The organism is Acinetobacter sp. UC24323 (assembly GCF_024151445.1).
GTDB lineage: Bacteria > Pseudomonadota > Gammaproteobacteria > Pseudomonadales > Moraxellaceae > Acinetobacter > Acinetobacter baumannii.
The window spans coordinates 57,672-115,342 of sequence record NZ_JAHIBY010000005.1 but is presented as its reverse complement, the minus strand read 5'-3'; the positions used below and the strand labels follow the sequence as shown (position 1 = coordinate 115,342).

Annotated in this window: 56 protein-coding genes (2 of these 56 cut by a window edge); 26 read left to right on the top strand and 30 right to left on the bottom strand. The window is 37.0% G+C overall.

The window, feature by feature from the left end:
• From KNQ97_RS08675 to KNQ97_RS08660, 4 genes are all read left to right on the top strand, one after another.
• Positions 1-22, top strand: the final stretch of a protein-coding gene (locus KNQ97_RS08675) for an amino acid permease (RefSeq protein WP_031977533.1). It extends 1,385 nt beyond the left edge of the window; only the last 22 of its 1,407 coding nucleotides appear in the window; its start codon lies off the left edge, out of view; the stop codon is at positions 20-22.
• Between the two features lie 7 nt (positions 23-29).
• Positions 30-776, top strand: coding sequence for an alpha/beta hydrolase (locus KNQ97_RS08670; protein ID WP_253612096.1), 747 nt, complete (start codon positions 30-32; stop codon positions 774-776).
• An 885-nt stretch (positions 777-1,661) separates the two neighbouring features.
• A complete protein-coding gene (locus tag KNQ97_RS08665) occupies positions 1,662-1,775 on the top strand; it encodes a hypothetical protein (RefSeq protein WP_085916944.1) in 114 nt (37 codons plus the stop codon).
• Between the two features lie 231 nt (positions 1,776-2,006).
• Positions 2,007-3,185: a S8 family peptidase gene (locus KNQ97_RS08660; RefSeq protein ID WP_072689894.1), complete on the top strand. Its 1,179-nt coding sequence runs from the start codon at positions 2,007-2,009 to the stop codon at positions 3,183-3,185.
• Positions 3,186-3,231: 46 nt separating this feature from the next.
• Here the strand turns inward: KNQ97_RS08660 and KNQ97_RS08655 are convergent, their stop codons facing one another.
• A complete protein-coding gene (locus tag KNQ97_RS08655) occupies positions 3,232-4,686 on the bottom strand; it encodes a SulP family inorganic anion transporter (RefSeq protein WP_253612094.1) in 1,455 nt (484 codons plus the stop codon).
• A 237-nt stretch (positions 4,687-4,923) separates the two neighbouring features.
• Positions 4,924-5,562: an SOS response-associated peptidase family protein gene (locus KNQ97_RS08650; protein ID WP_000332547.1), complete on the bottom strand. Its 639-nt coding sequence runs from the start codon at positions 5,560-5,562 to the stop codon at positions 4,924-4,926.
• 354 nt (positions 5,563-5,916) lie between these two features.
• Between KNQ97_RS08650 and KNQ97_RS08645 the strand changes: the two genes are divergently transcribed.
• Positions 5,917-7,359, top strand: coding sequence for a glucose/sorbosone family PQQ-dependent dehydrogenase (locus KNQ97_RS08645; RefSeq protein ID WP_001032857.1), 1,443 nt, complete (start codon positions 5,917-5,919; stop codon positions 7,357-7,359).
• A 54-nt stretch (positions 7,360-7,413) separates the two neighbouring features.
• On the opposite strand, the gene KNQ97_RS08640 is transcribed toward KNQ97_RS08645, so the two are convergent.
• The 8 genes from KNQ97_RS08640 to KNQ97_RS08605 form a co-directional block, all read right to left on the bottom strand.
• Complete coding sequence (locus KNQ97_RS08640) at positions 7,414-7,857, bottom strand: universal stress protein (RefSeq protein ID WP_000120225.1); 444 nt, start codon at positions 7,855-7,857, stop codon at positions 7,414-7,416.
• Positions 7,858-7,982: 125 nt separating this feature from the next.
• Complete coding sequence (locus KNQ97_RS08635; protein WP_000203149.1) at positions 7,983-10,076, bottom strand: GGDEF domain-containing protein; 2,094 nt, start codon at positions 10,074-10,076, stop codon at positions 7,983-7,985.
• 607 nt (positions 10,077-10,683) lie between these two features.
• Positions 10,684-10,899, bottom strand: coding sequence for a hypothetical protein (locus KNQ97_RS08630; protein ID WP_001129188.1), 216 nt, complete (start codon positions 10,897-10,899; stop codon positions 10,684-10,686).
• Positions 10,900-11,089: 190 nt separating this feature from the next.
• A complete protein-coding gene (locus KNQ97_RS08625) occupies positions 11,090-11,554 on the bottom strand; it encodes a MarR family winged helix-turn-helix transcriptional regulator (protein ID WP_000163427.1) in 465 nt (154 codons plus the stop codon).
• 665 nt (positions 11,555-12,219) lie between these two features.
• Positions 12,220-13,938: a fructose-specific PTS transporter subunit EIIC gene (locus KNQ97_RS08620; RefSeq protein WP_253612092.1), complete on the bottom strand. Its 1,719-nt coding sequence runs from the start codon at positions 13,936-13,938 to the stop codon at positions 12,220-12,222.
• Positions 13,925-14,872, bottom strand: a complete 948-nt coding sequence (pfkB, locus tag KNQ97_RS08615; RefSeq protein ID WP_253612090.1) for a 1-phosphofructokinase — start codon at positions 14,870-14,872, stop codon at positions 13,925-13,927. Before pfkB ends, KNQ97_RS08620 begins: the two co-directional genes overlap by 14 nt.
• Before the next feature lie 14 nt (positions 14,873-14,886).
• Positions 14,887-17,745, bottom strand: a complete 2,859-nt coding sequence (gene ptsP / locus KNQ97_RS08610) for a phosphoenolpyruvate--protein phosphotransferase (protein ID WP_253612088.1) — start codon at positions 17,743-17,745, stop codon at positions 14,887-14,889.
• A gap of 224 nt (positions 17,746-17,969) precedes the next feature.
• Positions 17,970-18,830, bottom strand: a complete 861-nt coding sequence (locus KNQ97_RS08605) for an alpha/beta fold hydrolase (protein ID WP_238971437.1) — start codon at positions 18,828-18,830, stop codon at positions 17,970-17,972.
• Between the two features lie 137 nt (positions 18,831-18,967).
• On the opposite strand from KNQ97_RS08605, the gene KNQ97_RS08600 reads away from it, so the two are divergent.
• Positions 18,968-19,423 carry a hypothetical protein gene (locus tag KNQ97_RS08600; RefSeq protein WP_000365974.1) on the top strand — a complete coding sequence of 152 codons (456 nt, stop codon included), beginning with the start codon at positions 18,968-18,970 and terminating at the stop codon, positions 19,421-19,423.
• A 33-nt stretch (positions 19,424-19,456) separates the two neighbouring features.
• Here KNQ97_RS08600 and KNQ97_RS08595 read toward each other — a convergent pair whose 3' ends face one another.
• From KNQ97_RS08595 to brnQ, 3 genes are all read right to left on the bottom strand, one after another.
• Positions 19,457-19,702 carry a hypothetical protein gene (locus tag KNQ97_RS08595; protein WP_000949688.1) on the bottom strand — a complete coding sequence of 82 codons (246 nt, stop codon included), beginning with the start codon at positions 19,700-19,702 and terminating at the stop codon, positions 19,457-19,459.
• A gap of 259 nt (positions 19,703-19,961) precedes the next feature.
• Positions 19,962-20,381 (bottom strand): heme-binding protein, encoded by a 420-nt coding sequence (locus tag KNQ97_RS08590; protein ID WP_000838065.1) that lies wholly within the window; start codon positions 20,379-20,381, stop codon positions 19,962-19,964.
• A 191-nt stretch (positions 20,382-20,572) separates the two neighbouring features.
• Entirely contained in the window at positions 20,573-21,874 is a 1,302-nt protein-coding gene (gene brnQ / locus KNQ97_RS08585; protein ID WP_001186685.1) for a branched-chain amino acid transport system II carrier protein, read from the bottom strand.
• A 352-nt stretch (positions 21,875-22,226) separates the two neighbouring features.
• Between brnQ and map the strand changes: the two genes are divergently transcribed.
• Positions 22,227-23,021 (top strand): type I methionyl aminopeptidase, encoded by a 795-nt coding sequence (gene map, locus KNQ97_RS08580; RefSeq protein WP_001202778.1) that lies wholly within the window; start codon positions 22,227-22,229, stop codon positions 23,019-23,021.
• 50 nt (positions 23,022-23,071) lie between these two features.
• Here map and KNQ97_RS08575 read toward each other — a convergent pair whose 3' ends face one another.
• Positions 23,072-23,974 (bottom strand): LysR family transcriptional regulator, encoded by a 903-nt coding sequence (locus KNQ97_RS08575; RefSeq protein ID WP_000954523.1) that lies wholly within the window; start codon positions 23,972-23,974, stop codon positions 23,072-23,074.
• A 243-nt stretch (positions 23,975-24,217) separates the two neighbouring features.
• On the opposite strand from KNQ97_RS08575, the gene KNQ97_RS08570 reads away from it, so the two are divergent.
• Entirely contained in the window at positions 24,218-24,541 is a 324-nt protein-coding gene (locus tag KNQ97_RS08570; RefSeq protein ID WP_253612086.1) for a hypothetical protein, read from the top strand.
• A 46-nt stretch (positions 24,542-24,587) separates the two neighbouring features.
• On the opposite strand, the gene grxD is transcribed toward KNQ97_RS08570, so the two are convergent.
• On the bottom strand, positions 24,588-24,929 hold the full coding sequence (gene grxD / locus KNQ97_RS08565) for a Grx4 family monothiol glutaredoxin (RefSeq protein ID WP_000138830.1): 342 nt from the start codon (positions 24,927-24,929) through the stop codon (positions 24,588-24,590).
• 227 nt (positions 24,930-25,156) lie between these two features.
• Between grxD and KNQ97_RS08560 the strand changes: the two genes are divergently transcribed.
• Positions 25,157-26,365, top strand: a complete 1,209-nt coding sequence (locus KNQ97_RS08560) for an aspartate aminotransferase family protein (RefSeq protein WP_253612084.1) — start codon at positions 25,157-25,159, stop codon at positions 26,363-26,365.
• Between the two features lie 51 nt (positions 26,366-26,416).
• Here KNQ97_RS08560 and KNQ97_RS08555 read toward each other — a convergent pair whose 3' ends face one another.
• The 3 genes from KNQ97_RS08555 to KNQ97_RS08545 all read right to left on the bottom strand — a co-directional run bounded on the left by KNQ97_RS08555 (position 26,417) and on the right by KNQ97_RS08545 (position 28,032).
• Complete coding sequence (locus KNQ97_RS08555) at positions 26,417-26,848, bottom strand: CBS domain-containing protein (RefSeq protein ID WP_000156920.1); 432 nt, start codon at positions 26,846-26,848, stop codon at positions 26,417-26,419.
• A 140-nt stretch (positions 26,849-26,988) separates the two neighbouring features.
• Positions 26,989-27,363: a DUF2750 domain-containing protein gene (locus tag KNQ97_RS08550; protein ID WP_001087274.1), complete on the bottom strand. Its 375-nt coding sequence runs from the start codon at positions 27,361-27,363 to the stop codon at positions 26,989-26,991.
• Between the two features lie 435 nt (positions 27,364-27,798).
• Entirely contained in the window at positions 27,799-28,032 is a 234-nt protein-coding gene (locus KNQ97_RS08545; RefSeq protein ID WP_000616034.1) for a hypothetical protein, read from the bottom strand.
• 215 nt (positions 28,033-28,247) lie between these two features.
• Between KNQ97_RS08545 and KNQ97_RS08540 the strand changes: the two genes are divergently transcribed.
• The 6 genes from KNQ97_RS08540 (at position 28,248) to KNQ97_RS08515 (ending at position 32,527) form a co-directional block, all read left to right on the top strand.
• Positions 28,248-28,607, top strand: coding sequence for a hypothetical protein (locus tag KNQ97_RS08540; RefSeq protein WP_000185571.1), 360 nt, complete (start codon positions 28,248-28,250; stop codon positions 28,605-28,607).
• 100 nt (positions 28,608-28,707) lie between these two features.
• The gene (locus tag KNQ97_RS08535) at positions 28,708-29,034 is read left to right on the top strand and encodes a hypothetical protein (protein WP_000955083.1); all 327 of its coding nucleotides are present in this window, start codon (positions 28,708-28,710) and stop codon (positions 29,032-29,034) included.
• Between the two features lie 107 nt (positions 29,035-29,141).
• Positions 29,142-30,248, top strand: coding sequence for a signal recognition particle-docking protein FtsY (ftsY, locus tag KNQ97_RS08530; protein WP_001187342.1), 1,107 nt, complete (start codon positions 29,142-29,144; stop codon positions 30,246-30,248).
• A gap of 189 nt (positions 30,249-30,437) precedes the next feature.
• Positions 30,438-31,034, top strand: coding sequence for a nitroreductase family protein (locus tag KNQ97_RS08525; RefSeq protein WP_000102943.1), 597 nt, complete (start codon positions 30,438-30,440; stop codon positions 31,032-31,034).
• Between the two features lie 224 nt (positions 31,035-31,258).
• A complete protein-coding gene (locus tag KNQ97_RS08520) occupies positions 31,259-31,930 on the top strand; it encodes a DUF2057 domain-containing protein (RefSeq protein WP_000175347.1) in 672 nt (223 codons plus the stop codon).
• A gap of 72 nt (positions 31,931-32,002) precedes the next feature.
• Positions 32,003-32,527 carry a GNAT family N-acetyltransferase gene (locus KNQ97_RS08515; RefSeq protein ID WP_039208771.1) on the top strand — a complete coding sequence of 175 codons (525 nt, stop codon included), beginning with the start codon at positions 32,003-32,005 and terminating at the stop codon, positions 32,525-32,527.
• A 12-nt stretch (positions 32,528-32,539) separates the two neighbouring features.
• Here KNQ97_RS08515 and KNQ97_RS08510 read toward each other — a convergent pair whose 3' ends face one another.
• From KNQ97_RS08510 to KNQ97_RS08475, 8 genes are all read right to left on the bottom strand, one after another.
• A complete protein-coding gene (locus KNQ97_RS08510; RefSeq protein ID WP_086352033.1) occupies positions 32,540-32,839 on the bottom strand; it encodes a cyd operon YbgE family protein in 300 nt (99 codons plus the stop codon).
• Positions 32,840-32,941: a cytochrome bd-I oxidase subunit CydX gene (gene cydX, locus KNQ97_RS08505; protein WP_000270276.1), complete on the bottom strand. Its 102-nt coding sequence runs from the start codon at positions 32,939-32,941 to the stop codon at positions 32,840-32,842.
• A 13-nt stretch (positions 32,942-32,954) separates the two neighbouring features.
• Positions 32,955-34,100 carry a cytochrome d ubiquinol oxidase subunit II gene (gene cydB / locus KNQ97_RS08500; protein WP_218666972.1) on the bottom strand — a complete coding sequence of 382 codons (1,146 nt, stop codon included), beginning with the start codon at positions 34,098-34,100 and terminating at the stop codon, positions 32,955-32,957.
• A complete protein-coding gene (locus KNQ97_RS08495) occupies positions 34,097-35,683 on the bottom strand; it encodes a cytochrome ubiquinol oxidase subunit I (RefSeq protein WP_000622647.1) in 1,587 nt (528 codons plus the stop codon). The genes cydB and KNQ97_RS08495 overlap by 4 nt, the downstream gene beginning before the upstream one ends.
• Positions 35,683-35,877, bottom strand: a complete 195-nt coding sequence (gene cydP / locus KNQ97_RS08490) for a cytochrome oxidase putative small subunit CydP (protein ID WP_000053889.1) — start codon at positions 35,875-35,877, stop codon at positions 35,683-35,685. The genes KNQ97_RS08495 and cydP overlap by 1 nt, the downstream gene beginning before the upstream one ends.
• Before the next feature lie 383 nt (positions 35,878-36,260).
• A complete protein-coding gene (locus KNQ97_RS08485; protein WP_000753036.1) occupies positions 36,261-36,869 on the bottom strand; it encodes an OB-fold-containig protein in 609 nt (202 codons plus the stop codon).
• A gap of 25 nt (positions 36,870-36,894) precedes the next feature.
• Positions 36,895-37,203: a Rieske (2Fe-2S) protein gene (locus KNQ97_RS08480; RefSeq protein ID WP_000134203.1), complete on the bottom strand. Its 309-nt coding sequence runs from the start codon at positions 37,201-37,203 to the stop codon at positions 36,895-36,897.
• Between the two features lie 16 nt (positions 37,204-37,219).
• Positions 37,220-38,224 (bottom strand): adenosine kinase, encoded by a 1,005-nt coding sequence (locus KNQ97_RS08475; RefSeq protein ID WP_000246666.1) that lies wholly within the window; start codon positions 38,222-38,224, stop codon positions 37,220-37,222.
• A gap of 239 nt (positions 38,225-38,463) precedes the next feature.
• On the opposite strand from KNQ97_RS08475, the gene KNQ97_RS08470 reads away from it, so the two are divergent.
• The 3 genes from KNQ97_RS08470 to KNQ97_RS08460 all read left to right on the top strand — a co-directional run bounded on the left by KNQ97_RS08470 (position 38,464) and on the right by KNQ97_RS08460 (position 44,923).
• Positions 38,464-40,560 carry a TonB-dependent siderophore receptor gene (locus tag KNQ97_RS08470; RefSeq protein WP_253612082.1) on the top strand — a complete coding sequence of 699 codons (2,097 nt, stop codon included), beginning with the start codon at positions 38,464-38,466 and terminating at the stop codon, positions 40,558-40,560.
• Positions 40,561-40,811: 251 nt separating this feature from the next.
• Positions 40,812-43,751 (top strand): insulinase family protein, encoded by a 2,940-nt coding sequence (locus KNQ97_RS08465; protein ID WP_253612080.1) that lies wholly within the window; start codon positions 40,812-40,814, stop codon positions 43,749-43,751.
• A 20-nt stretch (positions 43,752-43,771) separates the two neighbouring features.
• Positions 43,772-44,923, top strand: coding sequence for a phospholipase A (locus KNQ97_RS08460; RefSeq protein WP_253612079.1), 1,152 nt, complete (start codon positions 43,772-43,774; stop codon positions 44,921-44,923).
• Positions 44,924-44,964: 41 nt separating this feature from the next.
• Here KNQ97_RS08460 and KNQ97_RS08455 read toward each other — a convergent pair whose 3' ends face one another.
• The 3 genes from KNQ97_RS08455 to ilvA form a co-directional block, all read right to left on the bottom strand.
• On the bottom strand, positions 44,965-46,302 hold the full coding sequence (locus KNQ97_RS08455; RefSeq protein WP_000053915.1) for a TrkH family potassium uptake protein: 1,338 nt from the start codon (positions 46,300-46,302) through the stop codon (positions 44,965-44,967).
• 18 nt (positions 46,303-46,320) lie between these two features.
• Complete coding sequence (locus KNQ97_RS08450; protein WP_001983728.1) at positions 46,321-46,971, bottom strand: TrkA family potassium uptake protein; 651 nt, start codon at positions 46,969-46,971, stop codon at positions 46,321-46,323.
• Positions 46,972-47,115: 144 nt separating this feature from the next.
• Positions 47,116-48,663 carry a threonine ammonia-lyase, biosynthetic gene (gene ilvA, locus KNQ97_RS08445; RefSeq protein WP_001983729.1) on the bottom strand — a complete coding sequence of 516 codons (1,548 nt, stop codon included), beginning with the start codon at positions 48,661-48,663 and terminating at the stop codon, positions 47,116-47,118.
• A 101-nt stretch (positions 48,664-48,764) separates the two neighbouring features.
• On the opposite strand from ilvA, the gene rpiA reads away from it, so the two are divergent.
• Positions 48,765-49,436 (top strand): ribose-5-phosphate isomerase RpiA, encoded by a 672-nt coding sequence (gene rpiA / locus KNQ97_RS08440; protein ID WP_000061059.1) that lies wholly within the window; start codon positions 48,765-48,767, stop codon positions 49,434-49,436.
• Positions 49,436-50,116 (top strand): SprT family zinc-dependent metalloprotease, encoded by a 681-nt coding sequence (locus KNQ97_RS08435; RefSeq protein WP_000110126.1) that lies wholly within the window; start codon positions 49,436-49,438, stop codon positions 50,114-50,116. The genes rpiA and KNQ97_RS08435 overlap by 1 nt, the downstream gene beginning before the upstream one ends.
• Here the strand turns inward: KNQ97_RS08435 and KNQ97_RS08430 are convergent.
• The gene (locus KNQ97_RS08430; protein ID WP_031987410.1) at positions 50,113-51,633 is read right to left on the bottom strand and encodes a hypothetical protein; all 1,521 of its coding nucleotides are present in this window, start codon (positions 51,631-51,633) and stop codon (positions 50,113-50,115) included. The genes KNQ97_RS08435 and KNQ97_RS08430 overlap by 4 nt on opposite strands.
• Positions 51,634-51,815: 182 nt before the next feature.
• On the opposite strand from KNQ97_RS08430, the gene argC reads away from it, so the two are divergent.
• The 6 genes from argC to KNQ97_RS08400 all read left to right on the top strand — a co-directional run.
• The gene (gene argC / locus KNQ97_RS08425; RefSeq protein ID WP_000558172.1) at positions 51,816-52,871 is read left to right on the top strand and encodes an N-acetyl-gamma-glutamyl-phosphate reductase; all 1,056 of its coding nucleotides are present in this window, start codon (positions 51,816-51,818) and stop codon (positions 52,869-52,871) included.
• A gap of 75 nt (positions 52,872-52,946) precedes the next feature.
• The gene (locus tag KNQ97_RS08420) at positions 52,947-53,705 is read left to right on the top strand and encodes a DUF6776 family protein (RefSeq protein ID WP_085940527.1); all 759 of its coding nucleotides are present in this window, start codon (positions 52,947-52,949) and stop codon (positions 53,703-53,705) included.
• Positions 53,706-53,714: 9 nt separating this feature from the next.
• A complete protein-coding gene (gene clpS, locus KNQ97_RS08415; protein ID WP_001260033.1) occupies positions 53,715-54,128 on the top strand; it encodes an ATP-dependent Clp protease adapter ClpS in 414 nt (137 codons plus the stop codon).
• Positions 54,129-54,137: 9 nt separating this feature from the next.
• Positions 54,138-56,414 (top strand): ATP-dependent Clp protease ATP-binding subunit ClpA, encoded by a 2,277-nt coding sequence (gene clpA, locus KNQ97_RS08410; RefSeq protein ID WP_000952702.1) that lies wholly within the window; start codon positions 54,138-54,140, stop codon positions 56,412-56,414.
• Between the two features lie 3 nt (positions 56,415-56,417).
• Positions 56,418-56,780 carry a YnfA family protein gene (locus KNQ97_RS08405; RefSeq protein WP_002040450.1) on the top strand — a complete coding sequence of 121 codons (363 nt, stop codon included), beginning with the start codon at positions 56,418-56,420 and terminating at the stop codon, positions 56,778-56,780.
• Between the two features lie 426 nt (positions 56,781-57,206).
• On the top strand, positions 57,207-57,671 hold the beginning of the coding sequence (locus KNQ97_RS08400) for a 3-deoxy-7-phosphoheptulonate synthase (RefSeq protein ID WP_000993014.1). The gene runs 591 nt beyond the window's last position; the window shows 465 of its 1,056 coding nt (coding positions 1-465); the start codon lies at positions 57,207-57,209; the stop codon falls past the right edge of the window.

Genomic DNA, 57,671 nt, shown 5'->3' with positions numbered 1-57,671 from the left:
TAGTGAAGAAACATTGAAGTGATTGGTATATGAGAAAGTATGACAATGCTATAACGGTAGAGAATGAAGGTGAAATACTAGCAGGCTTCCAATACAGAAGCTTGCTGAGTTATCAGGCCTATTATCATATAAAAGATATAAAGTACGGTTCAAAGAACCGATCAACTCTGGATTTTTTTCCTTTAGAACATGCCAATAAAACCGTAATTTTTATACATGGGGGATATTGGCAGTGGTGTGATAAATCGGACTTTGCCTTTATAGCGCCGTACATATTAGCAAAAGGAGCGCAGTGTGTACTTTTAGAATATGACTTGGCTCCTCAAAGTCATATTTCACAAATCGTTGCTCAAACTCAACAAGCGCTCGATTTTATCGCTGAACAAAATTGGAAAACAGAGGAAGTAGTATTGGTCGGCCATTCAGCAGGTGCTCATCTTGGTGCTTTATGTTTAAACCATCCGTTATTATCCAAGGCAACTTTATTAAGTGGGATTTATGATTTATTACCTATACAAGAGACTCATTTAAATCACGCTTTAAACTTATCGCAAGAGGATATTTTGAAATATAGTCCTATTCATCAGCAGGAACAGATCAATATTCCTTGTACGATTTTGTGTGGTGGGTTAGAACTTAGTGAATTAAAATGGCAAAGTCAAAATTATTTTGAGTATCGACTTAGTCAAGGTGACGATATGATTTCTTTTGAAATTATTCCTGAGATTAACCATTACTCTATTTTAGAGCACTATTTTAAATTTATATTTAAGTGAGAAACTAAGTTTGAGTTAGCCTTGGTAAACATAGGGTAAGTTGATTTAAATATTATAGAAGCAATAGGTGGTAGGAAAATCATGAAAAGTTATCTTATTTATAATATTAAGTTCAGCTAATAAAATATTTCAGTACAAGAGCAATCAGTATGATAAATAACCAAGTTAAACAACATATAAATTGATATATTGTTTTATTAAATTTAAATAAATATATTGATTTTTGCTTAATCAATAAGAAAATGTAGAGCTCATCACACTTCTTTGAGTTTTTTGCTGCTGTACACTATTTTAAGTTGACCTAAACTAATATCTCGATTAGATTAAAAAGATAGTGTTTTCTCTCTAATCGACAAACTGTTTAGCTGTTGCTTAGATGAGTTTATAGTCCGTAGCTTCCCAAGATGCGGACTTTTTTATTTTTGTACAATTCGTTAATGGTACAAAGATTCGCGCATTAAAAAGACAGTTAATAGTAAATTAGGTTCAATTCAAGTGAAAAATTTAAAGAAGTATTGTAAATATATCTTTAAAGGTATATATTTATATATGCATATACTGCGTCTGTAAAGTTGTTTGTTTTTTAATACCCACATATTTTTAAGATATGTGGGTATTTTTTATTAAAAATGTTTTTTTAAAAAATATTTTTAAACTGGCTAAGTTTTATATAAGGAGTTTATTTTAGTTAGATAAGAAAATTCAAAATAATTTGTTTCGCATAATTTATTTCTAATAAGCTTAATTAATAAAAAATAGGAAATATATATTTATACATTTATTGTACATATTAATCACAGTTAAAGAAATTGTTAATTTTTTATAGTTGTATGAACTTTTATATTTTGAAATAATTGTCTATAACCTGTTAATTATCATATTGTTATGGATATTTTGAAGTTTCTAAGAAGTTTTAATACTGTTGGTACTTACTTAGCAATGGCTACTATAGTTCTTATCATAATGGTTATTTTCTTTTATATTATTGAACCCAAATAGAGTGATATTTTAATTATAAAAAAATAAAATATTTAAATTATAAGTAGATGGATGTCACATTTTTCTATAAAAAAGTGGATTGATATTGTTTAACCTAAAAAATTATGAAAATATGGTTGGGGTTTAAAAGCAGATAAAACTCCTCAAAGTTCTCATCTAAAATTTTAATCCTGAAGTAAAAAGTTATTAATTATCATAAAAATACCTGAAATATAATATATGGAGATAGTCATGAATATTCGCCAAGTGTCTGCTATTTGTCTTTCAATAGCAGCTACTCACTTAGTGTATGCCGCTTCAAATGTTGCAAATCCTGTAAATGATTCTTCCCAAGCAAAAGGAATTATTAAAAATCAATATATTGTTATATTAAATAAGGATGCAGGTCCTTCTAAAGATTTCGCACAAAATATTGCTAAACAACATGCTGGTAAAGTTTTACAAAGCTACGATACTGTTCTTAAAGGTTTTGCAATTTATTTACCTGATACAGCAGGGACAGCATTTATTGAAGCGATGAAGAAGAACCCTCATGTACTTTCAGTAGAAAGCGATACAATAGTAAATATTGATGCAACTACTCAAAATAATCCAGATTGGGGGCTAGATCGTATAGACCAGAAAGCTTTACCATTAAATTCGGCTTATTCTTATTTACAGACCGGTTCAGGTACTACGGCTTATATCGTGGATACTGGTATATTATCTAGTCACCAAGAGTTTTCAGGACGTGTGTTAAGCGGTTATACCGCAATATCTGATGGCAATGGTACAACCGACTGTAATGGACATGGGACCCATGTTGCTGGAACAGTAGGTGGTACGACCTATGGTGTTGCCAAAAATGTCAATTTAGTTCCAATCCGGATTTTGGGGTGTGACGGGTCAGGGGCCTCAAGTAATGTTATTGCTGGTTTAGACTGGATATTGAAAAATGGTAAAAAACCTGCAGTTGTAAATATGTCTTTAGGTGGGGCGACAAGTTCTTCTTTAGATAGTGCAGTGGAAAATTTATATAATAATGGTTATGTCATGGTCGTAGCCGCTGGCAATTCAAATACAGATGCATGTACATCTTCTCCAGCAAGAGTAAGTAAAGCCATTACAGTGGCTGCTACAGATAATACAGATACTCGAGCCAGCTATTCTAATTATGGAAGCTGTGTTGATATTTTTGCACCGGGTAGTCAAATTAATTCTTCTTGGATTGGAAGTAATACAGCTACCAAGATATTAAATGGTACTTCAATGGCAACCCCGCATGTTGCTGGTGTAGTTGCTGAAATGCTTCAAAGTACACCTACGGCTTCACCTCAAACGATCTCTACCAATCTTTTAAATCAAGCGAGCAGTAATGTAGTAAAAAACCCTTCAGGTAGCCCAAACCGCTTGTTATATAAATCTCCTTAATAAAAATATAATTCTCTATGATTGAAAAGGTCCCAAAGGACCTTTTTTAAATTTTTGCATGTGTACCATACTTGTCAATCATGATTGAACTGGCTTCATTTAAACCACGTACAGTAACTTGTATGCCATTCTTTTGGAACTTTTCTACTGCTGAATCAAGCATTGCAACCGAAGTGACATCCCATATATGTGAATGAGTCAGATCAATAATGACTTCTTTTACGTCTTCTTTAAAGTTAAAGCCTTGCATGAATCTATCTGAAGAACTAAAAAAGATTTGTCCTCTTAAATCATATAAACGAGCGTTGCCTTCTAATGAACTTATTACCTGTATATCATTTTCAAGTTTATTGGCTAAGAAAAGCGCGGAAAGTAGTACACCCGTCAATACGCCTAATGCTAGATTGTGAGTAGCTACAACTACAACAACCGTTGCAATCATAACGGTATTGCTACTTTTAGGATTAGTTTTAAATTGGGTAAGTGAACGCCACTCAAAAGTACTTATTGATACCATAATCATGACAGCAACAAGCGCAGCCATAGGAATAACTTTCAACCAATCACTTAAAAATACTACTAAGATCAGCAAGAATGTGCCTGCGCATAATGTAGATAACCGTGTGCGACCACCTGATTTAACATTAATCATTGATTGCCCAATCATGGCACATCCAGCCATCCCACCCATAAAACCCGAGGCAATATTGGCAATACCTTGACCTTTACATTCCTTAAATTTATTACTCGGGCTATCCGTCATTTCATCAACAATTGTGGCTGTCATCATCGACTCAAGTAAGCCAACTGCAGCTAACGCCAATGAATAAGGAAGAATGATAAGAAGTGTATCTAAATTAAGAGGAATATCTGGAATTAAAAAAATAGGTAGAGTATTTGGTAATGCTCCCATATCGCCAACTGTTCGCACATCAAGGCCTAAAAAGAAGGCAAGTAATGTGACTATAACAATACATATAAGGGGAGATGGAAAAATTTTTCCAAGCTTTGGTACATAAGGGAATAGATAAATAATTGCTAAACCAATAGCGACTAATAGATAGACGTACCAACTTACATTGACTAGTTCTGGAAGCTGGGCCATAAAAATGAGTATGGCGAGAGCATTTACAAAACCAATCACAACCGATTTAGAGACAAAGCGCATGAGCTTAGCAAGCTTAAGATATCCTACTATAATTTGTATGACACCCGTCAAAATAGTAGCTGCGAATAAATACTGAAGACCATGTTCTTTCACTAGGGTCGTCATGACTAAGGCCATAGCACCCGTTGCTGCCGAAATCATGGCAGGACGGCCACCTACAAAAGAAATAATAACCGCAATACAAAAAGATGCATATAAACCGATTTGGGGATCTACACCTGCAATAATTGAAAAGGCAATCGCCTCTGGAATTAAAGCCAGACCAACAACAAGCCCAGAAAGAATATCTGCACGGACATTAGAGAACCATTGTTCTCGAAGATTCATTAACATGGAAATAGCCTAGAATTTTAAATTTTAGAAAGGCTAGTGATGTGATATACCAACACACAAGCGACTACACCACATCACTAGACAGTGATGAGTTATTTACAAGGGAGAAGGGTAAATAAACTTAAGGTGGCGTAAGTGTCATGGATAATGAAAATTTGAAGTTTTAAAGAGGTGCGAAGGATAACATAAGTTTTTAGGGGGAGCCATTTAAGCTTGCTACTTTCACTTATTAGGCATCTAACTATTTTTTGATTTGTTCATTTCTGCTTTAGGCAGAGACGTAAATTCATTTAATGGCATATCTAAGAAAAAGTCAGGAGCGTCAGTGTGTTTGCAGTTTAACCAATCGTTTCTAAGATGGTCAGGTATTACAATAATTGAACGTTTTTCATCGTCAGGTTTATGAAACTGTTTCATAAAAGAATGTCGATCTGCATTGATTGTTAATAGCGACATTGTTCTAACTTTCTGTTCATCAATTATGGTTTCTTCATAAATTGCTGCAAGCGTAAATGGCTTTCCATCTTGACGAAAGATGCCATACCAATGTGCTTTACCATTGATATATTTCGGTTCATAAATAGCTTCAACAGGAACTAGGCCAAATTGATCATTTGACCAGGCATGTTTAAATGAACGTTTGTGATCAACCGTTTCAGTTCTTGCATTATAAGTTGCATATTTAAATGAAACTTCTTTCGCATATGGTGGCAACATTCCAAATTTAACTTTTCGCCATTCCCATTCATTTTGATGAGATAAGATTATTGGGCAATCATCACTTGGATAGACATCTGATTTGTAATCAAAGGTGGGTTCAAGTAAGTCTAATTGATAAGAATGCTCTCTCTTAAGGGGTTTAAAATTTGCACACATAACGAAATTCGATTTGTAAGGATACTTAACCTTTAGCTTGGATCTTTTAACTATGTGATATGTATATTTTTATAGATTGAATTGTCTATTTGAGTATTAAATTTTACTTTTCAATTACTTTGTTAAAGCTTTCTTTCAAATTATTTATCTTAAAAATGAGATCAATGATTTATATGGCAACTTATAAAATATTCATTTGTTTTGAATAGCTACTTTTATGCAACAGAGCCTTGCAGAAATTTGGATTTTAATAAATGAGCTAATCATCATAATACAAAAGATATAGAGAACGTATACAAACCAATGTTTTCAGCGGTTTAAGTAACTCTTTAGAAAACTTTATAAGGTGGAACTATGAATAAACATTTATTAGCAAAAATCACTCTTCTAGGTGCTGCACAACTATTTACGTTTCATACGGCATTTGCAGATATACCTCTGACACCTGCTCAATTCGCAAAAGCGAAAACAGAAAATTTTGATAAAAAAGTGATTCTCTCCAACTTAAATAAACCACATGCTTTGTTATGGGGGCCAGATAATCAAATTTGGTTAACCGAACGTGCGACTGGTAAAATTTTAAGAGTAAATCCTGAATCTGGTAGCGCGAAAACAGTATTTCAGGTTCCTGAAATTGTGAGTGATGCTGATGGGCAAAATGGTTTGTTAGGTTTTGCTTTTCATCCTGACTTTAAACATAACCCTTATATCTATATTTCAGGCACTTTTAAAAATCCAAAATCTACAGATAAAGAGTTACCTAATCAGACGATTATTCGTAGATATACCTATAATAAAACTACAGATACATTTGAAAAGCCTATTGATTTGATTGCAGGTTTACCGTCATCAAAAGATCATCAGTCTGGTCGTCTCGTTATTGGTCCAGACCAAAAAATCTACTATACGATTGGTGACCAAGGTCGTAATCAGTTAGCTTATCTGTTCTTACCGAATCAGGCACAGCATACTCCGACTCAGCAAGAGCTCAATAGTAAAGACTACCATACATATATGGGTAAAGTATTACGCTTAAATCTGGACGGCAGTATACCTAAAGACAACCCAAGCTTTAACGGCGTAGTGAGTCATATCTACACTTTAGGGCACCGTAATCCACAAGGTTTAGCTTTTGCTCCAAATGGAAAGCTTTTACAATCTGAGCAAGGGCCAAATTCTGATGATGAAATTAACCTTGTATTAAAAGGTGGTAACTATGGCTGGCCAAATGTAGCTGGTTATAAAGATGACAGTGGTTATGCCTATGCAAACTATTCGGCAGCAACCAATAAATCACAAATTAAAGATTTAGCTCAAAACGGGATAAAAGTAGCAACAGGTGTTCCTGTGACTAAAGAGTCTGAATGGACTGGTAAAAACTTTGTGCCACCTTTGAAAACTTTATATACGGTACAAGATACCTATAACTATAATGACCCTACTTGTGGTGAGATGGCATATATTTGTTGGCCAACGGTTGCACCGTCATCGGCATATGTATATACGGGAGGCAAAAAAGCGATTCCAGGGTGGGAAAATACATTATTGGTCCCATCTTTAAAACGTGGGGTGATTTTCCGTATTAAATTGGACCCGACATATAGCACGACTTTGGATGATGCTATCCCAATGTTTAAAAGCAATAATCGTTATCGTGATGTCATCGCTAGTCCAGAAGGTAATACCTTATATGTGCTGACTGATACAGCGGGAAATGTACAAAAAGATGATGGTTCAGTCACTCATACTTTAGAGAATCCCGGTTCTCTCATTAAATTTACATATAACGGTAAGTAACTTATTTCAAAAAACCCAGCTATATAGCTGGGTTTTTTATATAAAGGTTTAGATTTATTCAGTTACGACCAATACTGGCACATGAATTTCTCCTAAGAGTGCTTGAGTTACACTTCCTAAGAAGAACTTTTTAAAACCTTTTCGCCCATGAGAACCAATCACTAATAAATCAGCTTTTAGCTCAGTTGCTGCTTTGATGATTTCTGTATGAATTGTTTGACCTTCAACAATTTTGGTTTCAACAGAAATTCCATGTTGGCTAAATTGTTCTTTAGCTTGATCTAAAATGCTCTGAATCGAAGCTCTCGCTTTATTAAAATAATCTTGCGCAATTTCTGTACTATCAATAATTTCAACTGAAATAAATGGATCAATAGTGAGCGCATATACCAAAGTAACTTTACTACTAAAGGCTTTAGCAAGACTTGCAGCATGATTAACAGCAATAAGTGAAGTAGGAGAACCATCGACCGGAACTAAAATATGGTGATAACTCATATATTGCTCCTTATTGTCTTGTGACAATATTTATTGTTGAAGAACCTAAACTTGTTATCGTTATGGTTATATTATCGCCAATTTTATAATTTTTATTGTTTGTTTTTAGTGTGTAAGGTAAATGACTAATTCATAGAATAGTGACTTTCTAGATAAGCCTGACCCTGTTTAAGAATAGAGATCACCTGATTAGCATCAATAGCTGATTCAAATAAAAAACCTTGCCCTATGTTGTATCCAAATTGAAGAAGTAATTCTTCTTGTTCTGGTGTTTCAATACCTTCTGCAATTAATCCGAGTGAGAGATTTGGAGCAAGTAAGCCAATTGCCTGAACAATTGCATAAATGGATGGATCATGTTGCATCTTTTGTATAAAGCTACAATCAACTTTTAAGCAATCAATTGGATAGTCTCTTATATGTGTTAAAGAAGAGAAACCTGTTCCGAAGTCATCTAAAGCAATGCGTACTCCATGCTGTTTTAGTTTATTGAGTGCGCGAATAACATATTCAGAACCACGGTCACCCAGCATATGTTCAGTAACTTCTATCTCAATTAAATGGGTAGGAATTTCGAGTTGATTAATCTTTTTTAATAAACGTTCAGCATAGTTATCTCTTAAAAACTCAACCGGCGCGGCATTTAGAGAAACAGGAAGCGGCTCAAAACCTAATTTTATCCATTTAGCAATATCATGCAAAACTTGTTGTTGCATGATTTCACCAATTTTACTGGCTAAATCGTAGTCTTTAAACGCTTCAGCAATCTGAGAAGGCAAACCTCTTTGGGCCGAAGTCGTATGCCAGCGGAGTAATGCTTCAAAGCCCACTACAGCATGAGTTTTTAGATCGACTTTGGGTTGATAGTAGGGCTGAATGGTATGATGACGAATAAGCTGGCGAGCAATGTTGAGTTGAGAGGCGATTGCCTCGGTTAACTGCATCATACTTGGGTTATACATACGTATGCCGCCACGACCACGGGCTTTTAAGTCATGTAATGCCATATCGGCACAACTTAATAAGCTCGATTGATCAACTGCATCTTGAGGATAAATGGCGCAGCCGATGCTCATGCCGCCGTTGAGCACATTCCCAGCATATGTAATGGGTTGATTGAGTTGTTGAAGCAATACTTCAGCAAGTTCACGAACATCATTCTCATTTTCTAAATGGCTAACAATAACTGCAAACTCATCACCACCTAATCTGGCAACTGAACATCTTTCAGGGTCTACGCACTGATTAAAACGTTTAGAAAGTATTTTTAATAAGTGGTCACCAGCACTATGACCTATAGTGTCATTAATATGCTTGAAATGATCTAGATCAATTAAAAGTAGCCCTACACTAGTTTGGGTTTCTCTTGAGTAGGCTAGGGTGCGTTTTAGTTGTAGCTTAAATGAACGTCTATTAAATAATCCTGTGAGTTCATCTCTCTCGCTAATATCTCTTAGACGGTTTTCGGTAAGATACTGTTGAGTGACATTTCGCGAAACACATAATATTTGAATAATTTCGCCGTTTGTATGTTGAATTGGGGTAAGCATGTTATCCCAATATTCTGGATCTTGATTTGGTAGGCAACTCATGCCAGCGAATCGGGCCACTTTACCCTGTAAGGCTTTTTTTAAGGCAACTCTTCCGCGTTTACGAATATGGGGTGGTAAAAGATCTAACCATCGCATACCGAATTTTTTTTCATCTACAGGTATACCTAATGCAAGGCATCCTGATTTATTCATATGAGATACAGTGCCATCTGTATTTAAAACCTTAATACAATCGACACTGATATCGAGCATTTGATTTTGTATATCGATATCTTTTCGTAAGCTTTGCTGCTCTTGTATATCTTGGTCAATATCTAGAAAACTAATAAACCATTCATTTTCTTGAGAAGATTCATGGTATTTCGACAATTGAATAGAAATTTTACACCATCGATAATAATGGGTTTTATGCAAAAGACGGCATTTAAATTCAATTCTTGATCGGAGTCGTATCGCATCTAACCATTTGTTTTTAACTTCTTCTAAATCGGCAGGGTACACGAAATCTAGCCATTGTTGAAACAATGGAGGAGAAGTATCGCGCCAGTACTTTGTACACTCCGTATTGCAGTATAAAATTAAGCCTTTTTCATCACTGACCCAAGTCGGTAAAGGAAACTGCTCAACAATAAAATGCTTTTGGGTAGTGTTCGACATTGAAGTCATAACATGCCTAAAACTGCTGAAGAGTTAAACTATTTATAAACTGTATTGTAATAGTTGTGTCGTCACCACAAAAGCTATAAAAAATTAATATTTGATGTTTTTTTCGTCTCGAATAAAGGTTTTTTTTTAAATAAAAATTTTATTAATCCTCTATGCATATGTTATTTATTAACTTTTAATCTCCTAAAGATTATGAAATGTAGAATTTTAACTTGAAAAAATTATGCGTATTTTTGTAAAAAACTTGTTAAAACAGTTGTTTATAAAATTCAAATAGAGTTTTTTATAAAAAATTCATACATCAAAAACATTTTAACTCGTGAAGAGTTAATTAATTTAAATATTTATGAGAAAAAATTTATAAAGAAAAAGTATTTAAGTTATTAGAGGTTAATACAATAAATACTATTAACTTTACAAAAGTAATATAAAATAAGGTCTTATATTATCGTAGAATTCTTTTCATCAAAAAGGATATATAATTCCTTTTTGTGCATTTTATAGCCTACATTTTCCCCAAGATGTAGGTTTTTTTTATGTCAAAATTTTATTATTTTAATTTTATTTAACTTATTAAATTATAAATAAAAAAAGCCATGGAGGCTTTTTATACGGTTTCCGGTTTTTTCAACTGTTGTTGAATGTAGAGGTTCATATAATACTGCTCTATATAATCGTCAGCATAATTGTTAGCTAATGTCTTAGTAGCTACCTGTTCATGCTTGCTGTAACAGTTAGTTTCTAAATCTTTTTCAAGTACCCACCATTGACGGTTAATACGACGTACTTGAAACTTATCACTCTTATATTTTCTTTTAGCCATTTTTTCCTAAAATTACGTTAGAGATATTAAGAGAGAGTTTCTACTGGAGTTGAAGGAACAAGTCAACAAGCATAGTGTTTAATTGATTACTTTATGAAGTCTATATTCCTGTAAACATAAGAGAAAATAATAAAAAAGCTCTCATGAGAGAGCTTGAGAATTAATCGTTTTAAAATGTTGAAAACAACAATTATCGAGAAAGATTTTTTAAAAGCAATTTTAAGCTTTCCATCATTTTTTCTAGTTGAAGAGGGGTGATACCTTCGAATGATTGTTCAAGTACTACACTCGTTAGATCATTAATTTTATTAATCATTTCTGTACCACGTTCGGTAAGATATACACGTGTAATACGACCATCTGATTGACAAGAATAGGTTTCAACTAAGCCTTCATCTTTTAAGCGATAAACAATTTTAGTGGTAGTCGACATTTTTGAAATAATCATATCAGATAGCTCTGATACGCTAGCGTGAGGTTTACTACTTAGTGCAAGCATAATACGTCGACGTGAATTATCTAGGCCATATTTTTTGAGGGCATTATCAATATTTTGAACATATTGAGCATGGACCTGAGTAATCCAATAATATGGAAAATCTTCAAGAGTGAAAGATTCTGTTGTAGGTAAAAAACGCGCATACTTCTTTGTCATTGACTTTTCCCCATACCTTGGTGGATCGCATTTTATGAAACTTATTTTAATAGTGGAAAAATATAGTTTCACTAAGCAAGTTATATCAGGACTTTAAGTCATGAGCAAAATTTATATTGTTTGATTAACAAGGACAAACTATAAATTTTCCTCTTCTGATAAAACTTATTCCTTACCGTTTATTTGAACTTGGCTAATCGCTTGGTCGTAAAATGAACGATATTTGTTTGCATGAGAATCGTAGAAAAAAAAACTCGTTTTGAACGTGACATTTCTATCAAAATTTTTTGTCTACAAAGTCATAACTTAAAAAAATAAATCCATTCAATAGGTAAATATTTAAATTAATCATATGTTTAAAAGATTTTTTGAAGATGAAAATTTACCATACATTTAACACAATTGATGAATTATCTATAAAATTAATGAATATTTGTTTGTAAGTTATTGATTTTAAATGTTAAAATTATTTGTGTGAATAAGGGGTAATTATTTCTCAAAGATTCAAATGTAATTCTACAAATTTTGAAATTAAAAGATGAGTATGGCCTCAAATTAAATTTTTAGTGTTTTACCTTAGAACAACTGATAACACATGCCGTTCAAATTAATCTATAAAACTGAGTACTAATAAAAAGGGAGAATCTATATTCTCCCTTTTTAAATTATGAGTTTGTTAATAATTTTTCTTCTTGATTCTTTTTAATGATGGCATAACTTACTCCCGTTACGATACTTCCAGCCGCAATTGCTGCAAGATACAACCACGCATGATTGATTGCATTCGGAATCAGTAGTACAAATACACCGCCGTGTGGAGTCACAAGCTCACAGTGAAATAAAGCAACTAATGCACCAGTTATTGCGCCACCTAGAATACAGGTTGGAATAACACGCATTGGATCTTTTGCTGCAAATGGAATTGCACCTTCTGAAATAAAGCATAAACCAAGTACAAAAGCAGCTTTACCTGCATCTTTTTCACCAGTACTAAATTTATTTCTAGCGAGGAAAGTTGCAATTGCCATCCCAATTGCAGGAACCATACCGCCTGCCATCGTGGCTGCCATTGGCATATAGGTATTGGTGGTAAGTAGTCCAACTGTAAAAGCATAAGCAGCTTTATTGATTGGTCCGCCCAAATCAATACACATCATACTTGCCAGAATAATTCCCATTAATACAGCATTTGTTGTGCCCATGTTGTTGAGGAAATCTTTCATTAACTCAAAAATATGTGCTACAGGTTGACCTACCACATAGAACATAATCAGCCCAACAGATAATGTTCCTAGTAATGGAATAATCAAAATGGGCTTAAGGGACTCTAAGCTAGTTGGGAGCTTAACTTTTTTAGCAATAAATAATGCGATATAACCTGCAAGGAAGCCAGAAACAATACCGCCTAAAAATCCTGCTTGTAACTGTGCTGCCAATAAACCCCCGATTAAACCGGGTGCAAGACCAGGGCGATCTGCAATGGAATATGCAATATAACCCGACAGCATGGGTACCATGAGGGTAAATGCTGCTGCGCCAATCTGTTTTAATATGGCTGGCAGACTACCAGCTTGTTCTGCTGCATTTAGGCCAAAACATAAAGAAAGTGCAATTAGCAAGCCACCCGCAACAACCATAGGCAGCATATAAGAAACACCAGTTAATAAGTGTTTATATACACCAACTTTTTCAGTTTTATCCTTATTTTCCGTTGTTGCTTGCTGTTTACCTTGTTCTAAAACCTGAGCATTAGCAATTGCCTCAGCAAAAGCCTTGTCGGTTTGTTTTAAAGCAAAACCAGTGCTACATCTATAGACACGCTTACCTACAAAGCGGTCAGTGTTGACTTCAATGTCAGTAGCAAGAATAACAATATCGGCATCAGCAATCGCTTGAGGTGATAAAATATTCTTCGCACCTACAGAACCTTGAGTTTCTACATCGATTTGATACCCAAGTCTTTCTGCACCTTGTTGTAACGCTTCAGCTGCCATAAATGTATGGGCAACTCCAGTTGGGCAAGCAGTAATGGCAACAAAATGAGTTGCTGTATGTGAAGCTTGCTTAGGTTTTTGTTCCCAATCATTTGCTGGTTTCGAGTGTTCAAGTGCCGTTAAAAGTGCTTTGTCTGCATCATCTTTAATATCTTCAATAGAAACTAAAGATAGAGCGTTTTGACCAAAAATATTTAGATTTTTAGGTTGTTGTCCAATAATAATGACATGATCAAAATGATCGCTTGATTCAAATTCATCGAGTGAAATGACACTATGTTTATAGCCGTGTTGGGTTGCGACTAAAGCAAGTTTACGAGCCAAGATTAAAGTATTGACTTGCTGTTGCGGATCATTAGTGACAAATAATAAATGTTTAGCAGTTTGCATCAGATTCACTCAATGAATTGATAATAGTTTGTGCTTTTAATTGGTTTAGAACCTCAGAAGTAGGGATTCGAAAACCAATTTGTGTTACAGCATGGCTTGCAATGGCTGTCGCAGTTTTTAAGGTCTCTTCAGGAGGCATTTGGTTAACAAGCCCATGGATCATGCCGGCTAAGAGTGAATCACCAGCGCCTACTGTACTTTTTACGATAACTTTTGGTGCTTGAGCATGTAAGGGGTGAGTGGCGTGTAACCAATTTACGCCATCTTCACCCATTGAGATAACCACATGCTCAATATTGGTTAAGCTATCAAAAAGTTCTCTTTGTTCAGCATAGCTTGTTGCTGGACGTTGATAACTTTCAACCAACTCATCGGTATTCGGTTTGATCATCCAAGGTTGACATTCAATTGCAGCAACCAATGCTTTACCACTGGTATCTAGGGCAACTTTCTTATTATTTTTTTTGATCAGTTGAATAAGTTGTTGTAACTCATCAATACTAAAACCTTGCGGGAGGCTACCAGCTATTGCAACAACCTCGACTTGTGGTAACAGAGCTTCAATCTTATTAAATAGCCTTTGTTTGTCTGTTTCAGAAACAAAGAAACCTTTGCCATTTAAATCTGTCATCCGCCCAGAATGCTCAGCAATTTTTATATTTTGACGTGTTTCACCATCAATATAAATAAACTCAGGTTGAAATTGAGCTTGTGCAAAATGTGTATCGAAAATTTGTCGATTATGCTCACCTAAAAAGCCGGTTACGATTACATCATGACCTAAGTCTTTTAATACTTGAGCAACATTAAGGCCTTTGCCAGCCGCATGAATTTCTACCGACTCTTGTCGGTTCACTTCTCCTACTAATAACTCATTCAGTTGAATGGTTACATCAATTGCAGGGTTTAAAGTAATTGTTAAAATTTTAGCCATTACTATTCCCAATCTTATAAGTCTTGTTCAGATAGCTGGCGCACAGCAGGGGCGCTATCGCATAGTAAAGCTTGTTGCGCAAGCTTTTGAGCATGGCTATAGCTTAGTGTACGGATTTGAGCTTTTACTAAAGGAATGCTATTTGGGGACATACTCAGTTCGTCTACGCCTAATCCCATGAGAATAGGTACAGCTTTCGGGTCTGCTGCAAGCTCACCACAGATTCCTACCCATTTGCCATATTTGTGGGCAGCTTTTACTGTTTGATCAATCAAATTAAGAATACTTGGATGTAATCCGTCTGCTTCCGCTGAGAGTATTGGATGGCCTCGGTCAATCGCTAAAGTATATTGGGTCAGGTCATTTGTGCCGATACTGAAAAAGTCGACTTCTTGTGCAAGAACCGGTGCAAGTAAAGCAGCAGACGGAACCTCAATCATAATACCAACTTGTAAATTGTCACATGGATGTTGGGCTCTTACTTCGTCAAGAATTGCTTTGGCTGCACGCCATTCTTCAACGCGTCCAATCATAGGGAACATAATGCGTAACGGACGATTATCAGATGCTTTTAGTAGAGCGGTTAATTGCTGTTTTAAAAGCTCAGGGCGTCTTAAAGTTAAACGAATTCCTCTTAACCCTAAGAATGGGTTTTCTTCTTCAGCAATTGGTAAGTAAGGTAAAGGCTTATCACCGCCTACATCTAATGTACGTACTACAAGCGGGCGACCTGCAAGTGCATCTAATACAACTCGGTAATCAGCCTCTTGAACAGCCTCATTAGGTGCACTGCTATGAGACATAAAAACAAGTTCGGTTCTAAGTAGGCCAATTGCTTCAGCACCACATTCTACTGCTTGTGCTGTCGCTTGAACTTTACCCAAATTGGCTGCAATTTCGATTTGGTGTTGATCTAAGGTAATTGCTGGCTCGTGGCTATGGCGTTCAGCTTCTTCACGAATTTGACGCTGTTGCTCACGCTCTTGCTTGGCTTGTTCGATTTGCGCTGCATCTGGATTTAAAACAAAAGTTCCAGTATCACCATTAATAAGTAAAGTGCTTTTCGGATCAATTTCTAGGACTTGTTCACCAGCACCCACAATAGCTGGAATGCCTAAAGCACGTGCGACAATTGCACTATGCGCACTTGCACCGCCTATAGCAGTTAGAATACCTGCGACTCGGTCTTTGTTGAGACGAGCGACATCACTTGGCCCCACGTCATGCATGATTAGAATATAAGGCTCTTTTGGCTCTTCAATAACCACTTCACCACATAATTGGGTTAAAACTCTGTCACCAATGTCACGTAGATCTGTTGCGCGTTCAGCGAGTAAACGATCTGGTAGAGCTTCCTGTGCTTTAGCTGCAGCTTCAATATGTTCATGCCACGCAGCTGGTGCTGATAAATTTTGATAAATTTTTTGATATACACCATTAATTAAATCAGGATCATCAAGCATTTCTAGGTGAGCTCGAAAGATTTGTTTAATTTCAGAGGCATCAGCTTTGGCTATGACTTGGTGAATATTGTTTTTTACTGCATGTAGGGCAATATCTAAATTTTCTTTCTCGACTTTTACGCCTGAACCCATACGTTCATATTGATAAACCTTTGGTTTAATCACATGGACAGGTCCAAAAGCTAAGCCACTTGATGCTGCAATTCCCGTATTGTTACCCAATGTCGTAGCATTTGATATTACCGTTTGAGCAGGGAGCTGGTCAGGTGTTTCACTGGTTACAGGTAGCGCTTCAATTTCTTCACCTAAGCCTTGCTGTACTGCCAAAATAACTTGATCTAAAGCCTCTACGGCATCGGTTTCTGGCTCAGCGATAAAACGTAGAGTTTGGCCACGCTTACAACCTAACGCTAAAAGACGAGTTAAACTTTTGGCAGAAACAAAGCTACCATCATCTACTGCAACTTGGATGTCGCCTTGAAAGGTTTTTGTAAGATTGACAAGGTGTGTAGCTGGTCGGGCATGTAAGCCGTGTGCATTTGCCAGTACTACTGAACGTTGAGGCCAGTCCGGAACAACGTCAGCTCCAATAATTTTTGCAATTTCGTTTGGAGTTTGAGTTTTATCTAGCTCGGCAACTTGCTCAGGGTTAAATAAAATATCAATTAAACGATTAAATCTTTCATTATCGAGTTGGTCATTGGCTGCTATACAAACGAGGGTGTTCAGCTTTTTACCATTTAGCTCTAAAGCCTGTGATGGTTTAGTAATGCTAATAGCGGGTTGCTGAACAAAGTGATTGCTAGAAATGGACCAGATTTGATCTTGCAGTTGAATAGCTTGTTCTGGATCAAGTGAGCTTAGAAAACCACATTTTACAAAATTATGTTTTTTGAGTGTTTGAGAAGCTGCCCAAAATAAATCTTCGATATCTTGTGCGTCGATTTCGGTTTGAATAAGATTTTCATGAAGCGCTAAGGATAATGGCTGAGCTTGTAGTAATTCGATAATCTGCTCAGGTTTAGAAGCATTCTTTACTTGTTCGCTGACGTCATGCATTAATGCACGAGTAAGAATTTGCAAAACTTGCAAATGTTCATCAGATTTTGCTGCAATCACTACAGCTAAATAAATTTTATTTTCTCCATCCCAGATCACACCTTCGGGGAAATGGGCTAAGCGGATACCTGTTTTTAAAATATATTCACGTGATTGAGGAGTACCGTGAGGAATGGCAATGCCTTGGCCTAAATAAGTCGCGCTTTGTTGTTCACGATTGATGAGTCCCGTTATATATTCAGGCGTAACTAACCCATCTTTTTCTAATATATCTACTAGACACTTTAATGCATGTGTTTTATCAACAGCATGTTGATTCATATGAATATGTTGAGGCTCTAGTGCTAGCATAATTATCCTTGAACAATTTCTTTGGCTTTAGCTAAAACAGAAAAAAAGAAGCTGTTTGCATTAAACAAGTAAATATACCTGTTTTTTGACAACAGCTTCAGATGAATTACCTTAGCAGAACTTTAACGGTATATCGACGCATTTAAGTAAAAAGCTGCTCGTTTTTAATACAAAAAAACCTCTAAGCCGGATTACTGACTTAGAGGCGAAAATAAAAGCAGTGATTAATGTTTAATTTCTTGTTCTAAAATAGACCAGAGTTTTTGATGTGATTTTTTAAATAACAGCATATGGCCAATTGATTTATAGCCTAAATCTTTTGGGCTAAGTTCAATCATTTTTTTATTTGCATTTGGATATAAACTTAATAATTCTTGTACGTTACGTTTGGTTGCAATCTCATCATCATCAGCCCAAATAGCCGTAATGGGACATTGAATATCTGAATGAAAATCATGAAAAATCGTCTTGCCTATGGCGTTTTTTACATATCCGGGACGGCTACAAAACTCTCGCCATTGTTGAGCAACTTTTTTAGGTAGATTTTCTCCCATACCAATGAATTGAGTTGCTCCATAACCTTTAACAAGACTAGAAATAGGGAAGATAAGATTAAACATAACTGGCGCTAAAACCTTGGTTTTTCCTTTAAGGCCTTTAATATGTCCAGTTGAACCTGCAACCGTTATCACTTTTGCGACTTTATTATAGTTAGGTACGACTCCTAGTAGTTGTCCGCCAGCACTATGTCCAATAAGAATAACTTGATTTGCTTTCGTTTTTATTAATAAAGCATCAATTGCAGCAGGAATATCAAGTGTTCCCCAGTCGGTAATACTTGCGGTACTTTGTTTTAAAGCTCCATGTAGGGACTCGCCAATACCACGGAAGTCAAAACTCAATACATCATAGCCTTGTTGGCTTAACCACGTTGCGAAAGAGTGATAAAAGTTTTTAGTTATACCTGTTGCTGGACAAATCAGGATAGGGTATTCAGCTTTCTTTTCTTGAGCAGGATAAAATTGAGCTGCAAGCTGATAACCATCTTTGCAGGTAATCCAAAAAGATGCAAAAGTCTTATCCATAGATTTAAAGTTAATTGGCTAATCATTTATCTTAATGTACACGAGTTCTGAAAAGGTACTTGATTAAAATGTGACTATAAAGTCAAGATTTATGTTATATAGCTCATCAAATTTTAATAAAACGAATAATGGAAATTATGGATTTATCAAAAGCTGTACAGCTGGCTATTGTCTTTAGTGGCGTCTTTTTATGGATAGGAATGTTAACTGGAGTATGGAAATATTGGCAAATACGCCGTTCCGAATTAAGCCGTGCACATTATTATGTAGATATTGCACATAGAAGCAGTTTGCTTTATGCAGCAGCCACACTTATTCTGGCTGTATTGAGCTATTTCACGATTTTAAATGAAGATATTGCTTTATGGTGTGTATTGGCAAATATACTGTTTTTTAGTTTCTCAATTTTAGTTTATATCATCCACGGATTTTTGCAGGATACGACCAATCAGTTTAAACAACCTCATAGGTTAGGGCATTTCAGTTTACCTACATGGTTGATGACGTTTATGATGTTCGCTTTAATTATTACTGAGCTATTAGCAACTGCTATTTTAGTGATGGGGACAATTTTATTGTTTTTAAGCAAATAAAAATGGATGATCGCTCATCCATTTTTAGAATTCTTATTTTTGTTGACTAAGTCGTCTTTTAGCTAATTTTCGCATTTTGTGGTCGACAAAGGCCCATACACAAAATACAAAAGAAACAACCATGGCATACATAAAGTATTCGGGTTTCAGATTCCCTTTAATCATACCTTGAAACAGTAAAGTCAGCATAAGAGCAAGCGTCGTTACTCCATAAACAACTGAATCTTTGCTGTTCAGAGTGTTAATGAAGACTTGTTTGTTGAAATGTAATGATAACATCTCCATCCCTCCTTGTGGTTGCGCTAAAACCGAATGTTTTAGTCAAGAATAAGTTTAATGTTGTACTTGTATTTTTAGCTTAATTCAATAGTCAATAGAAAATTTTTTGAACAGTTTTATAAAAACTTCTATGTTTATAAATGGTTAAGGTATTAAAAAAGTAAATATTAAACATTTTTGTATAAAATAATTACTTTTTTAGAAAAGAGAAATTATTTAAATGAAAAGTGTAATAATTTCTCTATTCTTTAAATTTGCTTTAGCTACTTTGTTTTTTTAAAAAAACATCAATAGCGTGTTGAGCAATTTCAGCATCTTCAAAAGATTGAACACCTGAAACACCAATCGCGCCTAAAATCTGGCCTTCATAAATAATCGCTTTTCCGCCTTCTAGCATACCTTGAGCACTTGGCATACTCAAGAAACCAAGACGACCATTTTGAAGAAGCTCTTCGTAAAATTTTGAAGGACGACCGCTCATTGATGAGCATTTAGCTTTTTCTAAGCAAAGATGCGTGGTGAGAGGAGAAGCGCCATCTAGACGTTTCATAAGTAATAAAGAGCTTGTTTCATCAACAATGGCTATACTGACTTTAAAGTTGTGTTCAATTGCATATTTCTGAGCTTCTTCCATTAAAAACTCAGCATCTGCTAATGTTAAATAATATTTACTTTTCATTTATGCTCTTCTTTCCTGAGTAAGCTAAAAATTATTTTAGTGTAATATTACAGTAAAAATTAATTATATCTATAGTTGAATTGTCACTAAATGCTGATGTTAGAAATAAAATGCTGGTTGGGTAAACGCAGCATTTTATTCAATATATAAAATCATGTTTGGGTAAAACTCGATTTCAAAAAAACATCAGATTAAATGCTTTTATGTTTAACTTTGTCGATAAGAGTAGTCACTACAAGAACAACTAAAGATGGGATCAACCATGCCAAGTTTTGTTCATTTAACGGTAAGTGTTGAAGGAAATTAGGGAGGTAATCACCAAAGCCTGCAACCTTAAGCCCGTCAATAATTCCGAAAATTAAAGCAATGCTTGTTACTGAACCGACAATAAAAGATGGTTTATGCCAAAATTTCCAGAAGAAACTGAGCATAATAACTACAATTGCAGGCGGATAAATTGCACTCAAGACAGGTACTGATACGGCAATTAGCTTAGTCAATCCAAGGTTGGAAATAATGAAAGAAAAACCAACTAAGATGAAAACTAAAAGCTTATATGGCAATTTGGTGAGTTGAGCGAAATATTCAGCACATGCACAAGTTAAACCAATTGCAGTAACCATACATGCTAAGAAAATGAGGCCTGTTAAGAAGAGTGAACCCATATTCCCAAAAGCATGTTGAACATATGCATGTAGGATTACAGCACCATTTGCTGCATTAGGAGCGACTTCATGACTACCCAAACCTAATTTAAATAAGCTTAAGTAAACTAAAGTAAGTCCTACACCAGAAATAAGGCTGGCAATAATTGCATACTTGGTTACTAGCTTGTTGTCAGTAACACCACGCGAATAGATCGCTTGAATAATGACGATACCAAATACTAAGGCACCTAAAGTATCCATGGTGAGATAACCATTTACGAAACCTTCTGAAACAGGAGAGTTAACGTAATGATTAATTGGAGCAGGAACATAACCCGCAGGAATCATAACCGCTGCAATACCTAAAATTGCTAAAGCGATAATTTTCAGAGGAGCTAGAACATGTCCAACTGTGTCTAAAAGCTTGTTCGGATATAAAGAAACGACAGTTACAAATGCGAAGTAAATTGCACTGTAAATTAAAAGGCTACTGCTAGACGTTCCAAAATAAGATGAGAAACCAATTTCATAAGAAACTGTCGCGGTGCGTGGTGTAGCAAATAAAGGGCCAACTGATAGATAACAAACTACAGTTAAGATCAGACTTGCGATACGACCTAGCGGTGAACTAATAATTTCAATGGAACCCTGCATACGAGAGAGGGCCATAATGGTAATTACAGGTAAACCAACGGCAGTAATCAAAAAACCTATGGCAGCTAGCCATACATGATCACCAGCTTGTTGAGCGACAATGGGAGGAAAGATAATATTGCCAGCCCCAATAAAGAGGGCAAAGGTCATAAAACCTAAGGCAATAATATCTCCGGTACGAAGCTGTTGCATAAATTAAATTTAACAAAAAAGAAAGAATTTTAGAGCAAAAGAGATCATGATCAAGCGCTATTTTATGTGAAAAAGCTTTTTTTTAGGCCGTATCAATCATCCAGAGATATTAAAAATATCAACTGGTTAAGTTATCTACTTGAAAACTCATTGAAAGAAATAAAGAAAACATTTTTTAGGTCTGACTTTTTAAAGAAATTGTGTAAAAATGAAAATATAAATTTCTATTATGAATGTTGAATATTTGGACATTTAAAGCTTTCCGCCTATCCTACATCCATTCTAAAATATTCTAAATTAACTAACATTTTTGTGGGCGTGGTAAAAGCAGTGCCTACGAGGATAAAATTGAATGAGAGCTTCTACTGTTACAATTAAAACTGAACAAGATCTAGAAAAATTAAGAGTTTCTGGGCGTTTGGCTGCACAAGTTTTAGAAATGATAGGGGAGTATGTTAAGCCAGGTGTAACAACTGAATATTTAGACAATATTTGTAATGATTACATCGTAAATACTTTAAAAGTTATACCGGCTAATGTAGGTTATCATGGATTCACAAAAACAATATGTACTTCAGTCAATGAAGTGGTATGTCACGGTATCCCTTCTCAAAATAAAATTTTAAAAGATGGCGATATTATTAATATTGATGTAGCAATTATTAAAGATGGCTATTTTGGTGATACGAGCCGTATGTACTATGTCGGTAACGTAAATCCACATGCTAAAAAATTAGTTGAAACTACTTATGAAGCAATGGTCGCTGGTATACATGCAGTTAAACCAGGGGCGACTTTAGGGGATATTGGTTACGCTATTCAATCGGTCGCTCATCGCGAAGGATATAGCATTGTTCGTGAATATTGCGGGCATGGCATTGGTAAAGTTTATCATGAACAACCTAATATTCTGCATTATGGACAACGCGGCCAAGGTCTTGTTTTGAAAAAAGGGATGGTCTTTACAATTGAACCTATGGTTAATGCAGGCAAACCTCAGGTAAAAGAATTAAGTGACGGCTGGACCGTAATTACCCAAGATCATTCGTTATCTGCTCAATGGGAACATATGGTTGCTGTTACAGATACAGGGTTTGAATTATTAACGCCGTGGCCCGAAGGTGTGGGAAATTATCCAGAAATTTAATATGCATAAAAAGTTCGATAATCTATCGAACTTTTTTATGCCGCTTTGATTTATGGATGTTCTGAAAGATGTTCCACTAAATAATCAATAAATACACGTACAGCTGGCAGTAAACCTCTTCGTGACGGATAAACAGCATGGAATATACCGTGGGCTGCTTTCCAGTCTGGCAAGATTTGTACAAGTTGACCTGATTTTACAAAATCCTCAGCTGCTGTGTCAGGTAATAAGGCAATACCACAATTTTGACTTGCAAGTTGGGCAAGCATATAAATATTTGTTCCCATGATAGTTGGGCTAACTTTCACTTTCTTCAGTTGGTTGTCTGGGCCATGCAATATAAATTGTTGATCTAAATGCTCTTCAGACAAGCTTAAAATACGATGATCACTTAATTCATCAGGTGACTTAATATTACCAAACTCATTTAAATAAGCTTGGCTTGCAAAGAGACTTTGTTCTATTAGCGCAAACTGTCTTAATACCAAACTAGGGTCATCATCTAGTTTAGATCTGACCCGTAGAGCAATATCAATCCCTTCATTAATTACATCAACGCGTCGATTACTTACAATAAGTTGTAAACGAATTTCAGGATATTTTTTTAAAAATGCTGGCAAAATTTTGGGTAGCTGGTTTTGTGCTATATCTACAGGAACGCTTACTTTGACTACACCTCTTGGTTGAATACTTAAGTGATCAACCAAATCATGAGCTGCTTGTGCGGCATTCATCATGACTTGGGCGTGTCTATAAATATCCATACCAATATCGGTAACTGCAAAATGACGAGAACTGCGCTGAATTAAGCGAACCCCTAAATTTTCCTCTAAGTTATAAACACGACGACTTAATTTTGATTTTGGAATATCCGTAACACGTTCGGCGGCACTAAATCCACCATGCTCAACAACAAGGGCAAAACAATAAAAATCATCAAGATCTGTGAGCATTAAAATATCCTATTTATGCAACACTAAAGATTTTACATTATTACTTTTGCAACGATAAAGTTTGATTTTAATTTTTTGTAAAAAGCTTATAAATAAACCATAAAAGAGAGAACTAAATAATTTGAAATCTCATTGTAATTACATTGAAATTATTTTGTAATTTATTTTCTTAAATTAATAAGCAAATATGGCGCTTATAGGCTAATTCTCCTAAAATATATTTTTCTCGATTTTTTAAATAATATGTCTTACCAGTTAGTTGAATTAGAGAACGCAACCGCTAATATTATTTGCCCGATTTGTAAGCTTGCCGTTATTGATTGGACACAAGAGCAATATGTTCAACCTTGTGAACATACAGTATTTATTGCAATGGACTTAGGATTTGAATTTGTTGCTGACCGTTTTGAACAAGTTATGAATCAAAACGTAGATGAGTTACATGAAGATCCGAACATAAATATTTTTGATGCGATAACTACTACACCCTATAAAAATTTAACTATTTTAAAAGCAGATCTTGGTGTAGATGGGCTATTTCGTTATGTCGGTATAAGTGATTGTTAAATTTATAAGTATAAAAAAGCCAATCTTTCGATTGGCTTTTTTATTATTAAGCTTCTGGAGCTGCGCTGTATTGTTCGATTAATGGTTTTAATTCGCCATTTTGGAACATTTCAAGCATGATATCGCTACCACCAATAAGCTCGCCGTTTACCCATAATTGTGGGAAAGTAGGCCAGTTTGCAATTTTTGGTAAAGTTGCACGAATATCAGGGTTTTCTAAGATGTTCACATATGCAAATGGACGACCAATTTGACTGAGCGCCTCTACTGCACGTGCAGAGAAACCACATTGTGGAAACTGTGGAGTGCCTTTCATGTAAAGTAAAACGGGATGCTTCGCAATTTGATCGCGAATTAACGCTTCAGTATCACGTGCTTGTTCAGTCATAAATAGATCCTCAACTAATCTTGCAGCATTATAGGGGGTGTTCACATCGCTTTGCAAACCGCCTTGTTGCTTAAAGTTGCACAGAATATTCAATATTTTATTGTATAAACCGAAGCGATAGCAAAAAGCAGACGAAATTTTAGATAAATGAATGATGAGACTTTTCATCAGTGCAAGTTTTTGTTTATATAAACCCTTCTTAAAACCTCATACAGACAGAGTTCGTGATGACTGATATTACCCTAGCTCCAGTACAACCTGATCAACCAACACATTTAATGGCTACTTATGGTCGCCAAGCGATCAGTTTTGTTCGAGGCCGAGGGGCGTATCTTTATACACAAGATGGTACAGAATATTTAGATGCACTCACTGGTATTGCTGTATGTGGTTTAGGGCATGCTCATCCAGCTATTGCAGACGCCATTGCAGAGCAAGCAGCTACACTAGTGCATACGAGTAATTTGTTTGAAATTCCTTGGCAAACTGCGGCTGCTCAAAAGCTTGCTGAAGTTTCAGGTATGGAAGAAATTTTCTTTTCAAACAGTGGCGCCGAGTCAAATGAAGGGGCAATTAAAATTGCTCGTAAATTTGGTACTCAACAAGGTATAAGCTTGCCAAAGATTATTGTTGCTGAGCAGTCATTTCATGGTCGTACTTTAGCGACCCTGTCAGCAACTGGTAACAAGAAAGTACAAGACGGTTTTGCGCCTTTAGTGGAAGGCTTTATTCGAGTGCCATTTGGTGATATTGAAGCCATCCAAGAGGCTGCCTTACAGCATCCAGATATCGTTGCTATTTTAATTGAACCAATTCAAGGTGAAGGTGGTATTAATACTGCACCACAAGGATTTAGCTATTTAGAAGAAGTTCGCCAAATTTGTAACCAGCATAACTGGTTAATGATGCTAGATGAAATTCAAACTGGTAATGGCCGTACTGGTAAATACTTTGCGTATCAACATACAAATATTATTCCGGATGTTTTGACCACAGCAAAAGGTTTGGGTAACGGTTTTCCGGTGGGTGCTGTAATGACTCAAGGTAAAGCGGTAGGGTTATTAGGGCCTGGCAGTCATGGTTCTACTTATGGTGGTACAGTATTGGGTTCTCGTGTGGTTTACACGGTAATTGATACGATCCAGAAGGAAAATGCAGTAGAGAATGCAGCAGTAGTGGGTAATTATATTGTTGACCAATTACGTGCTCAATTGTCGGATAAGAATGTGCAAGTACGTGGTTTCGGTATGATGATTGGTATCCAATTACCTAAAGATTGTGCTGAGCTCGTTGCGATTGCTCGTGATGAATACAAACTTATTATTAACGTTACGGCAGGTTCGGTGGTTCGTTTATTACCGCCAATTAACATGACACAAGCTCAAGCTGATATTTTGCTAGAGCGTTTAGTCGCATTAATTACGAATTATCTTTAAGTTTAAAAACAATAAAAATGGGCGTTAATCGCCCATTTTTATTTTTTCTATTTAGCCTGAAATATATTGTTTTAATTGTTCAATCAAAACTTTCTGGTCTTCCATTGCGGCTTTAACCAAGTCACCAATTGAAATGAAACCAACCAATTTTCCATTATCTAATACAGGTAAGTGACGTAAATGACGATCAGTCATGAGCTGTAAACATTCTTCAACCGTATTATTTAAACCTACCGTAATCACTTTTGCTGTCATAATTTCAGCAACAGTAGTGCTATAAGATGAGCGCTCCATAAGCGTTACTTTTCGTGTGTAATCGCGTTCAGATAATATTCCAACAACTTGTTCACCTTCTGCTACGACTAAAGCACCAATACCTTTTTCAGCCATAATCGTAATTGCTTCGAGGACAGTTGCTTCGGGTGAAATTGTAAAAATGGCTTGTTCAGATTTGTTCTTAATTACTTGTGCAACGATAGTCATTTCTTCTGTCCTGTTGTTTTATCATTTTGATTTAAATTAGCTCGATTTTTGAAAAATGCAAAGACTTGCTAGTCATTCAAATATAAGTTTTATGCTTAAGCGTTCAAAAAGCACGCTATCTTGGGTAGCTCAAAGAAACTTTAAGCTACCTGCCATTTTGGATGATTAAAAAAGAAATGATGCATTTGCTGTGTAGATAACTTCAACTTGCGATGAGATGAGTTAAATAAAGCAGGAGTGACTTTTAACCGTGTTAAAGTAGGTAATAAAGATTCATGGAAGTCTTTTGGGGTAATTTTTCTTGGCTTGTAATTGGGCCAGTGAGTTTTGGCGTATCGATGTGCTTGTACTCCATTTAGCCAGAACGGAAAAATAAAATCTTCCTGATCTGATTTAATGGCCCAGCCTTCATCAAATAGTCCCCACAGAACCCCGCAGTACATCATGGTTCTTAAAATATAAATCTTGATCATCAAGTCTTTAGAAACCGGTTGTAGATTACTTAAACTGTTCATTTTAAATTTAAAGGTTTTCAACTTGTCCTGCTTATTATAAGAGAACCACATGACATTTCAGTTTAAACAGGTGTCAAATCGTAAACAAATATTGATGAGTAGAAATATCTATACAAATAAATGCTGGATAAGGGGGACTTTCTAAGTCACGACTGAAGTGGCGAAGTAAGGCTTTAGATAAATAGGTAATTTTGGTTTTGTATAGGTATAAAAAAATGCCACCTGAGCAAGACAAAGCAGCTAAAGCTTTGACAAAGCGCAAGATGAACGAAGTTATGGTTAATTTGTATTGAACTTTTTACAGGTATAAAAAAACGCCACCTGAGCAAGACAAAGCGGCTAAAGCTTTGGCGAAGCGCAAGATGAACATAGTTATGGTTAATTTATATTGAATTTTTTACAGACATAAAAAAACGCCACCTAAGTGACGTTTCTTTATGCTTGCATCGTGGCTAGTTTCTGCCAGTATTGTGCTTTCATGGAATCACGTTCAACACGGAAACCTTGGTAGTATAGTTCTGCTAAGAACAAAGCAGCTTTACCGTGACCAGCACGAGCAACTTCTTCTAACTGTGCAACTGCATCTTGGAAATTCATTTGAGACTGAATTGTGTTAACCGCAGTTGCGTATACATGTTCTAAATCATGATGAGAGATACGTTGAATCATATAAAACTCCTTATTGTAATTATGATTACTTTTTCTAAAGGCCACTGCCTTTGAACTAATTTAACTTAGAATTGTTAAACTAATATTACAAATTAATGGATTTGTCAACTATTGAGAAGCATCAATTAGTTCACTATTAGGATACATGATTAAACATTATTCACAAATAATTTTGAGTAAAATCAATATGAGAATAAAAGACAAGGAGAATAACTATGACAAATACTATTGATGGCTTTGTTTTTGATAATCCTCCTAAAGAGGAGCAAATCATAGAACTTGCCCATTACCATCGTAAATTATTAGACGAAGCAATTTTCCATCAAGAAATACATTTAGGGGATTATTGTTTAGCACAAAGGAAACGGGTTTTCGACTATGCTCGTCAATTAGACCCTAATCAAAAAGCTTGGTTCTATCAAGTTTATGATGGTGAACTTAGAAAAATTGCAGATGAAGATGAATTGCACCCAGCAGATGCAGAAGAAGGTTTAAGTATTTTTGCTATGCTATTAGTATTAGTTATTATTGCTGCAATTTTATACTTCTCTGTAATTCGTTCCTTAATGGGCTAGCAATTGTCATCCAGTAAGGTTAAAGAATAATAGCCTTACTGGATTTTGACCTTGTGCTGAAGTGCATTGAACCCTACACTACATTCATTAGAGGTAGGTCATGCTCACATTCAAAGAAAATTTTCTTAAATTAAAGTCTGAGTTAAAGGCAGATCAATGTTTTAATCTGGTTGTGATTATTATCATTGGCTGTATTTTTATGCTGTCTTATTTGGCATTACTACGTCCTGTGAATTCAGAACAGTATCAACGAATTGTGCAACTTTCTCGACAGGCTACTTATCCAAGAACTCAAGATATGGCCGAGTTGATTATGGCTCAATCAGAAATTCATAGAGCAGAGTATTTAAAGTTAATGCATGCTTATCAGTTTGAACATAATCATATCAAGCAATATCCTGCATTAGCGCAAGAAGATACTCAATAAGTATTGTCTTTATTTCAAAAAGGTTTTGCACGCTATTGAAGCAGGCAAAAATTTGAATTTATGCTAAACTTTCCGTTTTTTAACACGCTGCTTTTCAAGGAATCGGCATGCAACAACAATCGAATATGCAAAATAAATTCTTGATAGATGCTGAGATCGGGGATGACGATGTCACATTGCCTAATTTACCTGCTATCGATGTTCCTATCGTTGAGTCACCTGTTAAGCAAGAAGTAAAAGCTGAAGAAGTGGTCGAGGCTGCACCTTCTACAGAACCTGAGCAACCAAAATCTGGTTTCTTTGGGCGAATGAAAGAAGGCTTGAGCAAAACTCGTCGTAATTTCACCGATGGGATGGTTAATATCTTAATTGGTGGGAAAGAAATTGATGATGAGTTGCTTGAAGAAGTCGAAGAGCAATTATTAGTTGCAGATATTGGTGTTGATGCAACAAAAACGATTATTACCAACTTAACTGAACGTACTGCTCGTGGTGATTTGATCTATTCACATTCACTTTATAAAGCCTTGCAAGAAGAGTTGGTTGCTTTGCTTGCTCCACGTGTGAAGCCTTTGCATATTGACCCTAATAAATCACCTTATGTGATTTTAATGGTTGGGGTAAATGGTGTTGGAAAAACGACAACAATTGGTAAATTAGCGAAGCGTTTACAAGGTGAAGGCAAAAAAGTGATGTTGGCGGCAGGTGATACATTCCGTGCTGCTGCTACTGAACAATTGCAAATCTGGGGTGAGCGTAACGATATTGCTGTAGTTGCTCAAGGTCATGGTGCCGATAGTGCATCAGTTATTTTTGATGCTTTTGAAAGTGCGCGAGCTAAAGGTATTGATGTACTGATTGCAGATACTGCGGGCCGTTTGCATAACAAAAGTAATTTGATGGAAGAGCTTAAGAAAGTTAAGCGTGTTATGCAAAAAATTGATGCAACAGCGCCTCATGAAATTATGTTGGTTGTAGATGCGGGTACTGGACAAAATGCAATCAACCAAGTACAAGAATTTGACCAGGCTGTCGGTTTAACAGGTATTACCATTACTAAGTTGGATGGTACAGCAAAAGGTGGAGTATTATTTAATATTGCTAGTCGTACTCATGTGCCAATTCGTTTCATTGGTGTGGGTGAAAAAATTGATGATTTAAGACCATTCTCGGCGAAATCGTTTGTTGCAGCACTATTTGAAACTGAAAAATAATTCTTAGCCAAGACTTAAGAAAAACCTCACAAAATAGTGAGGTTTTTTTATATCCATATCTTTTTTTATTGTTGCGAAAATAAAACGAACTGTCATATTTTTAATGCTGATTATAAGAAATGAGTTCCATAGACTATATTCATTCCCAAACAACGGCCCCTGGTCAATTAAATAGGTAGGAAATAAAAAATGTCTACTTTCTTAGATAAAATTAAAAACCGTCGTACTATTTATGCAATTGGTAAAAATGTTGCATTAGATCGCACAAAAATTGAAGAAACTATTCGTGAAGCGGTTAAACATAGCCCATCAGCGTTCAACTCTCAATCTTCACGTGTTGTTACTCTTTATGGTGAATCACATGCTAAATTTTGGAATTTAGTCCGTGAAGCATTACGTAAAATTGTTCCTGCAGATGCCTTTGCCGGTACAAATGCAAAGATTGATAGCTTCGTTGCTGGTGTTGGTACAGTACTATTTTATGAAGATCAAGCTGTTGTTAAAAGCTTGCAAGAGCAATTTGAATTATATGCAGATAACTTCCCAGTTTGGTCTGAACATTCAAGTGCAATTGCTCAGTTTGCGACTTGGACTGCGCTTTCAGAACTTGGTTTAGGCGCATCGTTACAGCATTATAACCCGATTGTTGATGCTGATGCTGCTGAAGCATTTGATGTTCCAGCAACTTGGAAATTACGTGCTCAACTTGTATTTGGTTCTGTTGAAGCACCAGCTGGTGAAAAAGCATTTATTAGCGATGAAGATCGTTTTAAAACATTCAACTAAATTGAGTGGATGAAAAGAGTACCTAGAGGGTACTCTTTTTTTATGCTTTTAAAGTTAGTTGGAAATTAATAATCAATAAAATAGGTGTTTATTAGAATTCAAAAAATATTTTAAAAGCTTGAGAGGCAGCTTCGTAAACAGGAGGTTGTCATAAAATCGTCATAATCATATTGCATATTGCTCATGTTTTTACAAACTATTAAATATTACAGAGACGTGAACAGATGACTTTAAGATTAAGTGTCGCTGCGATGGGTTTATTACTCAGCGGTTCAGTATTTTCAGCAGTTACAATTACAGCGCCAGAGGAAATCGTAATCCTTGCGGTGAATGGTCAGGAAGTCAACTCTGGATTATTCCGTTCTTCTAAAAATAATTATAAAGTCGATGCTGGTGAGACAAGCCTAAGTGTACGTTATCAAGAATATTTTGAGCATTTAAGTGGCGAACACGATATTGTTAAGTCAGGAGTGGTTACCATTCAAACTCCAGCGCTCAAAGATGGTCAAACTTATAAGCTTGCAATGGTAGATGCTCCAAAACAATTTGAACAAGCCAAAAAATATGCTGAGCAACCTACAGTGGCTTTATATAATTCAAATAATGAGTTAATTGTTCAACAAACTGGTGCCAATAATGAGGCAAGACCGTGGTTTGCATCGGGATTGCTAGGTAAGGTTACTGATTTCACGACTAAATCATCTAAACAACAACCTGACGCTGTGTATGCTGCTGCAAAACCTACCACGACTCAAGCTAATGCGCCTGTTGCAACAACTATGCCTGCTACTGGTGTAGCACAAACTAATGATCAGCGTTTGGCAGAAATTTGGAAAAAATCTTCTAAAGCAGAGCGTCAAAAGTTTATGGCTTGGTTAGCTGAGCAGTCGAATTAATTGCTATTCAAAATAAAGCCGATTTAATATCGGCTTTATTTTTAGAATATTTTAAATAGCCTAAGTATATTTATGATCAAATTAAATTTCCGTTTAGCAGAATTTAGTGACATCCCAACACTAGTAGAGTTGATTAATCAGTCGTATAGAGAACAACAAGGTAGAAGCTGGACTACTGAAGTTGAATATGTAAAAGGGCAACGTATTAATAAAGAGCAATTGAAACAACAATTAGAATTACCTAATTCAGTATTATTAATTGGAGAAATAGATTCTTCAAAAGTTGTTACATGTATTGGTCTTACATTTCACAGCAATACAGTTGAGATAGGAACATTTTGTACAGATCCGCATGTTCAGAATATGAAAATAGGACGTTCTGTTTTGGAGTACGCTGAACAATTTGCTTTACACAAAGTACCTGAATTGGACAGCGCAATCATGTATGTTTTAAATGTGCGTTCAGAGTTAATTGCTTATTATGAAAGACGCGGATATATAAAAACAGGTAATCATGAACCATATCCGCTTGACGCAAATGTTGGATTACCACTTATACCAATTAAACTAATTGAAATGAAAAAGGACCTCAAATGAGGTCCTTTTTGTTTAGGTTAGAAACCAGATGTAATAGCCTAAAAGCATGAGAGGCCAAGCTATCCATGGACTAAACAACCATTTCCATAACCAGAAGCGCGGTACAAAACCCACCCCATAAATGAAGCCTCCGGAAATACCCACCATCACCAGCATAAGCTGGCTATGATTGTAGTGTCCGTTTGCATCTAACATGAGGGAAGGATGCACCAGTAAAATTACAGCAAGCGGCAATGCCAACAGAAATGAAATGGCCATTGCGAATGCTTGAGCTTTTCGTTGATTTGATGCTGTCATTGCGGTTGCCATGATTTATTCCTCATCTAAATTTTGATGATGTTCGATATAAAGAGCGCTCAATACACCCGCGAAACATGCCATCAAAATCCCAAGAATCCATGCGAAATACCACATTTGCTTCTCCTTATTAGTACAGGCTATGCGAGTTTGACTCGATATGTTTATTAGTAATAACGCCCCACATTTTGTAATACGACCAACTGGTGTAGATCAAAATGATTGGAACGAATATGCATGCAGCAACAGTCATAACCCCTAAAGTACGATGACTTGATACAGCATCCCACATTGTTAAGCTAGAGTTTGGATTAACACTCGATGGCAATAGAAATGGGAAGAGTGCAAAACCGGCAGTTAAAATTGCACCTACAATCATTAAGCTTGTGCCAGCAAAACTTAAACCCGCTTTGGCTTTTGATGCTGTAAAGAAGGCAATAATTGCCCCTAAAATTGCCAGTACAGGAGCTACTTTTGTAATCGGATAGCTGCTGTAGTTATTCATCCAGCCTGGGTTGTTGTTTGTGACTACTTCTTTGGCTAAAGGGTTAAGTGCTGCGTTTGGATCAACTGCAGCAGCATAGCTATAACCTGGGACTTGACCGAAGTACAACCATGCCCCAATTACAAGGAAACAAACTAAAAATATGGCTGCCATAATTTGAGTTGCTTTAGCAGAGCGTTGTTTCAAGTCACCGTCTGTGCGTAGCATAAGCCAAGCACCGCCATGAGCACACAACATAGAAAGGCTGACAATACCGCAAACTAAAGCAAATGGGTTAAGAAGAGCAAAGAAGCTACCGGAATATTCCGAGCGTAATGTACTGTCTAAACTAAAAGGAATACCTAAGAATAAATTACCAAAGGCAACACCAAAAACAAGCGCTGGTACGGCACCACCAATACAAAGTCCCCAGTCCCAAGAGTTGCGCCATTGGGTATTTTCAAGTTTAGAACGATAGTCAAAACCTACAGGACGTAAGAACAGGGCAAATAGCACAAGTAATAAGGCCCAATACATTCCGGAAAATGCGACCGAGTATACCATTGGCCAAGCTGCAAATAGCGCGCCACCAGCAGTGATAAACCAGACCTGATTACCATCCCAATGGGGTGCGATCGTATTAATAGCAGCACGGCGTTCGTTATCAGTTTTACCAACAAAAGGCATGAGTGCCATTGAGCCCATATCAAAACCATCGGTTAGGGCAAATCCAATGAGTAGGACTCCAACTAACACCCACCATATGATTTTTAGGAGTTCATATTCAATCATGATAAAGCCTCCCCATTAACAGCTGCTTTTGGCTCTTGTTTTTCAAAATGGTATTTACCAGTGTGAAGTGAGCTTGGACCTAAGCGAGCAAACTTAATCATTAAGTACATTTCAATAATCAAAAGTACGGTATAGAACGCTGCTAGAGCGAGAATTGAGCCCCACACATCGCCCGTACTTAAACTTGAAGCTGATAAGTGCGTAGGTAAAATTTCACCAATAGACCACGGCTGACGGCCGCCCTCTGCTACATACCAACCAGTTTGTGCGGCAATCCACGGAAGTGGTAGGGCAAATAATGCATATTTAAGTAGCCAAGGTTTATTCTCAGCATTTCTTTTCGCTACTGCCCAAGTTGCTAAAATGAAAAGAAGTAGCATTAAGAAGCCAGAAGCAACCATTGCACGGAAAGAGAAAAACAGAGCTGTAACATTCGGAATAGTATCTTTTACCGCTGCTTGAATGTGCTGCTCGCTTGCATCGACTACATTCGGAGCATATTTCTTAAGAAGTAGACCGTAGCCTAAGTCTTTTTGATTTTTCTCAAATGAAGCTAATAACTCTGGTGAGCGATCACCAGCACGTAATTTTTCAAGCTCAGCATAAGCAAGCATACCGTTACGAATACGAACTTCGTGCTGTTGCATTAAGTCTTTCAAACCAGTGACTTCTTTCGTAGTTGAACGAGTGGCGATGAGGCCTAATGCGTATGGAATTTTAACTGCATAATCTGTTCGCATTTCTTCATGGTTTGGTACACCAAACAAAGTAAACGGAGCAGGAGCAGGATGAGTATCCCATTCGGCTTCAATTGCAGCGAGTTTAGTTTTTTGAACATCACCTAGCTCATAACCCGACTCGTCACCGAGTAAAATTACTGAAAGTGTAGAAGCAAGCCCAAAAATGGCAGCAATTGCAAATGAACGACGTGCGAAGGGAAGGTCACGTTTTTTAAGTAGATAGTAGCTTGAAATGGCGAGTACGAAAATCGCACCTGTTACATATCCGGCAGAAACAGTATGTACAAATTTAACCTGTGCAACCGGGTTGAAAATAAGTGCGCCGAAATCAACAAGCTCCATACGCATAGTTTCGAAGTTAAATGCTGCACCTACAGGGTTTTGCATCCAGCCATTCGCAACTAAAATCCAGAGCGCTGACATGTTAGAACCTAGGGCAACTAACCAAGTTACTCCTAGATGTTGAACTTTACTTAAGCGGTCCCATCCAAAAAAGAATAGACCGATAAATGTAGACTCAAGGAAGAATGCCATTAAGCCTTCAATTGCTAATGGTGCACCGAATATATCCCCTACATAATGAGAGTAATATGCCCAGTTTGTTCCGAATTGGAACTCCATGGTTAAGCCTGTAGTTACACCTAAGGCAAAGTTAATACCAAATAGTTTTCCCCAAAACTTAGTCATATCCTTGTAAATCTCTTTACCAGATATAACGTAAGTGGTTTCCATAATAGCCAGAATAAACGCAAGGCCTAGGGTCAAAGGTACGAAAAGAAAGTGATACATTGCGGTCATGGCAAATTGGAACCGCGAAAGATCAACCACGCTTTCAGAAATCATCAACGTGTCTCCTTAATGTGGGAAGAGTTATCGCCTGCAATATGCTCGGCGACCTGATTGTCAAAATTTTTGGGGATAGTGGGAGCGTCAAACCAAATATGTTTGATTGTTAAGAGAAGCGCGACTTTAATTATTAGAATAATTGCGATTTCTCTAATTAATCGGGAGTTAATATCTAGATTTTTAAGGCTCATAAAATAAACCTCGATACATATTAATTTCATTATTAATCAAAATATATTAAAAATAAACAATAAATATATTTTAAATAAAAACTTAATTATTTTTTTAATAAAAATCATGTGGTTAATAATTTAAATAATTATTGATAAAATATCTGACTAAAATAGTTTGAATTAATTATTAAATCCAACTAAAACACTTGTAAATAAAAATATTGAGTTGATTAAAATAGTTTGATTTATATTTAATTCTGATTAAAAAGGTTGGGTATAATAAAGTATTTTTTATTTCTAACTAAAATGGTTGGTTTAATATTCAATTAAAATAACAGTAAAATAAAGGCAATAATTAAACCTTTTAAAAAGCAATTAAAGACGAGAAGAATTATTAATAATTAATCAGGCGCGAAAAGGTCATTCGAAACAGAAATTTTCTTGGCAACATAATGGCTTTTATGCACTTTGATGAGAATGACTTGTGAATATAGTTCTAACTCACCATACTCAGGTTCAACCTGGACATAGTGCAGTTGTCCGAACTCATCACGTACACGAGCTTGCGCTGAAAAACCAGGTCTTGCACTACCACTGGAAATAGTTGCTAGACGCCCTAAAAGGTTATAGTTGGTATGTGTAAGCTTGGGTTTAATGACTTGATCAAGGCAGTGAATCATAAACACGGTAAAGAAAATTGCGATGACCAGTGCAGGAATGATTAAGTAAAACGGCGTGATAAAGTAATGCTGTATAGCAAAGAAAGAAAGCTGTAAAAAATAACCGGCAAAACTGAAATTGATGAGTAAAAAAACAAAAATTAGAGCTTTAGAAAATTTAACATTGAGCAAAGGGGAATTGGTAAGCCAAACTGGCGCAATTTTTTTTAATAGCTGGCTTGGTCGTAAACCAACATACATACCAATAGTTTCTACCACGCTGAGCAATATCAAAGCCACAACACTTAAATGAAATGGCATAAGATAATAATTAAAAAAGAAATCAGCCATGGTAGAAACTCTAATGTTGATGATCTCAGTCTACGATATAAATACCGCCATCTGAATGTACCTTAATCTCAACTTTATTTAAAAACTCACCTAAACAAGGGCCTGAAATACATTCACCAGTCTCCACGTTAAATAAAGCACCGTGGGTTGAGCATTGGATATATTCTTGGTCTTGATCTAGAAATTGGTTTTCTAGATATTCAAGTTCGGTTTGCAAATGTGGGCATAAATTCTGATAGGCGTAGAAAGAGCCATCACGCTGTGTAATGAAAATAGTAGTTCCTTGTAAAGTGTCAAAAGCTCTAGCTTCACGCTCAGGAACTTCTTCCGTCATACAGATCCTTTCCATTTCAAGCACATTCCTTCTGAAAATTTTCGAGAAGTTTAGCATAGTCATTAATGGCTAAACGAGGACCAAATTGAGACACGACTTCACTTGAAATTAAGATGGCTAACTGTGCAGCAGCAGTTAAATCTTCATGATGGTTTAATGCGTAGAGGAAGGCACCTGCAAAAGCATCACCCGCACCATTTGTATCTACAGCTTCAACATGACGGCCTGCAACGTGAAAATGGTGAGTTGGATTTGCAACTAGAGCACCTTTTGCACTTTGTGTAATCACAACAGTATGGTTTTTAAAACGTAATTGAGTAAGTGCATCTTCAACAGTAGTGGTATTGGTATACATTAAGGCTTCTTGTTCATTACAGAACAATAAATCCACACCATCATCCATAAGCTCTTCTAGGCCTTCACGAGCGTATTGAACCATTGCAGGATCTGATAAAGATAGGGCAATTTTAACGCCGTGAGCTTTTGCAATTTCTCTAGCTTGTTTTACCGCTTTACGTGCTGTTTCACTTGTAGAAAGATAGCCTTCAATATAAAGCCATTTTGCTGTTTTTAATGGTTCAAAATCGATTTGGTCTTGAGAGAGCTCAGCGGTAATACCTAAATAGGTATGCATAGTACGCTCAGAATCTGGGCTAATCAGGACCATACAGGTACCGGTCACACCTTCACTGATGGACTTTGGTGTAGTCTGGATGCCTGCATCATTTAGCCCTTGCAGGTAAATTCCACCTAATTCATCATGACCAACGCGGCAACCATAAAATGCGCTACCACCTAATGCACTAAATGCCACAGTTGTATTTGCAGCAGAACCGCCACTTGCTTGACCTTTGTAATCTTGAGTTTGTTTTAATTTTTCATAAAGGGCAGATTGTGTTTCACCATCAGACAACTGCATGGTGCCTTTTTGTAAGCCTTGCTGACTAAGAAAATCATCAGAAACTTTAAATTCTTGGTCGATTAATGCATTACCAATTGCAAAAAGATCTACAGTTGCCATATGTGTTGTCACAGAATAAAAAAAATCAGATCGATAAGTTTACACCATTGCTCACATTTGCTGTAGTTTGTTGAATAAAATTCAGGTTATTCAGCGGCTAGCAGAGTTTTATTGTTTGCCTAAGCAATTGAAATAATCTTTTTAATAAATATTATCAATTAATAATGATTCTTGCTAATATTTACAAATCTATACTGTTTCATTGAAACTTCGCCTGAAATTTTTCGTAGCGAACTTATATGAAGCGTTCAGTTTTATTTATTTCATCAGTTGGGGTTATGACAAGCCATGTATATGCTCTAGAAGCAGATCAACAGGCATTAACCAACCTTCCAACAATTTCAGTCAAAGCTGATAAGGAAATCAGTTTAAAACAAGAAGTAGGGCAAGCATCAAGTGCAACTAAAGGACTTATGCAATTAAAAGATGTCCCTCAAATTGTAAACGTTGTACCTAAACAAGTTTTAAGAGAACAGACAGTTACCTCTATGCAAGGTGCCTTGCAAAACGTTGCAGGTTTAAGCTTTAGTGTAGGAGATGGACAACGTGATCAGGTCATGATTCGTGGTTTCTCAGCAATCACCGATAACTATGTAGATGGTATTCGCGATGACGCATTGTATTTTCGCGATATGTCGAATGTAGAGCGGATCGAAGTTTTAAAAGGACCTGCTTCGGTATTATATGGACGTGGTTCAGCAGGTGGTTTAGTTAACAAGATTAATAAAAAACCAATGGATCAATCTTTGCGTGAAGTGAGCCTGATTGGTAGTACAACAGGGCAACGCCGCGCAGAAGTCGATGTAAATGAAAAAGTCGCAGAGAATGTTAAGGTTCGTCTAACTGGTGCAGTTGAAGATTCAGATGGTTACCGTGATCAGGCTTTTTTAAAACGTCAAGCGGTTGCTCCATCTGTACAGTGGGATGTTACTGATAAAACCAAACTTTTACTTCAGGCCGACTATTTGCATGATAACCGTTTGGCAGATCAAGGTTTCCCAACAGACCCGATTACAGGTAAACCTGTTAAAACAAATCCTAAAACTTTTTATGGCGCTTTAAATGGTAAAGAGGTTGGGGATGTTGACACTGAAATCTCAAGCCAAACTATCAGCTTAGACCATGAGTTTAATGATAATTTTAAGTATCATGGTGCAGTTCGCCACTATAACTATTCATTAGACCGTCAATATAGTGTAGATTCACATCCAGCTGCTGATAAGTCAAAAATTACTTTAACCCAGAATAAACGCTTACGTAATGAAGATGGTGTGTATGTTCAACAAGAGTTGAGCGCTTTATTTAATACAGGTTTTTTAAAGCACAATACCTTAATTGGTGCTGAATATAGCAAGCAGCATAAAGATGAGATACTTTGGCAAGGTGCTAAAACAACTACTGATTTATATAATCCTAAATTAGAGTATTGGGCGCCTATTAATACAGGAACTACAACTGCACGTAATAACAATAGCAATACTTTTGAAAACTACGGCGTGTATCTGCAAGATCTAATGACAGTGACAGATCAGCTTAAAGTTTTAGTGGGTTTACGTTATGACAATCTATCGCAAAATCGTGATGATAAAACGAGTACGAATTTAGATTTAAACCGTACTGACAATACTTATTCTCCACGAATTGGAGTGGTCTACCAGCCAGTAAATAATATCTCACTTTATACTTCTTATAACCGCTCTTTCCAACCTTTGGCTGATTCATTTGTTTTTTATCAAAACAGTGATGACTTAAGGCCAACAAAAACTGAAAACTATGAAATCGGTGCAAAGTGGGATGTAAATGATCAGTTGAATGTAACCTTGGCTTTGTTTGAGATGAGTCAAACTAATATTCAAAACCAAGATCCAGCAAACCCAAATCAAGCATTGTTAGCAGGTGAGCAAAAAACCAAAGGTGTTGAGCTTTCATTAACAGGTCAGTTGACCGATCAATTGTCAGTATTGGCCGGTTATTCGTATATGGATGGTAAGATTGAAAAATCGGCTATTGGTTTTACAGGCAATCATTCTGCGCTCACGCCAAACAATACTGCTAACTTATGGTTAAAATATCAAATTAATGATCATTGGTATGCAGCTGTGGGTGGTCGTGGTGAATCATCACGTTTTAGTGCGCCAGACAACAAAAACGTTTTACCGGGATATGCAGTTGTAAATGCGGCGTTAGGTTATCAAAGTGAACGTTATGATGTGAACTTGAACCTAAATAACTTGTTTGATCGCGATTATTTTGTGTCAGGTCATAGTGGAGCAAATGATTCGAACATGATGGGCGATCCTTTAAATGCTCAAGTTGCACTTCGCTATCGTTTTTAATTAAAAAAACTCTAAAAAGCTCATCATTTCGATGAGCTTTTTTATTTGTCGTGTAGGATATAGATAGTATTAAAAAGTTTTGTTCTGATAGGATACAACGACGCGAGCTATGTGCTTGATATTAAAGCTATGGCTATGAAAACTAATACTTAACAAAAACATAGTGTTTTGCTTGGCTTTTATTCGCCATTCTCAAGCCGACTCAGGCTATAATGAGACTTATTCACTTATCCGATATGTTAGGAGATCACATGACTGTAGATGTCACTGAAACCATTTCTCAAACTGTTCACCCTGCGTTTCAGTTGCTACGTCAGCACCATGTTGAAGCATTAGATATTTTAGTGTCTGAATATAAGCATAAAGTCACAGGTGCGGTGCATTATCACTTGGCAACTGATTATGATGAAAATGTATTTCTTGTTGCGTTCAGAACACAACCTATGGACTCTAAAGGAACTGCACATATTTTAGAGCATACTGCTTTATGTGGCTCTGAAAAGTTTCCTGTTCGTGATCCATTCTTCTTAATGATACGCCGTTCATTAAATACTTTTATGAACGCGTTTACAGCAGCAGATTGGACTGCATATCCATTTGCAACTCAAAATAAGAAAGATTTCCAAAACTTATTATCTGTTTATCTTGATGCTGCTTTCTCGGCAAATTTGAATCCTCTGGATTTTGCTCAGGAAGGTATCCGTATTGAACTTGAAAATGGTCAGCCTGTATACAAAGGCGTAGTGTTCAATGAAATGAAAGGTGCAATGAGTGCGCCTTCTGATCAGCTCTATCATCAGTTGGCTCATCATCTATTCCCTGAAACCACTTATCACTACAACTCAGGCGGCGATCCAAAAGACATTCCTGACTTAACGTATGAACAATTGGTTGAATTTTATAAAACCCATTATCATCCGAGTAATGCGGTATTTATGACTTTTGGTAACCAAACCGCCTATGAATTACAAGAGCAATTTGAAAAATTGGCTCTACATAAGTTCACTGCTGGTACAACTTTATATTCGAAACCAGAAAAACGCTTAACGGCACCTGTTGAAGTCACTGAAACTTATGCTGTTGATGGCGATAAGTTAAAGGACAAAACTTACCATGTATTGTCGTGGTTATTACCTCAGGCGAGTGACATTAAACTTCGTCTGGGTATGCGATTAGTAGAAGGCGTTTTACTCGAAAACTCAGCTTCACCACTTCGTCATTATTTAGAAACTTGTGGCTATGCTCAGTCGACTGGTCCTTTAATGGGGGTAGACGATAGTAACTTTGAAATGACGTTCTATTGTGGTGTTCAAGGTTCAAATCCAGAGCATGCAGAGAGCTTTAGAGATGGAGTTTTAAACGTTTTACGTGAAGTAGCTGCAAAACCAATTGACTCATCGTTAGTTGATGCAATTTTGCATCAAATCGAGTTACACCAACGTGAAATTAATGGTGATGGTACACCATATGGCTTAAGCCTAATTTTAAATGGGTTAAGTGGTGCGATTCACCATAACGATCCGATTCAAATTTGGGATGTTGATAGTGCCATTGCTCAGGTCAAAGAAGAACTCCAAGACCCAATGTGGTTATCTAACCTGATTCAAACGCATTTATTGGATAATCCGCACCGCGTGCAAATGACTTTAGTACCGGATGCAACCAAGTCAGCGAAAGAACAAGAAGCTGAAAAAGCACGTTTAGCTGCGATTGGTGAAAAGCTAACTGAAGAAGATAAAGCAGAGATCATCGCTAAAACTAAGGCGTTGCAAGAACGCCAAGATACACCAGATAATCTTGAACTGTTGCCAAAAGTAGGTCTAGAAGACGTGCCAGCTGACTTGCATATTGTACAAGGTCAATTGCGTGAAATTATCTGTAATCGAATGGATACGCCGTTGAATTTGTATCATGCCGGAACGAATGGTATTTACTATCAACAAGTCCTCATTCAGATTCCTGATGATGTGGTGAAATCACCTTACTTCAATTTGCTCTCTATTTTAATGGGTGAAGTTGGTGCAGGTGAGTATGACTACCTTGAACTCCAGAACTTACAAACAGCTGTAAGTGGTGGTTTGGGAATGGGTGCTTCGTTACGCAGTAAGGTTGATGATAAAGACAAAATTAGTGCTTGGTTAACTTTAACAACTAAATCTTTAACTCAGAAGTTCGATGCGATTCATTTATTAAAATTAGCATTTGAACAACTTCGTTTTGATGAAAAAGAGCGAATCATTGAGTTATTGCAGCAACGTAAGACACGTTGGCAGTCTCGTTTATCTGGTGCTGGTCATAGTTATGCAATGCAGATTGCTTCTCGTAATATGAGTGCATTAGCTCAACGCGACTATCAAAACACTGGCTTAGGTGCGTTGAACTGGTTAGGCGAGCTTGTTACTAAAATTACCCAAGATGATGCTGCTTATGATGCGCTTATTGCTGAATTGAAGCATATTCATACAAAATTATTGCAAGCACCTAAACAATTCCTGCTCGTATGTGAAGAGCATCAGTCAGAGCGTTTAGTTGAAGAAATACAAAATGTTTGGGATAAATTAAACGTTGATACAGCAGCGGCTGAGTTAACCCAAGTTGAGCAAGAAAATGATAATGAACATGAAGCTTGGTTAATTCAAACCAATGTTCAGTTCTGTGCCTCTGCATATCAAGCTGTGGAAGTATCTCATCCAGATGCGGCACCTCTAATGGTATTGGCAGCTTACTTGCGTAATGGTTTCTTGCACAGTGCTATCCGTGAAAAAGGTGGTGCTTATGGTGGTGGTGCTAGTTATGATGGAAATGCATGTTCATTCCGTTTCTTTAGTTACCGTGACCCACGCTTAGCTGAGACTTTTAAAGATTTTGAAGCGAGCGTGCAATGGTTGTTAAACACAGAGCAACAACCTCATCAGCTTGAAGAAGCAATTCTTGGTCTGGTGGCAAGTATGGACAAACCTGGTTCACCAGCAGGTGAAGCAATAACAGCGTGTTATGCATTGTTGCATGCAAGAACTCCGACTTTCCGTCGTACATTACGTGAAAGATTATTGCATGTAACTTTAGAAGATTTAAAACGTGTTGCACGTCAATATTTAATTGAACAAACACCTGTAAAAGCTGTCGTTGCACCTTTTGCAAAACGTGATGAATTGCAACAACTGGGCTTTACGATCAAACAAGTTAATTAAAATAAAAATTGGAGATGAACATGGCGTTCAGACAATTTGAACGCACATCTTTACAGCTAAGTATGGGAACCCTGCTTAGCTGTTTATGTGCGTCGGTGGCATATGCCGACACCTTAGCCCCTGTAAAACCTGCGAGTGTAGATGCATGTGTTGCCCTTGCTTCGAATGCTGATCGCCTAGCTTGTTATGATGCTGTGTTTAAACCATCGGCTTTACCGGTTGTTCAAGCCGCGGTAGTACCAGAGCCTGTTAAAAAAATTGATAAACCTGTTGTTCAACCTGAAACATTTAAAGAAAAGGTTGTAGATAAGGTAAGTAATATCAAAGTAATTGGTAAGGCACCTACACTTGAACCTACTACGTCTTTACTAGATCAACGTTGGGAGTTGTCTGAAAAAAGCAAACTGGGTGTTTGGAATATTCGTGCTTATCAACCTGTTTACTTGCTACCAGTTTTCTGGACGAGCGATAAAAATGAGTTTCCAAGCAGTCCCAATCCAAATAATACGGTGACAGAGGCCCAAAACCTTAAATCAACTGAAAGTAAATTTCAGATTTCTTTGAAAACGAAAGCTTGGGAAAATATTTTTGGCAACAATGGTGACTTGTGGGTAGGTTATACCCAATCTTCACGTTGGCAGACCTTTAATGCTGAAGAGTCTCGTCCATTCCGTGAAACGAACTATGAGCCAGAAGCAAGTTTAATGTTTAGAACAAACTATGAGTTGCTTGGCTTAGATGGTCGGTTGCTTGGGGTAACTTTAAATCACCAATCAAATGGACGTTCAGATCCTTTATCTCGTAGTTGGAACCGTGTCATCTTTAATGTGGGTTTAGAACGCGGTAACTTTGCTTTAATGCTTCGTCCATGGATACGCATTGAAGAAGACAGCAAAGATGATAACAATCCAGATATTGAAGATTACATCGGTCGTGGTGATTTAACTGCTTTTTATAAGTGGAAGCAAAATGACTTCTCATTAATGCTACGTCACTCTTTAAAAGGTGGTGATGATTCTCATGGTGCTGTTCAGTTTGACTGGGCTTTCCCGATTAGTGGCAAGCTGCGCGGACACTTCCAATTATTTAATGGTTATGGGGAGAGCTTAATTGACTATAACCATCGTGCAACTTATGCCGGTTTGGGTGTTTCACTCATGAACTGGTACTAAGTTTGACCTATAAAAATGCCGCTTTTACAGCGGCTTTTTTATTAACCAATTTGGATATTGGCTTGAGGATGTTTGAGACGGCTTTTTTTAGGAGTAGCAATTAAATAGGCGAGTGTTAAGGGGCCTAAACGGCCTGCAAACATAAGTAAGCTTAAAATAAATAAACTACCATTGTGTAAATCTGGCGTGATACCGCGAGAAAGGCCTACCGTACAGGCTGCTGAAACGACTTCAAATAATAAGTTCATAAAGTCTGCTTTAGGTTCTAAAAGTAAAAGAATAAAGAACCCGATAAATATGAGAATACTGGTAATTGCGGTGACAGCTAAGGCTTTATAAGTAGTTTCGTGAGAAACGGAGTGATTGAAAACCCTGATTTCATCGGTACGTCTTAAAAAGGAAAGTACACTTAAAACTAATATGATAAAGGTGCCGACTTTTATACCTCCAGCAGTACTGAGTGAACCTCCACCGATGAACATGAGTAGCATCATAAGTAAAGAACTACTGTTGGTCATTGCTCCGGTATCAATAGTATTGAAACCTGAAGAACGTGGAACAGTCGCTTGAAACCATGCATTTAAAGCTTGATCACCTACATTGAGCAGACCTAAGGTATGAGGATTTTGTGCTTCCAAAACCCAAATTAATACAAAGGCAACCAAATTAATAATCGCAATAGTTGTTAGGATGAGTTTGCTATTTGGGCTAAGTTTTTTCCATTTTTTATTTTGTTTGATATCCATGAGGACTAAAAATCCCAGTCCACCTAATGTATAGAGCAAACTAATCGTAATACATATAAGGTAGTTGCTTTGGAAGTTAACTAAACTGTTGCTAAATAGTGAAAAACCCGCATTGTTAAATGATGAGATACTATAGAAAACTGCATAATACAGTCCTCGAGCAAAGCCATAAATCGGTGTAAATGCGGTAGTTAAGATCACTGTTCCAATCAGTTCAAAAAGAAGTGTGTAAGTAACAACACCTTTTGCCACAAAAGTAACCTTTGAAAGACTAGTCTGCCCAAGGCTATCTTGAGCCATCATTTGCTGTTTAAGGCCAACTTTAGGAGATAAACTTAATGCTGCCAAAATAGCAAAAGTCATAAAACCCAAACCACCTGACTGAATCAATAATAAAATAATGACCTGTCCGAAAAGTGTAAAAGATTCATGAATATTTAAAACGGATAGACCTGTAATAGTGACTGCCGAGGTCGCCGTAAATAGAGCATCCATCCAACTAACATGTCCGTTATTGGCAATGGGAAGTTTAAGCAATAATGTGCCAAAGACAATAAAGCCCAGAAAGCCCAGTGCTAACAGAGAAGGTGGGCTTAAATTTAGTGTTTTATGCGGTTTAGGCTTAAGAGACATATTTTCTGGTTCGTTTTCTTATATGAAACAATTTGAGAGTTTTTTTAGCTGCTGTAAATGACCTTCTAAAATAAGAATATCATGCGTTTGTAAAGTAAAAGTCTCTTCGGTTTCAAATAAAATCTGCTGTTGTCTTTTTACAAGAAGCGTTTTTACTTGAGGGGCTTGCTGCATAATTCCGTACAAATTAATGCCGTTTAACTTCTCTGGAATATCAATTTTTACAATATAGTGCTCATCATCTAAAGACATGTAACGGCTCACCATTGGGTAGTTTAGTGCTTGGGCAACACGTACCCCCATGTCTTCTTCAGGATGAATGATTTTATTGATATTTAGATGAGATAAGATCGTATGATGTGCTTTGGTTTTTGCTTTTACCCAAATTTTATCAATGCCCAGATTTTTTAAATTCAGCACACATAAAATACTGGCTTCAATATCTTCACCAATTGCTACAACCACTGCATCACAATTTTGAATGTTTAATTCATCCAATACATGTTCATCTGTAGCATCAGCAATGACAGCATGAGTTAAAACATCGGCAAGATTCTCAACATTCTTTTTGACTGTATCAATACCAATAACATCATGGTTTAATCTCGTAAGTTCCTGAGCAACAGTTGCCCCAAAACTTCCCAAGCCGATGACCGCGAACTGTGCCATAGTTGTCCTTTTATACTTAGTTAGGGCTTTATTTTTAATGATATTTTCTTTGAGATAAAGAGAAGCAATGTAAATATAAAAAATAATAAGCTTAAATGATAAAAAAGCCGACATATTTGCCGGCTTTTTTCTCAAAATGAAAGGTTACTTCAAGAAACGTTTATAGCCCACATTGTCAGTAATTTCTGCATATGGATAGCTAATTTGCTCCAGAGTTTCAATTAAACCATCTGGGTTTTGTTTAGCATCTGTTGCTTGTAAGCCAACTAGGACACGACCTTCGGCAGCGCCGTGGTTACGATAATGGAATAGCGTAATATTGTGGGTTGGACCTAAACGAGTTAAGAAGGTGAGTAAGGCACCCGGACGTTCCGGAAACTCAACACGGAACAATCTTTCGTCATCCAGATTGGCATGACCACCAATCAAGTAACGAATATGCAATTTGGCAACTTCATCATCAGATAAATCATCTACAACATAATTTTGCTGTTTAAGTTGTTCTAAAATTTCATGACGTTCAGTGTCACCACCTTTTAAGCTAATACCCACAAAAACTTGTGCTTCTTCTGTGTTATTTGCACGGTAGTTAAACTCGGTAATGTTACGGCCCTGTAGAGCACGGCAGAAGCCTAAGAATGCGCCTTTTTCTTCAGAAAGAGTAACTGCATAAATGGCTTCACGTTGTTCACCCAATTCGGTGCGCTCTGCAATGTAACGTAAGCGGTCAAAGTTCATGTTGGCGCCGCAAACAATCGAGACCATGTTTTTGCCGCTAATTTTATGCTCGGCAACATATTTTTTGATACCAGCTAGGGCCATTGCACCAGACGGTTCAACGATGCTGCGGTTTTCATCAAAAGTATCTTTAATTGCAGCACAGATCTCATCTGTATTTACAGTAACAATATCTGGTTCAACAATTGGTCCAGAATTATCTGATTTGCGTAGACGAACGATATCAAAAGGTAAGGCACCAATTTGAGCAACTGCTGTACCATCAGCAAATAAGCCTACGTGGGGTAGGACTACACGTTCATTTGCTTCTAGCGCTGCTTTTAAACAAGCTGACTCTTCATATTCAACACCGATGACTTTGACATGCGGTGCAACATCACCCAAGTAAGCTGCTACGCCAGCAATTAGGCCGCCACCACCAACAGCAACGAAAACATATTCTACATCACGCCATTGGCGTAAAATTTCATTCGCAATTGTGCCTTGGCCCGCAATAACCAACTCGTCGTCATAAGGTGGAATAAAAACTAATCCTTCAGCTTCGGCACGTTGCTGAGCGTATTTGTTTGCAATATCAAAACTATCGCCATGCAATACAACTTGGCCACCCAAACGCTTCACTGCCTGAACTTTAATGTCAGGGGTAGTACTTGGCATAACAATAATTGCAGGAATACCTAAACGTTGACCAGACAATGCTACACCTTGCGCATGGTTGCCGGCAGATGCGCAAATGACGCCACGTTCAAGTTGTTCTTTCGGTAATTGGCTAATACGGTTATAGGCACCGCGTAATTTAAAAGAAAAAACTGGTTGTAAATCTTCACGCTTAAAACGAATTGTGTTGTTTAATTTTTGACTAATTCGTGGAGCTGCTTCGAGAGGTGTTTCAATTGCAACATCATAAACCGTTGCTTGTAAAATTTGTCGTACCACACGAGACAGCATGTTCATCTTCCCTATAACAGTTTAAAATAGGAAATTATTGTAGCAAACCCTTGTGCATTTGCGCCGTTTATTGGCGCATAAATGTCAAAAAATAGTTGAGTGATGTAATGAGCCTATATGCAACCCAAGATGAAAAGAAACAAGCTGCTGCGAAAGCTGCTTTAAAACACTTACCCAAAGGTGGCATTTTGGGGGTAGGAACTGGAAGTACTGTAAATTTCCTGATTGATTTATTGCCTGAACTACAATTAGAAGCAGCAGTAGCAAGTTCTCAAGCAACAGCAGATCGTCTTAAAAAATTAGGCATAGAAGTGGTTGATATGAACCATGTGGGTAGCCTTGATGCTTATGTTGATGGTGCAGATGAGATTGATCGTCACATGCATATGATTAAAGGCGGCGGCGCAGCATTAACTCGTGAAAAAATTGTAGCCTCAATTGCTAAAAAGTTTGTATGTATCGTTGATGATTCAAAATGGGTTGATCAACTTGGTCGTGATTTCCCATTACCTGTAGAAGTGATTCCAATGGCGCGTTCTGCTGTAGCTCGTAAATTGGTAAGCTTAGGGGGTGATCCGGTTTATCGTGAAGGTGTGGTAACAGATAACGGAAACGTTATTTTAGATGTATTTAATTTGAACATCTTAAATGCAATTGATTTGGAAAAGACAATTAATAATATTCCGGGCGTTGTGACTAACGGTATTTTTGCGTTAAATCCAGCAACGATTGCAATTGTTGCAACAAATGATGGTATTGAAGAGCGTACTGCACAGTAATGTCTGTGGAAATGCCAGAAATTAAAATTGTTCGTCACGTAAGGGCAAGAAAATTGCGCTTACGTGTTGAGCCTGCGTCTATACGACTTACTGTGCCGTTATTTTGTAGTAAGAAACAAATTCAGCAGTTTTTAGCTCAGTCTGAACAATGGTTAATCGAGACGTGGAATAAACAGCACCACGTTCAATCTACCTCGTTTGAAATTCCTTCAGAAATTTCTTTTTTTAATAGAGAACAGCCTTTTCAAATTGTTGTGCAGAAGCAACATCGCATTTTTCAATTTGATTGGGAAAATAGTTATTTATTTATTAAAGATCAACAACCCTATCAAGCTTTACAAAACGCTGTTATTGCTTATGCAAAACAAGAGTTGCCAGTACTTTTGTCAGAGCTTAGCCAAAAAACTCGGCTGAGTTATGCAGAGTGTGCAATCCGGCGTCCTAAAACTCGTTGGGGAAGTTGCAGTAGTCAACATAATATTATGCTGCATGCAGGTCTGGTTCTTATGCCTGCTCAAATTACCCGTTATGTTTGCATTCATGAATTAGCACACACCAAACACTTCGACCATAGTCCTGCATTTTGGGCCGAAGTTGCAAAGTTCGACCCTAACTATATGCAGCATCGCAGACAATTAAAAGGTAATCCATTGCCTGCATGGTGGTATGTTACAACTTAGCTAAAGCTACACTCTAATTGTGTTGTTTGTAAGACATCTGGTGCTTTGCGGCTATCAAGGCCTGCTTGAGCACTAACAATCTTGTTCGCTTTAATATGTAGCTGTATAAAATTATATTGCTGTGTTGAATTGTTAGGTTCGGATGAACTTGAGTTAAGTAAATAACTATAACTTGCAGCGTCGGTTTGCAGTAAGTTATCTGTACTATCTGCGCTTAAGGCAGAGCGATAGCTTTGAGAGCCTTTAATTAATTCAATTTGACCATTAGCACGGAAATTAAGTTGGCAGCCTGTTGTACTGTCTTCATAATGACCAACTAAATAGTCTGTAGCTGGTAGTTTTGGGTCAGAAATATTGATGCTAGTTAAACCTTGTTTACACGGGTAAGCTGATCCATTGCAGGTCGCTGTAATGCCACTAAAGCCAACAGCACGTCGGTAATCTCCCGCACCATCTATACGGAAAAATTCAGACGTATTACCAGAAGGTATAATCCCCGAATATTGTTTCTTGTTCAGTAGATCATAACCTATTGGGTCTAGATGGGATTGATCTTGCAAATCTGCTAGTTTAAAGGTGGCTGCTCTTAGATTGGTGGCAAAATAATCACGTGTTACCTTTTGATTAGCTGCGATATCTAAAAGTGTATTTTTTGCTGGATCAATATTATCAGGGGCTGAGGTGAAGATAGGGGTAAAAGATGTTTTGTCTCCAATAAGTTTTTTGCCGTCTAAATATCCATCTTTTAAATCTGTAGCGAGACTTTGGGTAAGATCTTGATAAGGTGAATTCGTATTATGGATGCTTGACCAATATTGAAGATAACCAAAGCTTAGATAACTATCCACATAAGTACTTGGCTTTGTGGTTGAGTATTTCAATAAATTTAAAATTGTAAGCGTACTTGCCGGACTTAAACTTGGAATATTGGTATCTTTAAACGCATTAAGAAGAGATCTGTAGATATCTTGAGAGGCTAGGTCAACATGTAATTGTTCAATACGGGTTGGGATAATTGTCTCATTAGGCAACTGACCTGAACGAATCACAGCACGTTGATAAATTGCTTCTGAACTTGGGCTGATCAATTGTGTTTTATTGCTTATCGAGCTTGGGGTAATAAAAGCGTGATAAACACCAGAAATATTTTGATATTCAGATTTGGTTGGATCAAATACTTGAGATGAGCCTTGGGTCGTGACTTCAACACGATAAAGACGATTTAGTTTTGTGCTTGGAAGTTTAATATCGTAACTCGTTAAACTGGCAACTTGGGTATCAATCAAAATACTATTGTCGGTATTATCATATACCTTGAGTTGAACATTGCGCATTTCGACAGGGGTTTTAAGCGTAATATCCGTCATGACTTCAGGAGTGGGTTCAGACGGTTTAGGCGTGTTAGATGAACCTCCGCTACTGCTACCACCACCACACCCAACAAGGGCTACACTTAAAATTAAAGTGGTGAGGCCGAGATAAGTGCACACTTTTATTTCTTTTGATTGATCAAGCATCCTAGCTCTCCAAAAATAAATTTGGTATTTATTTACTGATATTTGTTTGGTACTGACAGGCCGGCAAGTGCTATGTAATTATCGTTTAAAATAAAAAAATTAAAATTACCAAGCATGAAATGGTTTTGTAAGCCTAGACATCCTGTCATACTACCGCAAGTATAGATTCAAAATTTGAGGTAATGCACGTGATTTCTGTCGGAATTGTTGGTGGAACTGGTTATACAGGCGTTGAACTATTACGTATTTTATTACGACATCCAAAAGCGCAGGTTCGAGTTCTGACTTCACGTACAGAAGCGGGCAAACCAGTTGCTGATATGTTCCCAAACTTACGTGGGCATACAGATCTTCAATTTTCAGATTTAAACATTGATGCATTAAAAGAGTGTGATGTTGTATTTTTTGCAACTCCTCATGGTGTTGCGATGCAACATGCGAAAGATTTGATTGCAGCAGGCACCAAAGTTATTGATTTAGCTGCTGACTTTCGTTTACAGAATCTTGAGCAATTTGAAAAGTGGTATGGTATGGAGCATGCTTGCCCAGATGTACTAAAAGATTCTGTTTATGGTTTAACCGAGTTAAATCGTGAAAAAATTAAGCAAGCTCAAGTCATTGGTAATCCAGGTTGTTACCCAACAACTGTTCAACTGGGCTTGGCTCCACTTTTAAAATCGGCACAAGCATTGATTGAAACAAAGAATATTATTATTGATGCAAAATCCGGTGTTTCTGGTGCTGGTCGTAAAGCAAGTTTGGGCATGATTTACAGTGAAAATGCGGATAACTTTAAAGCTTATGGTGTTGCAGGCCATCGCCACCATCCAGAGATTGTAGAGGCTTTGGAAAATATTGCAGCTAAGAAAGATGTTTTTGAAGGTCTTTTATTTGTTCCGCACCTAGTACCGATGATTCGCGGTATGTTAAGTACAATTTATGTAGACTTGACAGAAGCAGGTAAACAAACAGATTTACAAGCTTTGTATGAAAACTTCTATGCAAATGAAAAATTTGTAGATGTCATGCCTGCAAATAGTTCACCTGAAACTCGCAGCGTGCGCGGAGCAAATGAATTACGTATTGCTTTGTATAAACCACAACCAAATAAACTCATTATTTTGGCGGCTCAAGATAACCTTGTAAAAGGTGCATCTGGCCAAGCTGTACAAAATATGAACCTTATGTTTGGCTTTAATGAAGATGAAGGCTTACAAGGGATTGGTTTATTACCATAAAAAACTCTTTTTTGCTTCACACACATTTAAATTTCGATTTAAATGTGTGTCTTGACTCTGATCTTAAACACTGAGATGACGATGCAAAACTCGGAACAGACGACTTCTGTAGAAAGTTCGTTGCAAAAGAAAAAATTTTTAAACACCAATAAACCATTATTTATTGGTGCCGCTATTTTAATGAGTGGTTGTTTTGCGCTCGGCTATACAATTGGGCACCGTCAAGGTTTAACTGTTGTTGGTTACGATGCAGATGCAGAGCAATTGGTTGAGGTAGTGCAAAAGCAAAAAACAGCATTAGATGCAGTTAACAAAAGTTTGAATGCTGCTGTACAAGAGCGTGATGTTGCTGTTACAAATGCCAATGATTTGTTTGAAGCACTTAATCAAGCCAATGCTGATAAAACGCAGCAAGAAGGTATGAGTAACATCTACCGTGAAATTTTAAGACAACGTGGTGGTTTAAGCTTAACAATTCAGAATTTGGCGATTAAACCGTTACCGGAAAATGCTTATGAATATCAGCTTGATCTGGTACAAGTTAGCCCGAGTAAACGCCGTGCTGCAGGTTCAGTTGAAATAAGACTGATTAAAGATACAGAAGTTTTAGTGGTACCACTTGAAGATAAGAACTTTAACTTCACTGATTTTGAGCGTTTGACTGGCCGTTGGACGATGCCTAAGGGGTTCACACCTCAATTTATTGAAGTGCGTCTAACAGGCGGTTCTGATACACCGGTTATTAAGCGTTTTAGTTGGCAGCGTGGTAAACCTGTCGAAACACCTTCTGCTTTTGTTGCAGAAATTCCTCAAGCTGAAGCAAATTCACAATAGTAACATCATATGCGAACAAATAAGCGTCAAACAAATTTAAAAGATATTAAGGCTTCTTTTCAGCAGTCTGGCTATGTCGATTGGCACTTCAATCCACGCTTAAGTGATTCGCAAAACGAAGATCATGACGGAGAGGTTGTTGTGCAAACAGCACCTCCCGAACTCAAGCGTCCTCCCTTATATGCAGTAGTATTATTGAATGACGATTACACGCCAATGGACTTTGTAATTGAAATTTTACAACAATACTTTGCAATGAATCTTGACCAAGCAACTCAAGTAATGCTAACAGTACACTATGAAGGTAAAGGTACTGCCGGGGTATATCCAAGAGACATCGCGGAAACCAAGGCAAACCTTGTTAATAATTACGCTCGATCGCAAGGTCATCCATTACTTTGCCAGATTGAGCCTAAAGCATAAGGGGGTCACATGCTCAGTCGTCAATTAGAAGTATCATTACGTTTGGCTGTTAGCATGGCTCGTCAAAAGAGACATGAGTTTCTTACAGTTGAACATTTACTATTAGCCTTACTCGATAACGATTCGGCTGTGAATGCATTAAAAGCATGCGGAGCTGATATTGTTTCTTTACGTAAAGAATTAGAAGAATATGTAGAACAACATACTCCTAAGCTTGGCGAAAATAGCGAGCAAGCTCCACATCCAACAGAAAGTTTCGACCGCATTTTGCAACGTGCAATTTTCCACGTTCAATCAAGTGGTGGTGATCGTACTGTTGAAGGTGCGGATGTTTTGGTCGCAATGTATTCAGAGCGTGATTCTTTTGCTGTTTATCTGCTTAAACGTCATCAAATTAATCGATTGACTTTAACTCAATACTTGTCTCATGGGACACGTAAAGACGAAGTTCAGGTTGAAGAAGAAGTTGAAGACATTGAGGGTGAAAGCAATTCAGGCAATGCCGGACCATTAGAACTTTATACGCTCAATTTAAATGTTGAAGCGCAAAAAGGTAAAACTGATCCACTCATTGGTCGTGAGAAAGAAATTGAGCGTACAGCACAAATTCTTTGCCGTCGTCGTAAAAATAATCCATTGTTAGTAGGCGACCCAGGTGTAGGTAAAACTTCAATTGCAGAAGGTCTTGCTTGGCTCATTGTAAATGGTAAAGCACCAAAACCGCTAAGCCATGCAGAAATTTACAGCCTTGATATTGGTGCATTAGTTGCGGGTACAAAATATCGTGGTGACTTTGAAAAACGTTTAAAACAATTGTTAAACGCTTTGAAGAAAAATCCGAATGCGATTTTATTCATTGATGAAATTCATATGATCATTGGTGCAGGCTCAAGTATGGGCAGTACGATGGATGCTTCGAATCTCATTAAACCAGCTTTAGCAAATGGTACTTTACGCTGTATTGGATCAACAACGTTCCAAGAATATCGTCAGGTATTTGAAAAGGATCATGCGTTATCTCGTCGTTTCCAAAAAATTGACGTAAATGAACCGAGCATTTCTGAAACTATTGATATTTTACGTGGCTTGAAAACAAAGTTTGAAGATTTCCACCATGTACAGTATGACGACAAAGCTTTGGTTTCTGCGGTTGAGCTTTCTGCGAAATTTATTAATGATCGTTTCTTGCCAGATAAAGCGATTGATGTCATTGATGAAGCAGGTGCACAGCGCCGTTTAAAAGCAGAAAGTGAAGACAGCTTAATTACTGTAGAAAACATCGAAGATATCGTTTCTAAGATTGCGCGTATTCCGCCTAAAACTGTATCTAAAGATGATAAATCTGTACTTGAAAATCTTGAGCGTGACCTAAAACGTGTTGTATTTGGTCAAGATGAAGCAATTACTGCACTAGCTTCTGCAATCAAGTTGTCACGTGCTGGTTTGAAATCACCGGATAAACCTGTTGGTAGCTTTGTGTTTGCTGGTCCTACCGGTGTAGGTAAAACTGAGGTTACGAAGCAATTAGCAAAACTTTTAGGTGTAGAGCTTGTTCGTTTCGATATGTCTGAGTATATGGAGCGTCATGCTGTTTCTCGCTTAATTGGTGCTCCTCCAGGCTATGTAGGTTATGACCAAGGTGGCTTACTCACAGATGCGATTCATAAAAATCCACACTGTGTGTTATTACTGGATGAAATTGAGAAAGCACATCCTGATGTGTTTAACCTGTTATTACAAATCATGGATCATGGTGCATTAACAGACAATAATGGCCGTAAGTCAGACTTTAGAAATGTCATTATTGTGTTGACGACGAACATTGGTGCAGAAAGTATTTCTCGTGCAAGCATTGGATTTACAGAGCAAGACCATAGTTCGGACAACCAAGAAGCCATGAAACGTGCATTCTCACCTGAATTCCGTAACCGTCTAGATGGTGTTATTCAATTCAAAGCTTTACCAACCACAGTGATTGAATCTGTAGTTGATAAGTTCTTGACAGAATTGCAAGCGCAGCTAGATGAAAAACGCGTAGTTTTAGATGTCGATCAAAGTGCACGCGACTGGTTAGCGACAAATGGTTATGATCGTTTAATGGGCGCTCGACCAATGCAACGACTCATTCAAGAACACTTGAAGAAACCATTAGCTGAAATGATTTTGTTTGGTGAACTTGCAGATCATGGCGGTAATGTGGCGGTATCAGTGAAGAAAGAAGATGGTAAAGCAGTGGGTCTAAAACTTGAAGTGTTTGAAGATCACCATACGGCAGAACCAGCTTAATTTATGTTAATTGATAGTCTTTCTATAACCCGAATATTTAGTGTGTTCGGGTTATTTATTATTACTGCAATCGCTGAGATTTTGGGTTGTTACTTTCCTTATCTTATTTTAAAAGAAGGGAAATCTGCGTGGCTATGGTTACCTACAGCTCTGAGTTTGGCCGTGTTTGTCTGGTTGCTGACATTACATCCTGCAGCGTCTGGACGGATTTATGCAGCCTATGGCGGTATTTATATTTTTACTGCGCTTATGTGGCTTCGTTTTGTAGATCAAGTCGTTTTAACCAGATGGGATATCTTGGGTGGTTTAATCGTGCTTTGCGGAGCAGGTTTAATTATTTTACAGCCCCAAGGATTAATCCGTTAATTCTGAAAGTGTTCAATTAAATTTTAAGTGAAAAAATAAGCAATTTTTTCGCAAAAAATACTTGTCAAAGTCATCAACAATGCGTATTTTAGATTTAAGGAACATTTTTTAATATTTGAGATAAAGATGTTAAATCAATCTGTGAATTCTAACGCTTACTTTTATTTCTGGCAATTTAGATAGTTGCCTGAGCGTATTCGGGCACGAGAGTTGCCCATCACAGTTAATACCTGATCGGCAACCCCGATCAGGTTTTTTTATGCTTTATCTTTTTCAAATCGAGGACTTCAAAATGAACAACATGACTTATTCATACTTTAGCAACTTTTATTGGTTTTACTTTTGCCTACCTTTGCCAACGAATAGATCCAAAACGCTCAAATAAATGATCGGACTGATTAGGTTTCAGTCCAAAGGAAAAGACCAATGAATGCCTTAAATACTTTACTAACTCAAAGCAATACAAAAGAAACACCAGTTAGTTTACCTGTTCAGTTAAAAGCTAAATACCCGCTTGTGCAGACCTTCGCACGACAAATTGCAGAACATCGTCAAATTATTCAAAATATTCTTGCTGGCAAAGATCAGCGCTTAATGGTTATTACAGGACCATGTTCAATTCATGACCCAGTTGCTGTACTTGAATACGCAGATAGATTGCAAAAATTACAAGAAAAAGTAAAAGATCAAATCTTCATTGTGATGCGTGCTTATATTGAAAAGCCGCGTACAACAGTAGGTTGGAAAGGGTTTATGTATGACCCAAACCTTGATGGTTCATCTAATCTACAATTAGGTTTAGAAAAATCGCGTGAGCTATATTTACAAATTATTGAAAAAGGCTTGCCGATCGCGAGCGAAATTTTAAGCCCAATGGCAACAGGCTATTTT

What these genes read in the sequence shown, in the direction of transcription:
- ftsY (WP_001187342.1), top strand. Translation starts at nt 29,142, where the DNA reads ATGCAACAACAATCGAATATGCAAAATAAATTCTTGATAGATGCTGAG.
- KNQ97_RS08645 (WP_001032857.1), top strand. Translation starts at nt 5,917, where the DNA reads ATGAATAAACATTTATTAGCAAAAATCACTCTTCTAGGTGCTGCACAA.
- KNQ97_RS08520 (WP_000175347.1), top strand. Translation starts at nt 31,259, where the DNA reads ATGACTTTAAGATTAAGTGTCGCTGCGATGGGTTTATTACTCAGCGGT.
- clpA (WP_000952702.1), top strand. Translation starts at nt 54,138, where the DNA reads ATGCTCAGTCGTCAATTAGAAGTATCATTACGTTTGGCTGTTAGCATG.
- KNQ97_RS08480 (WP_000134203.1), bottom strand. Translation starts at nt 37,203, where the DNA reads ATGACGGAAGAAGTTCCTGAGCGTGAAGCTAGAGCTTTTGACACTTTA.
- pfkB (WP_253612090.1), bottom strand. Translation starts at nt 14,872, where the DNA reads ATGGCTAAAATTTTAACAATTACTTTAAACCCTGCAATTGATGTAACC.
- cydB (WP_218666972.1), bottom strand. Translation starts at nt 34,100, where the DNA reads ATGATTGAATATGAACTCCTAAAAATCATATGGTGGGTGTTAGTTGGA.
- KNQ97_RS08670 (WP_253612096.1), top strand. Translation starts at nt 30, where the DNA reads ATGAGAAAGTATGACAATGCTATAACGGTAGAGAATGAAGGTGAAATA.
- KNQ97_RS08570 (WP_253612086.1), top strand. Translation starts at nt 24,218, where the DNA reads ATGTCTTACCAGTTAGTTGAATTAGAGAACGCAACCGCTAATATTATT.
- grxD (WP_000138830.1), bottom strand. Translation starts at nt 24,929, where the DNA reads ATGACTGAACAAGCACGTGATACTGAAGCGTTAATTCGCGATCAAATT.
- KNQ97_RS08420 (WP_085940527.1), top strand. Translation starts at nt 52,947, where the DNA reads ATGACGATGCAAAACTCGGAACAGACGACTTCTGTAGAAAGTTCGTTG.
- KNQ97_RS08545 (WP_000616034.1), bottom strand. Translation starts at nt 28,032, where the DNA reads ATGATTCAACGTATCTCTCATCATGATTTAGAACATGTATACGCAACT.
- KNQ97_RS08515 (WP_039208771.1), top strand. Translation starts at nt 32,003, where the DNA reads ATGATCAAATTAAATTTCCGTTTAGCAGAATTTAGTGACATCCCAACA.
- KNQ97_RS08485 (WP_000753036.1), bottom strand. Translation starts at nt 36,869, where the DNA reads ATGGCTGATTTCTTTTTTAATTATTATCTTATGCCATTTCATTTAAGT.
- argC (WP_000558172.1), top strand. Translation starts at nt 51,816, where the DNA reads ATGCACGTGATTTCTGTCGGAATTGTTGGTGGAACTGGTTATACAGGC.
- KNQ97_RS08405 (WP_002040450.1), top strand. Translation starts at nt 56,418, where the DNA reads ATGTTAATTGATAGTCTTTCTATAACCCGAATATTTAGTGTGTTCGGG.
- KNQ97_RS08475 (WP_000246666.1), bottom strand. Translation starts at nt 38,224, where the DNA reads ATGGCAACTGTAGATCTTTTTGCAATTGGTAATGCATTAATCGACCAA.
- KNQ97_RS08595 (WP_000949688.1), bottom strand. Translation starts at nt 19,702, where the DNA reads ATGTTATCATTACATTTCAACAAACAAGTCTTCATTAACACTCTGAAC.
- KNQ97_RS08660 (WP_072689894.1), top strand. Translation starts at nt 2,007, where the DNA reads ATGAATATTCGCCAAGTGTCTGCTATTTGTCTTTCAATAGCAGCTACT.
- cydP (WP_000053889.1), bottom strand. Translation starts at nt 35,877, where the DNA reads ATGAGCCTTAAAAATCTAGATATTAACTCCCGATTAATTAGAGAAATC.
- KNQ97_RS08495 (WP_000622647.1), bottom strand. Translation starts at nt 35,683, where the DNA reads ATGATTTCTGAAAGCGTGGTTGATCTTTCGCGGTTCCAATTTGCCATG.
- KNQ97_RS08590 (WP_000838065.1), bottom strand. Translation starts at nt 20,381, where the DNA reads ATGAAAAGTAAATATTATTTAACATTAGCAGATGCTGAGTTTTTAATG.
- KNQ97_RS08435 (WP_000110126.1), top strand. Translation starts at nt 49,436, where the DNA reads ATGTCTGTGGAAATGCCAGAAATTAAAATTGTTCGTCACGTAAGGGCA.
- KNQ97_RS08575 (WP_000954523.1), bottom strand. Translation starts at nt 23,974, where the DNA reads ATGCTCACAGATCTTGATGATTTTTATTGTTTTGCCCTTGTTGTTGAG.
- map (WP_001202778.1), top strand. Translation starts at nt 22,227, where the DNA reads ATGAGAGCTTCTACTGTTACAATTAAAACTGAACAAGATCTAGAAAAA.
- KNQ97_RS08525 (WP_000102943.1), top strand. Translation starts at nt 30,438, where the DNA reads ATGTCTACTTTCTTAGATAAAATTAAAAACCGTCGTACTATTTATGCA.
- KNQ97_RS08640 (WP_000120225.1), bottom strand. Translation starts at nt 7,857, where the DNA reads ATGAGTTATCACCATATTTTAGTTCCGGTCGATGGTTCTCCTACTTCA.
- KNQ97_RS08455 (WP_000053915.1), bottom strand. Translation starts at nt 46,302, where the DNA reads ATGTCTCTTAAGCCTAAACCGCATAAAACACTAAATTTAAGCCCACCT.
- KNQ97_RS08650 (WP_000332547.1), bottom strand. Translation starts at nt 5,562, where the DNA reads ATGTGTGCAAATTTTAAACCCCTTAAGAGAGAGCATTCTTATCAATTA.
- KNQ97_RS08620 (WP_253612092.1), bottom strand. Translation starts at nt 13,938, where the DNA reads ATGCAAACTGCTAAACATTTATTATTTGTCACTAATGATCCGCAACAG.
- KNQ97_RS08560 (WP_253612084.1), top strand. Translation starts at nt 25,157, where the DNA reads ATGACTGATATTACCCTAGCTCCAGTACAACCTGATCAACCAACACAT.
- ptsP (WP_253612088.1), bottom strand. Translation starts at nt 17,745, where the DNA reads ATGCTAGCACTAGAGCCTCAACATATTCATATGAATCAACATGCTGTT.
- KNQ97_RS08655 (WP_253612094.1), bottom strand. Translation starts at nt 4,686, where the DNA reads ATGTTAATGAATCTTCGAGAACAATGGTTCTCTAATGTCCGTGCAGAT.
- rpiA (WP_000061059.1), top strand. Translation starts at nt 48,765, where the DNA reads ATGAGCCTATATGCAACCCAAGATGAAAAGAAACAAGCTGCTGCGAAA.
- KNQ97_RS08605 (WP_238971437.1), bottom strand. Translation starts at nt 18,830, where the DNA reads ATGGATAAGACTTTTGCATCTTTTTGGATTACCTGCAAAGATGGTTAT.
- KNQ97_RS08600 (WP_000365974.1), top strand. Translation starts at nt 18,968, where the DNA reads ATGGATTTATCAAAAGCTGTACAGCTGGCTATTGTCTTTAGTGGCGTC.
- KNQ97_RS08625 (WP_000163427.1), bottom strand. Translation starts at nt 11,554, where the DNA reads ATGACAAAGAAGTATGCGCGTTTTTTACCTACAACAGAATCTTTCACT.
- KNQ97_RS08555 (WP_000156920.1), bottom strand. Translation starts at nt 26,848, where the DNA reads ATGACTATCGTTGCACAAGTAATTAAGAACAAATCTGAACAAGCCATT.
- KNQ97_RS08535 (WP_000955083.1), top strand. Translation starts at nt 28,708, where the DNA reads ATGCTCACATTCAAAGAAAATTTTCTTAAATTAAAGTCTGAGTTAAAG.
- KNQ97_RS08465 (WP_253612080.1), top strand. Translation starts at nt 40,812, where the DNA reads ATGACTGTAGATGTCACTGAAACCATTTCTCAAACTGTTCACCCTGCG.
- KNQ97_RS08635 (WP_000203149.1), bottom strand. Translation starts at nt 10,076, where the DNA reads ATGACTTCAATGTCGAACACTACCCAAAAGCATTTTATTGTTGAGCAG.
- ilvA (WP_001983729.1), bottom strand. Translation starts at nt 48,663, where the DNA reads ATGAACATGCTGTCTCGTGTGGTACGACAAATTTTACAAGCAACGGTT.
- clpS (WP_001260033.1), top strand. Translation starts at nt 53,715, where the DNA reads ATGCGAACAAATAAGCGTCAAACAAATTTAAAAGATATTAAGGCTTCT.
- KNQ97_RS08550 (WP_001087274.1), bottom strand. Translation starts at nt 27,363, where the DNA reads ATGAACAGTTTAAGTAATCTACAACCGGTTTCTAAAGACTTGATGATC.
- KNQ97_RS08665 (WP_085916944.1), top strand. Translation starts at nt 1,662, where the DNA reads ATGGATATTTTGAAGTTTCTAAGAAGTTTTAATACTGTTGGTACTTAC.
- KNQ97_RS08540 (WP_000185571.1), top strand. Translation starts at nt 28,248, where the DNA reads ATGACAAATACTATTGATGGCTTTGTTTTTGATAATCCTCCTAAAGAG.
- KNQ97_RS08460 (WP_253612079.1), top strand. Translation starts at nt 43,772, where the DNA reads ATGGCGTTCAGACAATTTGAACGCACATCTTTACAGCTAAGTATGGGA.
- brnQ (WP_001186685.1), bottom strand. Translation starts at nt 21,874, where the DNA reads ATGCAACAGCTTCGTACCGGAGATATTATTGCCTTAGGTTTTATGACC.
- KNQ97_RS08470 (WP_253612082.1), top strand. Translation starts at nt 38,464, where the DNA reads ATGAAGCGTTCAGTTTTATTTATTTCATCAGTTGGGGTTATGACAAGC.
- KNQ97_RS08430 (WP_031987410.1), bottom strand. Translation starts at nt 51,633, where the DNA reads ATGCTTGATCAATCAAAAGAAATAAAAGTGTGCACTTATCTCGGCCTC.
- KNQ97_RS08630 (WP_001129188.1), bottom strand. Translation starts at nt 10,899, where the DNA reads ATGGCTAAAAGAAAATATAAGAGTGATAAGTTTCAAGTACGTCGTATT.
- KNQ97_RS08450 (WP_001983728.1), bottom strand. Translation starts at nt 46,971, where the DNA reads ATGGCACAGTTCGCGGTCATCGGCTTGGGAAGTTTTGGGGCAACTGTT.
- cydX (WP_000270276.1), bottom strand. Translation starts at nt 32,941, where the DNA reads ATGTGGTATTTCGCATGGATTCTTGGGATTTTGATGGCATGTTTCGCG.